This window comes from Alicyclobacillus suci (assembly GCF_017329615.1).
Taxonomy (GTDB): domain Bacteria; phylum Bacillota; class Bacilli; order Alicyclobacillales; family Alicyclobacillaceae; genus Alicyclobacillus; species Alicyclobacillus suci.
This window is the reverse complement of sequence record NZ_JAFMTW010000029.1, coordinates 1-40,815: the sequence shown is the minus strand read 5'-3', so window position 1 is coordinate 40,815 and position 40,815 is coordinate 1. Positions and strand designations below refer to the sequence as shown.

At 49.6% G+C, this 40,815-nt stretch carries 40 protein-coding genes and 2 pseudogenes; 19 read left to right on the top strand and 23 right to left on the bottom strand.

The genetic code is table 11. The annotated features are described in order from the left end of the window. Nucleotides 1-214 precede the first annotated feature (214 nt). The 5 genes from J3482_RS13685 to J3482_RS13665 all read right to left on the bottom strand — a co-directional run bounded on the left by J3482_RS13685 (nt 215) and on the right by J3482_RS13665 (nt 6,526). On the bottom strand, nt 215-2,230 hold the full coding sequence (locus J3482_RS13685; RefSeq protein WP_206922560.1) for an ABC transporter ATP-binding protein: 2,016 nt from the start codon (nt 2,228-2,230) through the stop codon (nt 215-217). Continuing rightward, nucleotides 2,227-4,068, bottom strand: coding sequence for an ABC transporter ATP-binding protein (locus J3482_RS13680; RefSeq protein WP_206922559.1), 1,842 nt, complete (start codon nt 4,066-4,068; stop codon nt 2,227-2,229). Before J3482_RS13680 ends, J3482_RS13685 begins: the two co-directional genes overlap by 4 nt. Before the next feature lie 285 nt (nt 4,069-4,353). Continuing rightward, nucleotides 4,354-4,614, bottom strand: coding sequence for an HPr family phosphocarrier protein (locus J3482_RS13675; RefSeq protein ID WP_021295180.1), 261 nt, complete (start codon nt 4,612-4,614; stop codon nt 4,354-4,356). A 134-nt stretch (nt 4,615-4,748) separates the two neighbouring features. After that, nucleotides 4,749-5,531, bottom strand: a complete 783-nt coding sequence (locus tag J3482_RS13670) for a Cof-type HAD-IIB family hydrolase (RefSeq protein ID WP_146824439.1) — start codon at nt 5,529-5,531, stop codon at nt 4,749-4,751. Nucleotides 5,532-5,683: 152 nt separating this feature from the next. Further along, complete coding sequence (locus J3482_RS13665) at nt 5,684-6,526, bottom strand: VanW family protein (RefSeq protein ID WP_206922558.1); 843 nt, start codon at nt 6,524-6,526, stop codon at nt 5,684-5,686. 223 nt (nt 6,527-6,749) lie between these two features. On the opposite strand from J3482_RS13665, the gene J3482_RS13660 reads away from it, so the two are divergent. The 3 genes from J3482_RS13660 to J3482_RS13650 all read left to right on the top strand — a co-directional run bounded on the left by J3482_RS13660 (nt 6,750) and on the right by J3482_RS13650 (nt 8,943). After that, the gene (locus J3482_RS13660) at nt 6,750-7,577 is read left to right on the top strand and encodes a hypothetical protein (protein ID WP_206922557.1); all 828 of its coding nucleotides are present in this window, start codon (nt 6,750-6,752) and stop codon (nt 7,575-7,577) included. A 143-nt stretch (nt 7,578-7,720) separates the two neighbouring features. Continuing rightward, the gene (locus J3482_RS13655; RefSeq protein WP_021295175.1) at nt 7,721-8,479 is read left to right on the top strand and encodes a threonine/serine exporter family protein; all 759 of its coding nucleotides are present in this window, start codon (nt 7,721-7,723) and stop codon (nt 8,477-8,479) included. Between the two features lie 11 nt (nt 8,480-8,490). Then, nucleotides 8,491-8,943, top strand: coding sequence for a threonine/serine exporter family protein (locus J3482_RS13650; protein WP_021295174.1), 453 nt, complete (start codon nt 8,491-8,493; stop codon nt 8,941-8,943). Nucleotides 8,944-8,949: 6 nt separating this feature from the next. Here J3482_RS13650 and J3482_RS13645 read toward each other — a convergent pair whose 3' ends face one another. Then, entirely contained in the window at nt 8,950-9,315 is a 366-nt protein-coding gene (locus tag J3482_RS13645) for a winged helix-turn-helix transcriptional regulator (RefSeq protein WP_031217875.1), read from the bottom strand. A 189-nt stretch (nt 9,316-9,504) separates the two neighbouring features. Here J3482_RS13645 and hxlA point away from each other — a divergent pair, with 189 nt between their 5' ends. Together hxlA and hxlB are read left to right on the top strand one after the other, a co-directional pair. After that, nucleotides 9,505-10,137 (top strand): 3-hexulose-6-phosphate synthase, encoded by a 633-nt coding sequence (gene hxlA, locus J3482_RS13640; protein WP_021295172.1) that lies wholly within the window; start codon nt 9,505-9,507, stop codon nt 10,135-10,137. Nucleotides 10,138-10,143: 6 nt separating this feature from the next. Further along, on the top strand, nt 10,144-10,707 hold the full coding sequence (gene hxlB / locus J3482_RS13635; protein ID WP_021295171.1) for a 6-phospho-3-hexuloisomerase: 564 nt from the start codon (nt 10,144-10,146) through the stop codon (nt 10,705-10,707). A 199-nt stretch (nt 10,708-10,906) separates the two neighbouring features. On the opposite strand, the gene J3482_RS13630 is transcribed toward hxlB, so the two are convergent. From J3482_RS13630 to J3482_RS13615, 4 genes are all read right to left on the bottom strand, one after another. Continuing rightward, complete coding sequence (locus J3482_RS13630; protein ID WP_021295170.1) at nt 10,907-12,385, bottom strand: aldehyde dehydrogenase family protein; 1,479 nt, start codon at nt 12,383-12,385, stop codon at nt 10,907-10,909. A gap of 240 nt (nt 12,386-12,625) precedes the next feature. Continuing rightward, entirely contained in the window at nt 12,626-13,291 is a 666-nt protein-coding gene (gene fsa, locus J3482_RS13625; protein WP_021295169.1) for a fructose-6-phosphate aldolase, read from the bottom strand. Between the two features lie 19 nt (nt 13,292-13,310). Next, entirely contained in the window at nt 13,311-14,624 is a 1,314-nt protein-coding gene (locus J3482_RS13620; RefSeq protein WP_021295168.1) for a glucose-6-phosphate isomerase, read from the bottom strand. 541 nt (nt 14,625-15,165) lie between these two features. Then, nucleotides 15,166-15,897: a VIT1/CCC1 transporter family protein gene (locus J3482_RS13615; RefSeq protein ID WP_021295167.1), complete on the bottom strand. Its 732-nt coding sequence runs from the start codon at nt 15,895-15,897 to the stop codon at nt 15,166-15,168. 199 nt (nt 15,898-16,096) lie between these two features. On the opposite strand from J3482_RS13615, the gene J3482_RS13610 reads away from it, so the two are divergent. Together J3482_RS13610 and J3482_RS13605 are read left to right on the top strand one after the other, a co-directional pair. Further along, nucleotides 16,097-17,308: a two-component system sensor histidine kinase NtrB gene (locus J3482_RS13610; protein ID WP_206922556.1), complete on the top strand. Its 1,212-nt coding sequence runs from the start codon at nt 16,097-16,099 to the stop codon at nt 17,306-17,308. 8 nt (nt 17,309-17,316) lie between these two features. Further along, on the top strand, nt 17,317-17,673 hold the full coding sequence (locus tag J3482_RS13605; protein WP_021295165.1) for an STAS domain-containing protein: 357 nt from the start codon (nt 17,317-17,319) through the stop codon (nt 17,671-17,673). Nucleotides 17,674-17,753: 80 nt separating this feature from the next. On the opposite strand, the gene J3482_RS13600 is transcribed toward J3482_RS13605, so the two are convergent. After that, nucleotides 17,754-18,125, bottom strand: a complete 372-nt coding sequence (locus J3482_RS13600; protein WP_021295164.1) for an SPW repeat protein — start codon at nt 18,123-18,125, stop codon at nt 17,754-17,756. A 348-nt stretch (nt 18,126-18,473) separates the two neighbouring features. Here J3482_RS13600 and J3482_RS21595 point away from each other — a divergent pair, with 348 nt between their 5' ends. From J3482_RS21595 to J3482_RS13575, 5 genes are all read left to right on the top strand, one after another. Continuing rightward, nucleotides 18,474-19,106, top strand: coding sequence for a peptidoglycan-binding domain-containing protein (locus J3482_RS21595; RefSeq protein WP_021295163.1), 633 nt, complete (start codon nt 18,474-18,476; stop codon nt 19,104-19,106). Between the two features lie 12 nt (nt 19,107-19,118). Beyond that, nucleotides 19,119-20,042 carry an FAD:protein FMN transferase gene (locus tag J3482_RS13590; protein WP_021295162.1) on the top strand — a complete coding sequence of 308 codons (924 nt, stop codon included), beginning with the start codon at nt 19,119-19,121 and terminating at the stop codon, nt 20,040-20,042. Then, complete coding sequence (locus tag J3482_RS13585) at nt 20,030-20,689, top strand: ferric reductase-like transmembrane domain-containing protein (protein WP_021295161.1); 660 nt, start codon at nt 20,030-20,032, stop codon at nt 20,687-20,689. Before J3482_RS13590 ends, J3482_RS13585 begins: the two co-directional genes overlap by 13 nt. A 90-nt stretch (nt 20,690-20,779) precedes the next feature. Next, the gene (locus tag J3482_RS13580; protein WP_021295160.1) at nt 20,780-21,460 is read left to right on the top strand and encodes a response regulator transcription factor; all 681 of its coding nucleotides are present in this window, start codon (nt 20,780-20,782) and stop codon (nt 21,458-21,460) included. Beyond that, a complete protein-coding gene (locus J3482_RS13575) occupies nt 21,457-22,965 on the top strand; it encodes a sensor histidine kinase (RefSeq protein WP_021295159.1) in 1,509 nt (502 codons plus the stop codon). Before J3482_RS13580 ends, J3482_RS13575 begins: the two co-directional genes overlap by 4 nt. 88 nt (nt 22,966-23,053) lie before the next feature. Here J3482_RS13575 and J3482_RS13570 read toward each other — a convergent pair. Next, a pseudogene (locus tag J3482_RS13570) lies at nt 23,054-23,544 on the bottom strand (aldo/keto reductase). Between the two features lie 47 nt (nt 23,545-23,591). Next, nucleotides 23,592-24,797 carry an MFS transporter gene (locus tag J3482_RS13565; RefSeq protein WP_021295156.1) on the bottom strand — a complete coding sequence of 402 codons (1,206 nt, stop codon included), beginning with the start codon at nt 24,795-24,797 and terminating at the stop codon, nt 23,592-23,594. A gap of 155 nt (nt 24,798-24,952) precedes the next feature. Here J3482_RS13565 and J3482_RS13560 point away from each other — a divergent pair, with 155 nt between their 5' ends. Continuing rightward, nucleotides 24,953-25,330 (top strand): winged helix-turn-helix transcriptional regulator, encoded by a 378-nt coding sequence (locus J3482_RS13560; protein WP_021295155.1) that lies wholly within the window; start codon nt 24,953-24,955, stop codon nt 25,328-25,330. Between the two features lie 143 nt (nt 25,331-25,473). Here the strand turns inward: J3482_RS13560 and J3482_RS13555 are convergent, their stop codons facing one another. Further along, nucleotides 25,474-26,121: a cation diffusion facilitator family transporter gene (locus tag J3482_RS13555; RefSeq protein WP_031217868.1), complete on the bottom strand. Its 648-nt coding sequence runs from the start codon at nt 26,119-26,121 to the stop codon at nt 25,474-25,476. 12 nt (nt 26,122-26,133) lie between these two features. Next, nucleotides 26,134-26,484, bottom strand: a complete 351-nt coding sequence (locus J3482_RS13550; RefSeq protein WP_021295153.1) for an ArsR/SmtB family transcription factor — start codon at nt 26,482-26,484, stop codon at nt 26,134-26,136. Nucleotides 26,485-26,635: 151 nt separating this feature from the next. On the opposite strand from J3482_RS13550, the gene J3482_RS13545 reads away from it, so the two are divergent. The 4 genes from J3482_RS13545 to J3482_RS13530 all read left to right on the top strand — a co-directional run bounded on the left by J3482_RS13545 (nt 26,636) and on the right by J3482_RS13530 (nt 29,502). Next, nucleotides 26,636-26,803, top strand: a complete 168-nt coding sequence (locus J3482_RS13545; protein ID WP_021295152.1) for an antibiotic biosynthesis monooxygenase family protein — start codon at nt 26,636-26,638, stop codon at nt 26,801-26,803. A gap of 69 nt (nt 26,804-26,872) precedes the next feature. Then, a complete protein-coding gene (locus J3482_RS21590) occupies nt 26,873-28,099 on the top strand; it encodes a sensor histidine kinase (RefSeq protein WP_021295151.1) in 1,227 nt (408 codons plus the stop codon). Beyond that, nucleotides 28,096-28,815: a response regulator transcription factor gene (locus J3482_RS13535; protein WP_021295150.1), complete on the top strand. Its 720-nt coding sequence runs from the start codon at nt 28,096-28,098 to the stop codon at nt 28,813-28,815. Before J3482_RS21590 ends, J3482_RS13535 begins: the two co-directional genes overlap by 4 nt. A gap of 168 nt (nt 28,816-28,983) precedes the next feature. Continuing rightward, complete coding sequence (locus tag J3482_RS13530) at nt 28,984-29,502, top strand: hypothetical protein (protein ID WP_152498713.1); 519 nt, start codon at nt 28,984-28,986, stop codon at nt 29,500-29,502. 36 nt (nt 29,503-29,538) lie between these two features. Here the strand turns inward: J3482_RS13530 and J3482_RS13525 are convergent, their stop codons facing one another. The 3 genes from J3482_RS13525 to J3482_RS13515 form a co-directional block, all read right to left on the bottom strand. Next, nucleotides 29,539-31,140, bottom strand: coding sequence for a S41 family peptidase (locus J3482_RS13525; RefSeq protein ID WP_081653941.1), 1,602 nt, complete (start codon nt 31,138-31,140; stop codon nt 29,539-29,541). 129 nt (nt 31,141-31,269) lie between these two features. After that, entirely contained in the window at nt 31,270-31,731 is a 462-nt protein-coding gene (locus tag J3482_RS13520; RefSeq protein ID WP_236613818.1) for an AAA family ATPase, read from the bottom strand. A 627-nt stretch (nt 31,732-32,358) separates the two neighbouring features. Continuing rightward, the gene (locus tag J3482_RS13515) at nt 32,359-33,123 is read right to left on the bottom strand and encodes an SDR family NAD(P)-dependent oxidoreductase (RefSeq protein ID WP_021295145.1); all 765 of its coding nucleotides are present in this window, start codon (nt 33,121-33,123) and stop codon (nt 32,359-32,361) included. A gap of 108 nt (nt 33,124-33,231) precedes the next feature. Between J3482_RS13515 and J3482_RS13510 the strand changes: the two genes are divergently transcribed. After that, nucleotides 33,232-33,636, top strand: a complete 405-nt coding sequence (locus tag J3482_RS13510) for a MerR family transcriptional regulator (RefSeq protein ID WP_021295144.1) — start codon at nt 33,232-33,234, stop codon at nt 33,634-33,636. A 160-nt stretch (nt 33,637-33,796) separates the two neighbouring features. Here J3482_RS13510 and J3482_RS13505 read toward each other — a convergent pair whose 3' ends face one another. The 5 genes from J3482_RS13505 to J3482_RS13485 all read right to left on the bottom strand — a co-directional run bounded on the left by J3482_RS13505 (nt 33,797) and on the right by J3482_RS13485 (nt 40,064). After that, a complete protein-coding gene (locus J3482_RS13505) occupies nt 33,797-34,162 on the bottom strand; it encodes a Na-translocating system protein MpsC family protein (RefSeq protein WP_021295143.1) in 366 nt (121 codons plus the stop codon). A 7-nt stretch (nt 34,163-34,169) separates the two neighbouring features. Then, nucleotides 34,170-36,761 (bottom strand): DUF2309 domain-containing protein, encoded by a 2,592-nt coding sequence (locus J3482_RS13500; RefSeq protein WP_206918230.1) that lies wholly within the window; start codon nt 36,759-36,761, stop codon nt 34,170-34,172. 36 nt (nt 36,762-36,797) lie between these two features. Further along, nucleotides 36,798-38,303 (bottom strand): NADH dehydrogenase subunit 5, encoded by a 1,506-nt coding sequence (locus J3482_RS13495; RefSeq protein ID WP_021295141.1) that lies wholly within the window; start codon nt 38,301-38,303, stop codon nt 36,798-36,800. A gap of 276 nt (nt 38,304-38,579) precedes the next feature. Next, nucleotides 38,580-39,197 (bottom strand): VC0807 family protein, encoded by a 618-nt coding sequence (locus J3482_RS13490; RefSeq protein ID WP_146824412.1) that lies wholly within the window; start codon nt 39,195-39,197, stop codon nt 38,580-38,582. A gap of 306 nt (nt 39,198-39,503) precedes the next feature. Continuing rightward, a complete protein-coding gene (locus J3482_RS13485; RefSeq protein ID WP_146824411.1) occupies nt 39,504-40,064 on the bottom strand; it encodes a hypothetical protein in 561 nt (186 codons plus the stop codon). 407 nt (nt 40,065-40,471) lie between these two features. On the opposite strand from J3482_RS13485, the pseudogene J3482_RS13480 reads away from it, so the two are divergent. Continuing rightward, a pseudogene (locus J3482_RS13480) lies at nt 40,472-40,815 on the top strand (transposase family protein); the annotation flags it as partial.

Here is a 40,815-nt window from a genome sequence, read left to right as displayed (position 1 = left end):
GCTGTGACCAAGGTCACGTCGACCGAAACTTTTAGGCGTGTGTGTTCAGTTTTCAAGGAACCAAAAGCTTTACGGACAGCACCGCTTGAAGCGGCGAGAGATAATATATCATGAATATTAACCTAGCGTCAACCATGTATTCTCGACTTTCATTAAAAAAACATGCATTCACCCCTATCCGTGAGTCTTCTTCCGCCAAGAAGGCAGGTGCCGATTATGCCGACACATTGCCCTGTTGGAGTTGATACATTTGATAATAACGGCCACGCAGCCGCATCAGTTCGTCATGTGTGCCGCGTTCCACAACGACGCCCCCATCCAACACAAGGATTTGGTCAGCCGTGCGAATCGTCGAGAGGCGATGCGCGATGATAAACGTCGTACGTCCACGTTTAAGCACGTCCAAAGCGTCCTGGATGATTGCCTCCGTCTCCGTATCGATACTCGATGTGGCTTCGTCAAGAACGAGGATGGCCGGATCAAACGCGAGTGCACGCGCAAACGAAATCAATTGGCGCTGCCCAGCCGACAACGTACTGCCGTGTTCAAGCACGGGTTCGTCAAAGCCGTTTGGCAAATGAGCGAGCAGTCTATCGGCGCCCACGTCGCGCAATGCTTGCTCGATACGCACGCGCGAAATCGACTCATCCCCCAAACTCACGTTGGAGGCGATGGTGCCCGTGAACAGAAACGGATCCTGCAAAACAATCCCCATGTGCTTTCGCAGATGTTGCGGTGGAATTTCTGTAATGTCCATCCCATCCACGAGAATGCGCCCCCGCGTGGCATCGTAAAACCGGAAGAGTAAGTTGATAATCGAACTCTTTCCTGACCCGGTGTGGCCCACCAGCGCCACCGTCTGACCAGGTTCCGCGACGAACGAGAGATCCTTGAGCACATCGTGCTCGCCGTCGTATGAAAATGTTACATGCTCAAACTCAACCCGACCACGATAGCGTGCCATCTCCCCGTCGACAACATCCCTACCGGGTTCGTCGAGCAGTTCAAAGACACGCTCAGCCGACACCCGCGCCTGTTCGAGGTTCGACAATTGATTGACTAGTTGGACCACCGGCTGGAACAAGCGACTTAGATAATCGACAAAGGCATACAGCATACCGAATGAAATCGCCGCAACGACCCCATGAACGGCGCGCCAGCCAAATAAGGCGATAACCAAAGCCAGAAAGGCGTTGCGCAAAACACCTGCCAGGTTGTGACTAGTGGCAGAATTGATTCGCAATAATTTAATTTGACTGTCGTAATACGTTTCGTTGAGCGCATCAAACTCCTGCTGCGTCCGATTTGCGCGATTGAACGCACGAATCACGGGCACGCCCTGAATCGTCTCGTTAATCATGGCATTAATGTCGCTAAGCAGTACACGGATGCGATGATTGATAGTCACAGCATACTTGCGATAAAAGATGACCCACGCCGCCAGTATCGGCAACAAGGCCAGACAAATCAAACCAAGTTGTACACTCAAGATAAACATGGCGATATAAATGCCTGCCATCATAATCATGCTGGAAAGCATGTTCGCCGCGACCGTCACGTAGAAATCGCGAATGGCTTCCGTATCATTTGTAATGCGCGAGACAACCTTGCCAGCAGGTAACGTATCAAAGTAGCGAATGGGCAGACGCTGAATCTGCGCAAATACCTCCCGTCGCATCCGCTGCAAAATTTGATTCGCGGAAATCTGCAGTAAATACTGCTGGCCATAAGCGAATCCCGCACCGCCAAGCAAAAGCAGAAAGTACAATACTGCCAACCGCCAAAGTCCAGGGACTTCCGGTTGATAGAAGGCGAATAACTCCCTTGCCGTCAGTCGGATGGCCGGTTCCGTCACCGTCCGGTCACCCGAGCGCACAGTCACTTGATGACCGTGTACGGTCGGGTCATCAGTAAAGGGGAGGGCCGATTGCACAAAATAAAAACTTCGCCCAACCTCAAGTAAGGTAGCCGGGTGACGATGCGGTTCTCCCATCGCCAAGTAATCACCACGCTCGTACCAATGCCCTCGAAAAACGACCGCCTTCGCAGCATTCGCCGGGACCTCATACCACGTGCGCTCAATGCCAAGAATATGCCTATCAATCATCGCCTTGGCGACAAATGGGCCGCCCAGCTGCGCGGCCACGGACAAGGCGAGCATTGCAATAGCTACCCAAATCGTCCGTTTGTACTGCGCAGCATACGCCAAAAGTCGGCGATTCACACTCATTCTACTCCGCTCCTCTCCACAACTACAGATATTGCAGGCGCGTCTCGTTCACCGCCGTTTGCCCAGTTTTCCTCAGTGACCTCTGCCGCTGTATCCAAACCCGTTTCCGCCTGTTGACGGCGGTACTGTTCGCAGTACCAGCCACCGCGCCGCATCAAATCGCGATGTGTGCCAGCTTCGACAATTTCGCCGTTATCAAGGACAACAATCCAATCCGCGTGCGCCACGGCTGACATCCGATGCGTGGCAATCAGCGTCGTATGCCCTTTGCGCTCTCTGCGAATAGCAGCCAAAATATGCGCTTCGGTTCGTGCGTCAACCGCAGACATCGCATCATCTAAGAGCAATATCTCTGGCTTCGTAATCAAAGCCCGGGCCAAAGCTATCCGCTGCTTCTGCCCACCAGACAACGACACCCCTTTCTCGCCAACCAACGTGTCGAGACCACTAGGCAACGCGGCGACGTCCTTCCAGAAGTCGGCCATTTCAAGCGCCCGCCGCACCTCCTCATCGGTCGCATCCGGCGCGGCGAAGCGGACGTTTTCTGCGACAGTCCGCGAGAACAGCATCGACTCCTGAGGCACGTAACCAAGCCAGCTGTGCAAATGAGACAAGCGCAACTGTTCAATCGGTACGCCTGCTATCGTTAACGATCCGGCATACGCAGGCGGGTACTCGCGCAACAACTGGCGGATGAGTGTCGACTTGCCACTCCCTGTGCGGCCAACAATACCCACGGTTTGCCCACGTCGAATCGTAAGATCAATGTGACGTAAATTGTCGGTATCGGAACTGGGATAGCGAAACGACAAGTCGTCAAACACAATCACATCAGGAATCGTTACCTCCACACCGTCCTCACCAACATCGTGCACGTCCGGCTGATACCGAAGCGTCTCATTGACTCTGTCGAGCGATGCGTTACCGCGCTGCATGATGTTAATCAATTGTCCAAATGCCAACATGGGCCAAATCAGCATCCCAAGGTACACGTTAAACGACGTCAATTGACCAATGGTCAATTGACTCTGAAACACCAGGTACGTCCCATAGCCAAGACCGATAAGATAAGTGATGCCTATCAGGATGTTGATAGTGGGGTCAAACAAAGCATCAATACGCGCGACAGCGACATTCTTCTGATAGACATCCGCAATAGTCTGCTCGAATTTTGCTTCTTGACGGCGTTCTTGCGCATAAGCCCGCACGACGCGGATACCGGAAATCGTCTCCAGTACACCATCGTTCATATCCCCAAACGCATCCTGCGCCAAGGTAAAGCGGTCGTGCAAAATTCGCCCGTATTTCGTCATTGCGTACGCCATAACTGGCAACGGAATCAGCGATAACAACGTCAGTTTCCAACTGATGAGCATCCCCATCGTCACGAAAATCGTCGCTGAAAACGTCGTAGAGTCTATCAGCGTCAAAATCCCAAATCCAGCCGTCTGCGAAACGGCATTCAAGTCATTGGTCGCCCGCGCCATCAAATCGCCCGTCCGATTCTGCTCGAAGAACGTCGGGGTCATCCGTAAAAAATGGCGCATGAGCCGCGCACGCAAGGTGCGCTGTAACATGTTAGCACCGCCAAACAACTGATACATCCAGGTGAAGCCAAATACGTAACTGATGACCGTGATACCGATGAGCACGGCGATAAGTTGTACTAAATAATGCGTCGTCATCGTTCCCTGGTTCATGTGGTCAATAGCGTTACCGACCAAATCCGGCGGTACGATTTCCACAAAGTTGAGCAATAACAGAAGTCCTAACGCCACGCCATAACGCCAACGATGCGCCCAAAAGAACCATCCCAATTTTCGTAATACAGTAAACAAGATCAGCCAACCCCTAACGACGAAAAGGCATATCGCACTCTGCGATATGCCTTTATCCACAAATATCTGGATAAATAAAACGCAGATCACATTCGAATGCGACCTGCGTACCATGTTATTTTATCCACGAAGTACTTCGCGTCACAACCTGACGGCCACATTCCCATTCATGCAATTATTCTGCTGTCTGAGATTCATTCTGATCATGAATTTCATGGGAATGCTAACCCCTCTCCTAGTTGTGATACTGGAAAACATATCACCGTTTCCCTGGACTGTCAATACTTATTCGCCGAAGCCGTCTTCAATCATTTTCGTCAACGTATTTAACGCGGCCTCTTCGTCTGATCCCTCAGTAATAATCGTAATGGTTTTCCCCTGTGGGATACCCAGCGTCAACAGACCAAGAATACTCTTGGCATTCACCCGCTTCCCATCTACCTCAACAAAGACATCCGAAGAAAACTTCGATGCTTCTGCGACAAATAATGAAGCCGGCCGAGCGTGAAGCCCGGAAGCATTTTTCAATGTAACTTCCTTTTGCATGACATAATCCCCTTTTACGCTAATGTACCCAGACTTTCATAAACTTTCGAGACGTCCCATCGTGATGGAAATGTCATCGTTTCCACGATACCAGACGTCCTCGATTTCAGCCACTCGAAAGCACTGTCCGTCCTTCAAGATTTGCTCAAGAGTCCAAGTTCGCGAAGTGCGTAAACAATTCCATCGTCATCAGCCGCCTTCGTCGTCATCCGGGCAACCTGCTTGAGTTCGTCCACACCATTGCCCATGGCAACACCCATACCTACATATGAAATCATTTCCATGTCATTGGGCCCGTCACCAAACGCGACCACCTCCTCGCGGTCGATGCCCAACCGCTCGATGATGGACGCAATTCCCTTCGCTTTTGACACCCCTCGCGGAATCACATTAAACATACTATCGCCAGTTGACCATGGATGGAATGTCAGATTTGGGTAGGCCTCTATGTACTCGTGAATCTCAGCAAACGAACAAAACAGTTCAAGTTGCGAGACTGGGCCGTGAAGCCCATCAAACAAACGCATCCGTTTGCGGTTCCAGTGCTTTCCAAGCAGCCCCAGCACGTACTCAGGGTTGTCGCTGAGCACACTGTACCCATGCTGTTCATTCACAATCAACGAATGCTTATGCGCTTGCACTCGCTCCACCATCGACTTCAACGTCGGTGGCTCAATTTCCGTCTGCTCGAGCACTTCACCTTCGTATATCAACAATCCGCCATTATAGACGACATAGGTATCTATCCCTAAAGCAGTGATGACGTCCTCGATGTTATAAGGCGTGCGCCCAGTTGCGATGGCGGTGATAATCCCGTTGTTCTGTAGTTCTTTGACCGCCCAGATTACAGTTTCCGGCAACTGTCGCTTGGCGTTCAATAGCGTTCCGTCGATATCAAAAAAGACCATTCTGTACATTCGTAGACCTCCCAGGTAACTTGACCAAGGTGCACTGCCTGCCTGTCTTACAATGCGCCATCCAAAATGTATCAGTCAAGCGACAAAGGGAAGCGCTCTGGAAGCACCCGAGAACGTTGAGCACATCGCAAAATACATCGTGAAATCGCGCGTCAGTGCGGGGCACGCCCATCCTCGATGACGCGTGGACTCGCCAAATAGTGATCCACCCCACATCGACGTTCCACATGGCCTCCCGCATGCGGATTATCTACCCACGTTTCAACCTCAACGCCAGGTTGACCTGGAAACAGAATCCGCTGCCGTCCAACCGGTAACTTGTCAGATGGCTTATGTATCGTTGGGAAATTGGTAGTGCGAAGCACCTTATGATGCACCATCAACGATTTGCCTGGCGCTGCGCCCCAAAGTGCAACGGTAAAACATCGCTTCTCCTCATCGGTCGCCGCGCCAATGACGATGGGCCGTGCAGTATCGTTTCGAAACTGAAAATCCAAAGTGGGTTCCGACACCGTCGCATCTTCTCCAGGCGGCAAATAAGGAACAGTCAATCCGTGTTGATGACGCTCGACAATTGACAAATCTGTGCGTAGTAAGGCGGAATACAAGGTGCTTGCCCCCTGACAAACGCCTCCCCCCATCGAAGGCACAATTCTATCCCCCAAGAAAGCCCGACCCCATCCATACCCATTGGCCGCCGTGTACGGACCAAGGTGCTGATTGTAAGAAAATGTCTCACCAGGTGCGACGACCGTACCGTTCAAGCGTCGGGCCACCAACTCAATGTTCTTCGCCTGTGTCGGACTCGCGTGAAAATAATTCGTCGTCCGCTCCGAAAGCACGTATGGAAGTCCCAGTGCAATCGCCGTTTGTCGCCCCGGAGGTTCACTGGGGTCAGGGGGCATATACGGCTGAACCGAGGGCTTCGCCGCAAACGTCCGCGCTGAACTCGTCTCAGAAACAACAAAGAACGCCTGTGGTAGTGTGGCATACATCTGTCTACTATCCACCCTACATAGCACCGTGTTGACACCTAAGAATCCCATAATAGTGAGCAAGCCCAACAACGCACTATCTCCTTTACATATGTGAATATCCATATGTTTCCGAACTTGTTGTTTTCTATACCGAATAATCGGAGACCCTGAGCGCCGAACAAATATCCCTCGTCTTTTTTGGAGACTTGTCTCATAAACTCCTACAGCCGGAGGTGGAGAAATGGGAACCACGGTTATGGTTGGTTTACTAGGGCTCATCCGTATCGCTTCATTGACAGCAGAGCGGGTCTCATTACACGGATTGGGCCGAGTGCGGCAAGGCGCGCTCGCGACAATGGGCGTGGGCTTTGGCGGAGCAGCTATCGTCTTATGGATATTTGCGGCCTCGCAAGGACAACTCATCTGGATTGGCAGCACCATCTGGACAGGCATCCTTTACGCAGTGGCATTTGGACTCTATACCATCTCGTTGAGTGACGGCCCCGTCGGCGTCGTCAGCCCGTGGACAAATGCCATTGTCGTGATGCTTTGGCTCCTGCATCCATTCGGCTCCGCCTGGTCGCTACTTGGCCTCGCACTATTCGCGATTGGCGCCTGGCTGCTCACCGTGCGCCAGTGGAATCGAGCTGTCCTGCTCATGATTCTAAGCGACGCCCTATTAGCCATCGCCAGACTCATTGACGTCGCGAATCGATCCCAACCGCCCATCGCCTACGCCGCAAGCCTGTTTACCGCCATTGGCCTGTGGATGATTGTCCCTTCTGTATTCCTCGGAAAGACGCAGAATCTAGCTAAATTGTTCTTCCTCAAACCTGGACTCAGCATCGTCGCTGCCAGCACCAACGCCATTGCCTATATCACCCTGTTCGCGATGCTTCGATGGGTGAACCCGGCGGTCATCGAAGCGCTATCCACCATGTCGAGTGTGACTGCGACCATCGTGGGCGTGGTATTCTTGCGCGAAACACACGGCCTGCGAAAACTGGCCTCAGCCACTTTAATGACCCTGGGGACCGTATGTTTGCTCATCGACAGCCACCTATCGTGACCGCGGGCTTGTCAGCACGAAAAACGTACCATTCTCCAGCCTCATCGCGCTCTGGTACAATGAGGGTATCCGTTTGATGATCGCGATTTGTTGAACGCTATCGAGAGATATGCCGAATACGGCACAGGAGTGGGCTATGCACAGTGACAGAAAGAGAAATCATCCTTGAGGCGAGTTTGCTCGCCGGAAAGATCATGTTAGAAAGCGGTGCGGAGACGAGCCGGGTAGAAGATACCATGGAGCGGATGATTCGCCACGCCCTCGGCACTGAGAACAGTTCTCACACATACACGTACGCCACCGTGAATGGGATTTTTGTACAGCTCGATCACAGTGTAGGCACGAACTTCGTCAGAGTGGATTCACGCGGCCAGAACTTGGAGAAAATCACGGCCGTGAATCAACTTTCCCGCTCGTTTACCGGTGGCGAAATCAGTATCCACGAGGTATACCAGGCTCTTTGTGACATTTCATCGCGACAAACATCGTATCCACTCTGGTTGCGCATGGTCTGCACCACGGTTCTCAGCGGTGCTGTCGTGCTGATGTTCGGCGGACGCTTCGCCGAACTTCCGGCGGCCATGGCTGCTGGCCTTGTCAGTTATTTGATCCACCTGTGCGCCTGTCGCTTCATCCGGGCTAACTTTTTCACTGAATACATCGCGGCATTCGTCGGGGGAACACTGGCCTATTTCTTGACCGCCTTTTCCGACGGAAACATCGGGTCCGTGATGATTGGGACGGTCGCTTCACTTGTTCCAGGAATCGCCATCACGACGGCAATCCGCGACCTTATCGCAAAACATTACTTATCCGGAGTCATGCGCGGGTTAGAGGCCACCCTGATTGCAGGAGCCCTGGGAACCGGCATCGCCACCGTATATTATCTTTTTATCATCTAGGAGCAGGGAATATGGGGCAGATCCTACTCAATATCGCACTGGGATTCTTATCATCCATCACATTCGCAATCATCTCCAACGTCCCCCGCAAATCTATCATCACAGGCGGTATCGTTGGCACGATTGGCTGGCTCGGTTTCTGGGAGCTCAGCATCCACCACTACGGAATTTTCGTATCCAGCTTCGCGTGTTCACTGCTGCTCGCACTGGCCGGACAAGTTGCTGCGCGCGTTCATAAAATGCCGTTGATTGTCTTTTACATCCCCGGACTCGTTCCGGTCGTACCGGGCATCACTTCATTTGAAGCGTTCCGCGCGCTCATCACCCACGACTATCCGGCCGCGCTATACGGTTTTGTCAACGTCTTTTTCTGTGCAGTCGGCATCGCTTGCGGCCTAGCCGCCTCCGATATCATTATGCGGTTGATATTCTCCTTCCGGCTACTGCGCAAGAAGACGTCCTAACAGCACTCACACGTCGCTCTTCGCAGTCCATCCGGATATGTCGATATTCATGTCCCGTGCGTACGACTTCCCCCAGTCGTACATCAGTTCTAGTATCGGCATCAGGTTCTTCCCGTGTTCTGTCAACGTGTACTCTACCTTTGGCGGCACTTGTTGATACACTTTGCGGTGAATGATGCCGTCGTTCTCCAACTCCCTCAATTGTGACGTCAACATCTTCGGCGTCACATTCGGAAGGAGTCTGCGCAACTTACTAAACCGCTGCGGACTGTCGAGACCAATATGCCAAAGAATAATCATCTTCCACTTCCCGCCGATGACCGACAGCGTCAATTCCTTCTCACAGTTAAACTCGTATGTCTTCACGTCCATCTCCCCTTTTTCATAGCTTCTTTTAAGGTACTATATCACAAACGGGGTACTATATCACAAAAAAGTGTGTACTTCCGAAAATAACATGTTGAGTATAACATCTCTTCTTGTCGAGCACATTGTTCCTGATTGGCAACGATTCTGTTGTTCAGGGCGTCTCGACCATTTAAAGACAAGGGAGTGGAATTCATGAAATTGCAGTTGGCTCTCGATTTGGTAAATATCCCGGAAGGGATTGAACTGGTTAAAGAAGTTCAAGAATACATTGACATCGTCGAAATTGGTACGCCAATTATCATCGACGAAGGGCTTCACGCTGTAAAGGCAATGAAAGAGGCATTCCCGAATCTTGAAGTCCTGGCCGATCTCAAAGTGATGGACGCAGGCGGCTATGAAGTCATGCGCGCATCCGAAGCTGGGGCCGATTACATTACGATTCTCGGCGTGTCTGAAGATGCAACCATCACAGGTGCCGTCGAAGAAGCACGCAAGCGAAACCGCAAAATCCTGGTCGATATGATTGGTGTAAAAGATCTCGAAACCCGCGCTCGCGAAGTGGACGCATTAGGCGTAGATTACATCTGCGTGCACACGGGTTACGACCTCCAAGCGGCTGGTCAGAACCCATTTGACGACCTGCGCACCATCAAACGCGTGGTCAAAAGCGCCAAAACTGCCGTAGCCGGCGGTATCAAGCTCAAGACGCTTCCAGAGGTTGTCAAAGCACAGCCGGATATTGTGATTGTCGGAGGCGGTATTACCGGCGAATCCAACAAGCGTGCTGTCGCACAAGAGATGAAACAATTGATTCAACAAGGTTGAGTCGCCATGCAGACCGTACGAACCTATACAGCCGAGATTTTAGCTGAGCTGTCGCGGACATTGGATACGTTGTCGGAATCCGAGGTCGCTGATTTTATCCAGGCCATCATCGGCGCAGGCCGCGTTTTTGTCGCTGGCGCCGGGCGCTCCGGCTTCATGATGAAGGGATTCGCGATGCGTCTCATGCATCTGAACATCGACGCCCACGTCGTCGGCGAGTCCGTCACGCCGCCGTTTACGTCCGGTGACTTGCTCATTATCGGCTCTGGATCCGGCGAAACGCGCAGCCTGGTCGCAATGGCCGAAAAGGCAACCAAACTTGGAGGTTCTGTCGCCCTGATCACGACGACCCCCGACTCGACGATTGGCCGTCTCGCCAAAGCGGTAGTCCAAATTCACGCCCAGCCGAAGCAAGGGCCAAGCGGCGGAGCTGCCATGACCATGCAACCAATGGGATCACTGTTTGAGCAAAGCCTCCTGCTATTCGGCGATGCAGTGGTGTTGCGGCTAATGGATCAACAGCACATCGCGGCAGCTGAAATGTTTGCACGACACGCCAATCTTGAATAGATCATTTGAATAGATCAGGTGCATCATAATAAACATGCCCCCGCGCTTCCTAGTGGAAGTGACGGGGGCATGTTCATTTCTCTAGGGACATCGAGGTTCGCGCTAACACACAGCTGAGTGCGTTCTCACATACACATCTGCACATAAAAGTCGCCCGGTTGCAGAACCGGGCGACACGAGTTTTTTCTAGTGCTCTTCTTTATTCCGGAATGTTTGGCAGTTCGCCGACCTTCGGAATGTTGATGACATGCGTCTCGGTATAAGAGGTAACGCCCTCTGCACCGTATTCGCGACCGATACCAGATTGCTTCACGCCCCCAAATGGGAAGCGAACATCGAGCCCCTGAACCGCCGCGGTATTAATCATCGTAGTTCCGGCCTCAATGCGACGAGCCACGCGAATCGCGTGCTCCGTCTCACCCCAGACAGAGCTTGTCAGTCCGTAGATGCTGTCGTTGACGAGGGCCACGGCGTGATCGTCATCGTCAAACGGAAGCACCGGAACCGTCGGTCCGAACTGTTCTTCCACCACAATCGGGTCATTGTATCCGGCACCCAGAACCAACGTCGGTTGCAGGAAATATCCTTCTTCGAATACTTCCGGGTCCAGGATTTGACCGAGCGGAATCACCTGTGCACCCCGACTCTTCGCGTCGTCGACCAAGCGCTGCACGTGCTTGACCTGCGGTTGGTTATTTACAGGGCCAACGGTCACCTGAGGATTGAATGGGTCGCCAAGGCGGATCCACTTGTTAGCTGCTTCAATGTACTTCTCGACGAACTTGTCGTAAATCGAACGGTGAACGTAGACACGCTTTGCAATCATGCAAATTTGACCACCGGTCAAGAAATTGGAGATGACCAAGCGGCGCATGGCCCGCTCATCATTCACGTCAAAATCCTCAAGAAGCACTGCAGCGTCGTTGCCGCCGAGTTCGAGTGTCATGTTCTTAATGGTGTCTGCAGCAGCCTTCATAATGTGTGTAGCCGTCCGCGTGCCACCCGTGAAGGCAATCTTCGCGACCTTCGGGTTGCTGGTTAGCTCCACGCCGACATCCGCATCACCATGCACAATGTTCAGGACACCTGCAGGAAACTCCTTCGCCATCAGTTCGACCATTTTGGTCACCGTCAGCGGTGCAAATGGACTCGGCTTAAGGACCATGGTATTGCCGGCCACGAGCGCTGGCGCAATCTTAATACTCGACAAAGAAATCGGGTAGTTCCAAGGCGTGATGGCAGAAACGACACCCATCGGATCCCGCGTGATAATCGTTCTTCCATCTTCGCGCTCTTCTACTTTATCTTTCAGGACATCTGCCGCCACATCGCAGGCATATTCCATCCATGCAAGACTGACGAACATTTCTCCTTCAGCGTCGTACTTGGCCTTACCATGTTCGCGTGAAAGCAATGTGACAAATTCCGGTGTGGCCTCTTTCACCTTTGCAATCGCACTACGCATACGCGCAATTCGTTCTTCCAATGGCGTCGCCGCCCATGCGGGGAATGCTGCCGCCGCTGCATCAATCGCGCGAATCGCATCCTCCTTGGTATTGACTGGTCCGTAGCCAACGATTTCACTAGGCTTGGTAGGGTTTTCACGAGGATATTGTTTTTCCGCAGCAACTGCTTCCCCGTTAATAATTGCATTGACAACAATCGGTTCAGTAGCCATCCATAATGCCTTCTTTCAAATGATAAGAATCACGCGTATGGAGATGGTAAATACGCAAGACCAGCGCTACAAGGTTCATTATATAGTCACAAGTTACATATTACAAGTAATGAACATAAAGTAAATTTAATTTGCATATCAGATAGTTTACTCACCGAAATGAACAAAACGCTGTCCCATCGCCAAAGAACCTCATAGAAAAAGGGCACCCTCGAAGGGCGCCCCGAGAAGAACGTGCAATTACTTCAGGTTCTTCTTGTATTTCTCAGCGTCGGCTGCGAATGTTGCCAAGCCTTCTGCTGTTTTCGGATGCTTGGTCATATCCTCGATAACCTTGTATGGCATCGTTCCAACATTTGCACCAGCAAGTGCTGCTTCCAGTGCATGATCGACCGTGCGAATCGAAGCGGCCAAAATGTTGGTCTTGATGTCGTGTTGTTCAAAGATACTTGCGATCTGGCTGATGAGCTCAATGCCGCTGCCCTTTGAAACATCTTCCAAACGACCGATGAATGGGGATACGTAGGTAGCGCCCGCGCGGCCAGCCAACAAAGCTTGCGTTGCAGAGAATACCAATGTGACGTTCGTCGTGATACCCTTGTCCGTCAATTGGCGACACGCACGCAGGCCATCTGGCGTGAGCGGGAGTTTCACCGTAATATTTGGAGCGATTTCGCTGAATGCGAGGCCCTCTTTAACCATCTCTTCTGCTGTTTCACCGAATACTTCGGCGCTAATGGACTCAATGCCTTTGCAGTAATCCGCGATTTCGCGCAGACGGTCTTCATAACGGACCCCTGCTTCCTTCGCGATGAGGGATGGGTTGGTCGTTACACCAGAGAGCACGCCCATATCATAGGCCTTTTTAATATCATCAAAGTTCGCGGTATCCACAAAAATTCTCATGGAAACATACCTCCTAAAATTAGTCTTGATACCCAGGCTTGCCAAGCAACTTAAACATCTTGGTTTTGTAATTTTCCACGCCGGGTTGGTTAAATGGGTTAACACCCATCAACAGGCCACTCATCGCGCACGCGCGTTCGAAGAAATAGAAAAGCATGCCAAGCGAATGCTCTGACCTATCCGGTACATGTACCAGCAAGTTCGGAACGCCGCCTTCAGCATGTGCACTCTGCGTTGCAAGTCGAGCCTTGTCATTCACCCACGAAAGTTCTTTACCCGCGAGGTATTCCAAACCATCTTCGACGTTCTTTGCAGATGGTACGGAGACACTGTGGTTCACCGATTCAATGTGCACAAACGTCTCAAACAGGTTGCGATACCCTTCTTGAACGAATTGTCCCATCGAGTGCAGGTCTGTCGTATATCCAACGGATGCTGGGAATACGCCTTTCTGATCCTTCCCTTCACTCTCGCCGAACAATTGCTTCCACCATTCTGCAAAATAGTGCAGACCTGGCTCAAAGTGCGCAAAGATTTCGGTGACATACCCCTTACGATACAGTGCATTGCGTGCGACCGCGTATTGGTACGCCAAGTTTTCCGACAGTGAAGGCACACCAAACAGTTTTTCGCCTTCAGCAGCACCTTCGAGCAATTTCACAATGTCGACACCGGCGACAGCTAGCGGCAGCAACCCAACAGGTGTGAGCACAGAGTAGCGTCCGCCGACGTCGTCAGGAATGACATACGTTTTGTAGCCTTCATCCGTCGACAACTTGCGCAGTGCGCCCTTCGCAGCATCAGTTGTTGCCACAATCCGGTTCTTGGTCTCTTGCTCACCATACTGCTGAATCATCCACTCGCGAATCAAGCGGAAGCCAATAGCCGGTTCCGTCGTGGTTCCGGACTTCGAAATCACGTTCACATATACCTGCTTGCCACTCAGAATGGTCAACAAGTCCGCAACCGCGTCTGAAGAGATGTGATTCCCCAGAAAGTACAGTTCCGGACCCTTGCGCACGTCCTTTGGCAATTGATTGTAGTACTCCGGTTTTGCCCATTCAAAAGCTGCACGGGCCCCCAAATAAGATCCGCCGATACCGACGACAACAAGTGCATCAGCCTTCTCACGAATCTCTTTCGCTGTTTGCAGGATGTCGGTAACACCCTCACTCAGCGTACGCGATGCCAAGTCCAGCCACCCCAGGTAGTCTGCCCCTGGTACGCGTTTATGTAACAAGTCCTCATGCAGGGTGTTGACGATGGACTGCGCATTCGCGATTTCGCCATCGTTCAAGAAGCCGTTTGTATAGCTTAAATCGAGCTTCAACATCTTTGTCCCTCCTGTTCTGATTACTCCCACGCAACCCGTTCACCGGTAATTGTTCGCGACACACGAGGCATGTCGCCCCTCTGCAACTTCCCCAGTCAATACAAGGTGGTACAATTGCAAATCACGCACCCGTATTGTAACCAAATCTCAAAGGAATTTGTCGCGCCCAGTGAACATCGTCTTCTCGGGTCCCTAGCTGACCTCCTCTATACAGAACGCGCGCCACTGTTTATTTCATCACATCCGGCGACAAAAATCTAATTGAATTCATATAGTCCAAGAATAAAACGTTTGTCTTGTGAGACGACGAATGATGCGCGCGTGTTCTATTTTACCTAATCGAAAGTTTTGATCCAACACACATGCTGACCATTCCTCTACATTTTCACCGGTCAACGCAACAAATCCTCGACAAAGTGCTGCCAGCGGATGTTCAGATGAGATGTCTGATTAGGACATGCCAGCGAAGTGCCCAGCGCCGCGCATGCGCCTTCGGAAATCAAATAGTGTCACCTCGGTGGGCTAGGGTCCCTGTTTCGTATCAACTAAAGAATGCATTGGCCAGCAACCCAAGGAGATACGACACAACGCCCACAATGACACCGGCCATCATCATTTCAAATCCACTCGCCCACCAGGAGCGAACGGTGACAAGACTCTTCGAAGCACCAACCGCGAAGTGCGCCATGATGGATACAATCGCAGCAACAATCAGTGCCGCCGTTCCCGTCAGGAAGAAAAACGGCAGTAAAGGTACGATAGCACCAACGAAGGTCGAAATTGAACCAGACATAGCTGAGGACCACGGGTTCCCTTTTACTGATGCAGGGTGACCCTCTGTTTCTTGAATCAGCGTTTGCACAAATCTCTCATCATCCCGACCAATCACCTCAGCGATATGCCTCGCGTCCCGCGCATCAAATCCCTTCGCTTCGTATCGCGTGGATAACCTGCGAAGCGCTTGTCCACGATGCGCGCGAACCGTATCCCTAGCTCGTACATAGGCCCGCTCCATCAACTCGTTTTCAGACTTGGTCGCAAGCCAAGCCCCCGCCCCCATCGACAACGTACTCGCCAACGCCCCAAATAACCCAGACATTAGAATCGTATGACCATTGGCCGTATATCCCGCAACGCCGGCAATCATGCCAAAAATCGCACCCAAGCCGTCGTTGATCCCGTATATGGCATCCCCAAGCCAAGCACTGACATCCGATCGCGCTTCCTTGCCCCTCATCGTGTCAAATTGTTCCGTCGGAGAAACGATTGCCATATGCCACCCCTTCTTTCGTTCACCTTATGAATATAATTTTAGACTAAGTCTAAATATTAATCAATGCGTATGTACTTCTCTCTAGTCACTATCTTTTTTTGTCGCGTTTTACTATTGTTGCAACTAGGCGAAATACTATAATGATCACCGTGTCGAGTGCTACATCACTGTAGTATGTGTATAACAGGAGGGAATAAAGTTGGACAACAACGAGACCTCCTTCCGTGATGCGGAGGTTCTTAGTCGTTTGGCGTCAGTTGGGGAAATTGCTACAGGCGTCGCCCATGAAGTGCGCAACCCGCTTACTTCTGTCAAGGGGCTGCTACAACTCCTAAAAGAAGAATATGACTACAAACATTGGGATGTTATCTTCTCAGAGTTGGACCAAGCAATCGCTACGATTCAAAGCCTGCTTACTGTATCAAAACCATCACTGCAAAGTGAAGCCCTTACGGATTTTTCGCTGTGTGTCGAATTGGAAAATATTTTATCACTTTTCCAACACGATTCCTACCGTATTCAATTCAAAAAACATTGGTTCGACAAATCGACAAAAATCCGTGGTAAGCGAAATCAAATTAAACAAGCGCTGTTCAATCTCATTAAAAATGCCTGCGAAGCCATCGAGACAACAGGTGCTGTCTCACTGACACACCGCCGCATCAACGATTACGTAGAGTTGACCATCACGGATACCGGCGTCGGCATTGCTGAGAAGGACATCAGTCGAATTGGCGTCCCTTTTTTCACCACAAAACCAGATGGCACTGGAATGGGACTAGCCCAAGTCTACTCCGTTCTCTATGAAAATGGCGGAAGTGTCGACGTCCACAGCGAATTAGGGCATGGAACCACGTTTACCATACGCATGCCAGTGTCGCCACTTTACACAACCACAGATTTTGGAGGTATCACCCCAAGGATGGACATTCATTTACATCCGGCACAGGACATCCGGGATTTTTTCAGGATAAATCAAAAAGCATTTAGCGAACTATTAGAACACGAAGCGAAGACCACCTTTGAAATCGTGTCAAAATCGAAATTTGTGACAAAGCAGGATTTGCTCGATCACGCCTTTCAAATCACCGAGCTGGTTCACGACGGGTTGACGCAGGATATTATCGAAATGGCGCAGGAGCGAGGCATCGCATGGGCCAAGTCGGATATCCCCATCATCTCGAAGATGGAATGGTTTTATGCGCTGAGAAAAATCATATGGCGTTTCCTGGAGGAATACTACCGCGACAAAGACATCACTGCCGCAGCGGTATTTGCAATCGCCGACAAGACAAGTGACGCCCTAGATAATTTTATTGTTCATTTTAACGTGAGTTTCACAAAGTATAGAGAAGATGTGTTGCATTCACAGAGAGCAGTCATTCACAGAGAGCAGTCATTGAAGAATTAAGTGTACCCGTGATTCCGCTCTTTGACGGTTTTGCCGTGTTTCCAGTCATTGGTCCATTAGATAACGAGCGATTGAATATTATTGAAGAACGACTTCTGGACCAATTGGAAAACAAAAATCTAAATAAGATTTTCATTGATCTTTCCGGCACCATCGTCACCAATGACATTTCATTAGAGACGTTTGAACGCGTGATCAATGGCATTACGCTTTTGGGGTGCGAGGCTGTGCTGACCGGCATCAGCGCGAAACTCGCAAAGCAATTGCTGAACTCCAGCCAAAATTTCATTCATAAAATCACAGTGGAATCATCCTTACAGCAGGCCCTATTAAGAGCCCAAAACGCACTACTTCAAACATCGTAAATTTTTTATAACAGTTCTAATCACTGATCCACCTGCGAAATGAATGATAGAAGGGTTGCCTGACAGGCAACCCTTCCAAATTAAGCATGCGCGTGATGACCGCCCTTTGTTTTGTCAGTAGATGCATCCTCTTTGACGGCCATCGTCCAAACATGCAAGACCACAGTGATAACGCCCAGAATTACACTAATCCACGTTTCTGCAACATCAAGAGAGAAGATAAATGGCTGAATGACAAACCAGACACCTGTCACAATCGATACCCATAATTGCCACTGTTTCCATCCGCCTGACTGCTTCGCATACGCTGCCCACGCAGAGCTCAGCAGTTGAATGGCCCCAAGAACCACGCTCAACCACACGGCTGTCGTGTTTCCGGAGAATTGGAGAGCCCATGGAGCAACGATAAACCACGCACCGATGACCGCAGCCAACGAGTTCCGCCACTTCATAGACAACATCCCCTTTTCCATGATTTTGATTTTGTTAGCACTCGGCGGAGGTGAGTGCTAACTTCGATTCATATTGTAAGCAGGTTGAATTTCGTATGCAAGTGGTGAATTTCATTTTTCTTCAGCTTTGCAAATTCGCATTCAAACGCTGCCACAACAAAGGGTATACCTACTCAGGACAATACGTACGCTCAGCAAACTTTCAGCTAACCTTCAAATCGTCCTCAGGTTCCTACAGTAAAAATAGTTTGACTGAACGCTGCGTCTCTCCCAATTTTGAAAAACGAAATGTGATGAGCAATCACGCGCTTTCCGTCCAAGCACATCCTGAAAGGGAGTAGAGAAACGGTGACACCAGAGGAAAAGAAAGCAATCCGCGAAAAACGGGAAATCCGAATGCGTAATTGGATGAGAGGATTGTCATGGAGCCTGCCTGTCTTTTCCTTCACTAGCTTTTTTGGAATATGGCACGACATCGCCCAAACGGGCGCGAACGCCAGTGCTAGTCAAGCTCAAGCCAAATCGACAAGTGTTACGTCGAATGCAAACAGTGGTGTGTTGTTTAAAGAAGGCATGACAAATCGCCAGATTTCAAATATCCAAGAACAGTTGGCTGAACTAGGCTTCTTCAACCATACGATTACTTCGTACTACGGGCCGGTCACAACAAGTGCCATCAAGGCATTTCAATCTCATTACGGATTGCCTGTTACAGGCGAAGTGGATTCCAAAACCCTAGCCGCACTCCAAAACGCCGTAAAACAATATCAAACAGATCGCCTGAATTCGCCCTCGTCTGCCTCCAACGACGATACGAACAATGGCCAAACGTCGCAATCGTCATCGAGTGAGGACGAGGGATCGTCTGACTCAAATTTTGGAACGGGTAGCTCGGGCTACGGGGCTGGCTCTGATTCACAGTCAGGCGGCGTTACACAGAGTCAGCAGCCATTCCCGGATACGTCTTCGTCTGCCTCATAGGAGGACTAAACCATGACATCTCGGACCTTTCGAGCAATGGGAACCGACATCTATATGGAGATCCCCAATTCGTGTATCGGCGACGATTTCGAGCGCTCGAGAATTCTCGCCGACGCAGCTAGAAAAATGACTCAGTTGGAATCCATCTTTACACGGTTTCATCGAGACAGTGACCTAAATCACATAAATCATTCAACGGGAAAATGGATACAGATTCGTCCGTGCCTATATGAAGTTCTCCAACTAGCAAAGGATTTCTTCGTTACGACCCGCGGTTTGTTCAATCCGTGCTTAGGTGCTGTCATGAAGCAATTAGGGTATAGCGTGCCGTTTGAACAAATCGACGACAACACTGTTCGGCCCGTGATCGAGATACCGTATGTAAGTCCCATGCACTGCCCATTCGACCTGAGAATTCAAGGGACCGAATATCAAGTATGGCTTGAACCAGGCTATCAGATTGATTTAGGTGGCATTGCCAAGGGATGGATTGTCCAGCAAATTGCAAGTGATTTGCGAAGTGTAGGAGTGCACCAATTTGTGTGTAATGCAGGTGGGGACGTGATCTGCGACGGGTATAACGGTACTCGATCTTGGAGCGTCGGCATTCGCAGCCCATTTGATACAAACGACCATATCCTACTACTGGACATCCATGATCTAGCTGTGGCCACGAGCGGAACTTACAAAAGAACGTGGAAAAACCACGGACAAACTGTTCATCACATCATTGACCCATTCCTAGGCGTTCCCGTTCAATCAGACATGATATCTTGTAGCGTTATTCACCGTAATCTGGTGACCGCAGAAGTTCAGGCAAAAGTGGCACTGATCATGGGAACAGAAAAAGGAATTCCGTGGTTAAACAATCAGGATTGTGCCGGGTGGGTCATCATCACTCAAAATGGAACGGTGGTTAAATCATGCAACTTATGACAAGGCAGCAACGTTTCCCATTCGTCTATACGTGTCTACTCGTTGGCGTCGTGATTGCCGCTTCCAGCCTCCTTACACACGTCATGTATTCAGCACCAGCGCAGTCAAATAAAATGTACTGGTACATGGCGAGATCGTCCGGATTTACAGCGTACAGTTTACTCTCCTTAGCCGTCTTGTTAGGTGCGTCTAGTACAAGTGGTATTTGGGACAAGTTGAAAATCAGGAAATTGGCCACACAGGTGCATCAGTATTCCGCGATACTGGTCTTCCCGTTTCTCTTTTTTCATCTATGGGGCTTATATTCTGACAAGTCGATTCTATTCACGTGGATTTCTATCCTGATTCCATTTATTGATTCCTACCGAACCGTACCGACCGGTATCGGCATACTCGTTTTATATGGCTGGCTTTTATTGATTGTAACGTCTTATTTTCGTGAGAAAATAGGCGTGAAAATATGGAGGGCCATTCACATTGGCGCCTTCCCTATGTTCATCTTAGTGACCATCCACAGCATACTCACGGGAAGCGATACAGGTAAGTTGTGGTCATCTCTGATTTACTGTGTACCTTCAATCCTACTCGTCATCATTGTCGTGAAACGTTTGACGGGAAGGCGACCACAACACTTGAGACCTTTGTAACGGTTCTTACGTTCCTGTATGGTTGTGAAACCACAGAAACGAATGAAGTCCATTACTTTGATAAATTACATCACGTAAGGAATGTGACCCATGTACCAGTGTTCTGACGTGAAAATTCTCCTCGTGGACGACGAGGAAAACATCCTCCAATTTTTAGAGTTAGGACTGCAGAATGAAGGGTTTCAGGTTTCAACGGCTTCCGATGGTATGTCAGCCATCAATCAGGCAAAGGAATTTCATCCACACATCGTGATTTTAGACATCATGATGCCAGGTATGAACGGTTTCGAAGTATGCACTCTGTTAAAAAAGACTGAGAATGTGGCCGTTATCATGCTCACTGCGAAAGACGACGTGGACGACCGCGTAAAGGGACTCACGCTAGGCGCTGATGATTACATGGTCAAGCCGTTTAGCTTTCAAGAACTTTTGGCAAGAATCCACGCGCGGATTCGCAATCAATTCCCACAGTTACTCAATGAACTGGTGGTAGGACCGTACCGGATTGACGATGCACGAAAAGAAGTCACTTTTCAAGGAAATAAACTCTCGCTTTCGCCTACCGAGTATGAGCTATTAAAGTATCTCGTGATTAATCACGGGATTGTCCTCAGTAAGGCAAAGATTTTAGATCAGGTTTGGGGCTATGACTTCGCCGGACAAGACAACATTGTTGAAGTCTACATCAGCTCCTTGCGAGAAAAACTAAACGATACTGAACACCAGCACATTCGAACCGTACGCGGTTCGGGCTATCGTGTAGACGTATGATGATATCAGCGATTTCGTCGTTCCTGAAGAAGTGGGTAACGCCTCGTTCCCTACAATATCAGCTTTTGTCCCGTTGCTTGCTCATTTTGTCTGGATTACTGATTCTCATCGGCGCTTTTCAGTACGTTTTTATGAGTCACTTTCTTTATGAAAATACAACTGAAAATATCGAGAATCAGATTCGTTCTGTACCAGTCCAGAGTTGGCTTAACGCAGATGGGGTACCTGCCCACCAGACAGATAATGACGCCCGAAAGTTTGAATTTACTGTTCACGATTCAACGGTATCCTTCATCACCGTGAACGGAAATTATCAAACGATTTTTCGCGCACCCGATGCTGACCCTGCACCGCGTTTAAGTACCTCGACATATCTATCCGTGTTGAATGATGTGAGTGATGATAAGCACGAAAAGCACTACCAAGTTGTCACTACCAGTAATGGGGCACGCGATATCGTTGTTTTAATACCAGTTGGTCCAAAAGATCAACATATTGGTGTCGTCCAGGTTAGCATGAGCCTACGAGATCTCAAACACGTATTGATGCAGCAATTAATGACCTTTATTTTTCTGGGCATTGGTGCGCTAATCATTGGACTGTTCACCTTTTTACCTACGTTAAGACGCACGCTGGTGCCACTGTCACAAATGACGACGTCAGTCAAACGAGTAGATGCGGGCAACATGGATGAGCGAATTGTCCTGAAGAAAGCCCAAAGCGAAATCGAAGTGCTTGCGTCATCGTTTAATTCCATGTTGGAACGACTCTCTGACGCATTTGAGTCTGAGCGAAGGTCAAAGGAGAAAATGCGTCAGTTTGTTTCTGATGCTTCCCATGAGTTACGCACGCCGCTCACATCCATTCATGGGTTTGTCGAGGTATTGTTGAGAGGTGCGGCCAATAATCCCGACCAGTTGTACAAAGCACTTCGCAGCATGTTGAATGAAACGGGACGCTTGTCGAAACTGGTTCAAGATCTACTCACGTTGGCAAGGCTCGATGAGGAACGTCCGCTCGACTTGAAGGAGAGTCGTCTAGATCAATTGATCCGAGACATGGAACCTCAACTACATGTGCTAGCAGGATCACGGCAGGTATGTCTCATAGCAAACGACGAAGTTCGTATGGTGTACGACAGTGATCGAATGAAACAAGTCGTACTCAACCTATTCCATAATGCTGTGGCGCACACAGACGCTATCCGTGGAAGAATTAAAATATCCTTAGTGAAAGAGACGCAATCAACGGAACAAAGTGTATCCCTATCCGTGATGGATAATGGTACAGGTATTCCCCCCGAGCATCTGGCACATTTATTCGAACGGTTTTATCGAATTGATACGGACCGTTCGCGTAAGCATGGCGGGGCGGGCCTTGGGCTTGCAATATCACAGTCCATTGTGGAACGTCACGGTGGCTCGATTACGTGCGAGAGTGAAGTGGGGCAAGGTACGACATTTACCATTCGCTTACCGATTCGCAAAGCGCCTAAGACAAGATAGAAGACAGCCTAATAATGGCACCACCGCAGCCAGCAGTGACGTTGGCTGCGGTGGTACTCCGTGTTCCTGCGAATGGTGCAGATTCCAATCAAAAATCAAAGTTATCCGGGTCTGGCCCCACGCGAAAATCTCGATTTAACGCATCAATCTGCTCCATATCTTCGATGGTCAATTCAAAATCAAAAATGGATGCATTCTCGATAATTCGGTGCGCTTTTGTAGATTTCGGAATGGTGATCACGCCGTGCTGCGATAGTTCAGCCCAAGCCGATTGAGGCTGGCCTCATACGCTGCCAACGTGGATTCAAAGCCCAAATCGGCATTCCAAACCTTCGACGTCACAAAGATGTCTTCTCTTTGCAACCCATTCTCAGAGAGCGCCTCGCGGATGCCCTGTCCAACGCTGTGCTCGTTCCCGTAAATAGCCGCCGTGTCGATACTGCGGTACCCGTATCCCACCGCTGACTGAATTGCTTCAACTAGTTCTCTGCCTTCTTCCACTTTAAACACACCTAGCCCAAACCAAGGCATTTGAACCCCATTGTGTAACGTCACGCGGCTTTGTAGATTCTGTCCCATCATCATATCCTCGTACAGCATCTTTTTTGATACGAAACCAGCCTGATTCACTGGTAAAGTGGTTCCATCTCGGACGCCCCTTGATATCTTCTTTCCAAAGCACGACTCCAACCGGTTAAAAATACAGCCAACAGTATCATCAATGCACCAACCCAAGTCGTATCGGCGAGTCCAACCGAGTTTGTCACCACGCCCCCAAGGAAAGACCCCATCGCGATACCCGCGTTGAAGGCCGCAATGTTGATTGCGGATGCGGTATCCACAGCTTCCGGCACAAGTCGTTTCGCAAGGATGACCACATAATGTTGCAGGCCAGGCACATTCATAAACGCGAACAACCCCATCAGGCACACCATGAGCAGTGCCGGAATTTTAAATGGAAGTGCAAATTTCAAGATAGCTAAAACGACAACCTGCGCGATAAACATGATCAGCAATGCATGAATTGGGTTTCGGTTTGCCACCTTCCCCCCAATTGTGTTCCCGATCGCAATGGCCACACCGTAAATGAGCAGAATGACTGCAATCGCTTGGCTCGAGAAGTGTGTGACTTGCTGCAAAAGAGGAGACAAATACGTAAAGACGACAAATGTGCCCCCATATCCCAGTGCCGTGATGGCAAACACAAGCAATAACGGTCCATGCGCGAACAGCTTGCTTTGCATGCGAATGCTCGTGGAGCCTCCCCTGTGTAAATCGGAAGGGATAAGCAGGCTGTTGGCCACAAACGCGATCACGCCGATGGCAACAATCATGAGAAACGTCAAGCGCCAGCCAAAGTGTTGGCCAATGAAGGTACCGAAGGGCACGCCTGTCACAGTGGCCACAGTGAGTCCAGTGAACATGATGGAAATGGCAGTCGCCCGGCGATTGCTCGGGACGAGATCGGCCGCAATGGTAGACCCAATCGACATGAATACGCCGTGAGAAAATGCAGCGAGCACGCGCCCTACAAGCAGCACATCAATGTTTCCAGCGCTTGCGGCGATGCCGTTTCCAATCATGAAAAATATCATGATGAGAAGGAGAAGAGATTTCTTTGCCATACGCGATGTCAACGAAGTGAGAATTGGTGCACCGAACGTTACGCCAAGCGCGTAGAGTGTCACCGTGAGTCCTGCCGTAGTAATAGAAACGTGTAGGTCTCTCGAAATCAGCGGCAAGAGCCCAACACTGATAAATTCTGTCGTCCCAATTGCAAATGCACTCACTGCCAATGCGATGAGAGCGAGTATACTTTTTCGTCCATCCATATCAATCACCACCCAAAAATCCAACATCTGTGCACAAATGTTTGTTGACTTACCGGTGAAAGCCATTATGATGCCTATATAACCGAAAGAATAGTACGTACTTTGAAGTTATATAGGTACTAAAAAGTTCCCATAAAATCAGGAGGTGGAAGACCATGGATAACCCGAAGAAATACAATATTGGGGTTGAGGCGACCTTGGAGGTAATCGGTGGGAAGTGGAAGTGCGTTATTCTTTGTCACCTTACCCACGGCAAAAAACGCACCAACGAGTTTAAACGACTCATGCCGGGAATTACACAAAAAATGCTCACGCAGCAGTTGCGTGAATTAGAGCAGGATGGCGTCATCAATCGCATCAGTTACAATCAAGTGCCGCCAAAGGTGGAATACGAATTAACCGAGTATGGATGGAGCTTGAAGGGCATCTTGGACATGCTGTGTGCTTGGGGAGAACAACATATCGAGAAAGTCTATGGGGACAAATCAAGTGTATTGACGGACAGCATCCTCAATCAAAAGGCATCGACATGAGAACAGGCCGCCAGCAGAAGCGAAACAAGGGAATCAATCATTCACAAATATCGTGGACACATATCCAGTACGCGCAAAAGACCTGGATTTGTGTCCACTTCTGATGTACTGAAATTAGGATTTCACTCTATCCTACAAGCCACTTAATCGTCATGACATCCACACCCGCAGGCATCCGGGACACCCCTTGCTTCTTGAATGGCTTCGAAGCCCTCTTTGACGACAAAATACACCAAGGCCAACGCGGCAATGCTGTCTATCCACCACCACCCGAGTAGGGCGGTGAGTACGACGCCACCGAGAACAAACCAAGCCATATAGGCACAGACAATACTACAGGCGCCATCTGCCCGAAGCGCCTTGCTCCCTATTGTAGAACCAATGCGCTTCTTTGCACCCGATAAAATCGGCATCAGAATTCCCGAAACAATTGCCAGTCCAATGCCAAGCCCAGACGATTCCGCTCCATGATGCGTCCACCACTCGTGTATCGCGGCTACGACGATGTACACAGCCAACAACCACAGCGCCACGCCAACGACCCACGACGATACCTTTTCCGCGCGCTCCACGCGATACACACTTGCCCCATTCATTTCAATCGTCAGTCTCCACAACAAGACCATCCCTGCGACAAGTTCAATTACACTATCCGCCCCAAACGCGATCAGTGCCAGAGAGTGGGCCGCTACCCCCGCACCAATGGCCACAACTGCTTCGACAATCATCCAAAAGACAGATATCAACTCGATATAGACGCCTTTGCGTACGGATATCGCATGTTGCCGCATCACCACAATTCCTCACCCCCGCGGTGTCTCTTCTGGCGCACAGTAATTCACACAATCTGCAATGCGCTGGGCATTTTCAGCGACTACTTCATCCGCGATATCCAACAGTGTCAATACCTTGCTATCCGCAATTCGGTAATACACATGTCTCCACTCCTGGCGGTTGACGACGAGCCCGCAATCCTTGAGGCAGGCAAGGTGATTAGACACGTTACTCTGGGAAAGGCCTGTTTCCTCACTCAGCGTACTGACTGTCTTTTCTCCTGGGCGAAGCGCCAGCAACAACGCCAAACGCGACGGATCAGCCAATCCCCGAAAAAACTTGGCTCGAATTGTTAAGGAAGCATCTACCGTGTCACGCATCTCTCTGCCACCTCACATCATCATTTCACTAAATCATGATATGATAAAAAAACCTGTTTGCCAATCCAAGGGGAAGCGTCGTATCTGCATCCCCCTCTTCCCAAGACGGATGCCCAATCATAGCCTAGAATAGTACATGGAGGTGATTGGCATGTACGTAGCCCATAACCGATTGCCAATTGTGAGCACGATGTGGGAGTCAGAGCAACACTTTCAAGACTGGATTCAAAGCCCACACTTTGCAGCCGCGCATGGTGGTCGAGGCCATACGGCGGGCCAAGCACAAGTCGCAACGTACGAGGTTATCTACAACGCCTGATCCACACCAAGCATAGAAGCAAGTCATCCAAGGTATGTGATACGCTTAACCCAAGGAGGAATGCATGCGGTGAACCAAAGCACAAATCATCAAGCGTTCGCTGTTGTCTTCCGCCGAGTCGCGCTCATTGTGCTTGCTGTCTGTGCTATGTGGCAACCCATGACGCGCGGGAGTGAAGTCATTCAATTCGCTTCCATCGGGGAATGTGTCATCTCGTGCATTGCCATCCTCGTCATGATGTCGTACCGCCTGTCTGAGTCTCTACGAACAAGCATCGGAATTGGCGTCGTGATCGTGCATGTCTTGATATCCATCTTCATCCAACGCGACGTCACAGGCACTGGCATGCTGTTCTTTATCGTTGGCATTGCCGGTTCACGACTCAATGCCCCATATACTTGGTGGACAGCCGCTGTCGCAATGGTGGGCTTTCTCACCTTGCTCGTCTTCATCAAGCCGTTCGGCAATATGAGCATCGCCTACATCGGATACACAATGGGATTTCTTGCGACTTTCATAGCCACGCGCAATGGACACCTGCGCCGCCAAGCTCGGGCTGCTCAAGAACAATATTTCCTCCGTCTCGAACGCGCCCACAAAGCCCTGCAAGCTGCGCATCGAGATTTACAGGAGGTATCCATCGGATCGATGCAATTAGCTGTCGTGCAGGAGCGAAACCGGATTGCACGCGACATTCACGACAGCGTGGGACACGCCTTAACCTCGCTCGTCGTGCAACTGCAAGCCCTACAATACCGCGTTCGCCAGGATGTCGACGGCGCGGAGCAACAAATTAAAGATCTCATAACCGTCGCGCGACACAGCTTGGAAGAGGTCCGCCAATCCGTCCGAGAGGTCGCAGATGCTTCCCCCATCACCGGGATGCAAGCGATATCCGCGCTGGTCGACAGCGTCAAAGCGAACAGTGGATTGTCTATTACCTTTCATGCATCTGCGGAATTAGATGACTTGCCCTTGGAAACCGGCGTGATCGTATACCGAGTGCTTCAAGAGGCACTCACGAACGTCGTCCGGCACAGCGGTGCACAACAGGTCAAAATCCGAATTGAGCGCATGGAACAATCAAATCAAACCTATATTCGTCTGCACGTCACAGACGATGGTCAAATGAAACCGGGATTCCCACTTCAAGAGGGTTTTGGTATGCACGGTATGCGATCCCGCTGCGAAGATCACGGCGGCACCTTCAACTGGTCCGCAGTTTATCCCCATGGCCTGGAAATCGAAGCCATACTGCCGTGGAGCAAACCAATAGATGAGGAGAATCAAATATGAAAGATGACTCGAACCAGCGAATTGGGGTTCTAATCGTTGATGATCAGCGCCTGATTCGTGAAGGGCTGCACTACCTCATCGACGCCCAACCGGATATGCAGGTTACAGGTGAGGCCGACAACGGCGATGCGGCCGTGCGTGAGGCACTTCAGACCCGCCCCGATGTCATCTTGATGGATGTGCAAATGCCCGGTACCGACGGGCTAACGGCGACACGGCGGATTATCGAGGCGATACCAGATACAAAGATTCTCTTATTGACCACATTTGACGTAGTCGAATACGTATACGACGGCATTCGCGCAGGCGCTGTCGGTTACCTGTTAAAAGACGCGGATGCAGCCGAACTGATGGACAGTATTCGGGCGGTCTATCGCGGTGAAGCACTCTACCGTACAGCCGCTGCAGGAGAGGCATTAGCCCGGGCAATCAAAAATCAGACAGAGATCAAAACGACAGTTGCACAGGCACCAGCATCTCAACCGAACCAGAGCAAAGCGCTCGACAACCCATCTGCAGCCGATGAGTTGACAGAACGAGAATTGGAAGTACTTCAGGAAATGGCCTGGGGACTGCGCAACGACGAAATCGCCCGCAAATTACATATCTCGGAGGGCACAGTGAAAACACACGTGCACCGGATTCTCCAGAAATTTGAGGTGGATGACCGAACGCAAGCAGTCGTCTTCGCACTGCGCCGCGGTATCGTACAATAGGGCTCGGCTGTATGGCGAACGTCACCAGATAGATCACGGCGCATCTATCTACAGATATACGGCCCTATCCATCCACGCATCAAGTTATATCTTCGTGTAGACGCCGTGCGCTTGTTCGCGCTGTATCCTGTTTACGAATAACAGGATAAAGGAGCGATAAAATTGCCCATGGCGAAGGACATTATTCTTGGCATCGTCATCCTCGCAATCATTGTACAGAGACAGCTGGTACCACGGCCCCTGAGCGGTCGGTTATTAATATTACCCTTGTTATTTTCCGCCTACGCATTCTATGAAGCTGCCGGTAATTCAACGGTTCAACTCGCCGGATGGGTTTCACTCATCTTGACGCTCCTTCTCAGTCTCATCGTCGGCTTCATTCGGGGACATATGACACGCGTATATAAGGAAAATGGGCAGTGGATGGTCGCTGGCTCCTGGAAGGCCCTCTTATTCTGGCTGCTCTCCATTCCAATTCGATACGGCCTGCGCTTCCTACTCGTTCCACTGTTGGGTGCCGGCGCAGCCTTTCACGGCCAATCGAGCTCATTGCCCTATCTGTTTTCCATTTCCGGGCTTCTACTCGGGCGTGCCTGCATGCTCGCACTACGCCACCCAGAGGCCGTCCGAGAAGCTCGCCAAGCACACCTCGCAACCCGAGCGGCACGCAGGAGCCACCGTGACTAATCGGTGCTCCTGCGGCACAGCCCGCGTTTCTGTTGGCTAAAATTCCGATGCGGATGCGCGCATTTCCTCAATCCTCCCGTTTTTTACCTGCTGTTCTACCCAGGCCTGTGCAGCTTGCAAAACGGAATCATGATCCATCGTTTGCCGCGGATTTCCCTGTTGACTCCGAATCATCTCCTCGGTGACTTGTGCATCCGACATGTAAATTGGATGATCCGGGTGCAAGCCAAATCCCTCGATGGGTAAACCTGTGGCCATCACACGTTCTTGCCACGTTGAAATGCTTACTTCTACACCTTTCATAACAGGAAAGGTTTGTGGAGAACCATCCGATCCACCAGTAACACTTCCAAAAGTGGACACATTCGACGCAGATTTCATAAAAACCGTGAAATTTTCCGCAGCCGAGACATTCCACCCGTCCGTCAGAAGGGCAACTGGAATGTTGAGTTTCGGAGCGAGTGGAGAAATTTGTGTAACGCCCCATTTTGTAAAGCCTGCGGACGCCTGCGTTTCGGACGCTTTTAAAGCGATACGCTGAGTTCCATCTGTCAATTGTGAAGGCAACTGAACATACTCGCTGGTTCGGAAACGCACTTCGGTTGGCCTTTCTATACCACTGTACAAATGCCGAGCAAACCAAAGAGCCGGCCACATGTCCCCACCACTATTGCCTCTAATATCTATAACCATCCCCTTTGAATGCAAAGCGAGCTGCAATACATGTTGAAACTCACTTGCGAGCGCCTCACCCCCCTGCGTGTTATCCGGTGGCTCCATCGCTGGAATATAAACGTATAGAATATCATTTCCTAAATAAGCTACGCGAAATGAAAGATCCCCTTTTGCGATTGGATCCCCATAGGTAGCACCGGGTCGAACTGCCCAAGCGCTTTTCGCGATATGTTTCAGTCCGGCCACCGCAGATCCGTTTAACGGATACACCGGAACTGTCGCCGTACGCGTTTGATGGCTTGAAGGAAGCCTAAAACTCAATTGCTCCGGATGATTCGAATCCGTCATCAGGGCCTCTTGTCCCGCGCCCTCTATGTATCCGCTACTGAAATCAGGCCGACTTAACCGCGTCGACACGGCGGCTCCATCGACACTTGTCACAACACTACCAACTGGCACTTTCGAAGAATCATAAGACCACATCACAACAACCTGCCCATTGCACCAAGCGGTTAGGATAAGTGGTGTATAGGTCGTAGGCGACGGGGCACCTATCAAGTAACAATGCGAGTCGTCTAAGTCATGAATCATTGTGTTAACAACTGAAAAAAATTGAGGCCATGTGCCCGCGTCAATTGCCTTTGACTCATACTTTATCCTTTCTGTTGACCAGTCGACGCCTTTCATCTCAAAGTTCGGATAATTCTCATTGAACAAATTCCATATTTCCGTAAAGACCTGTTTCTTGTCTGTAGTTGTTGGGATGCCTGTAGGGGATAAAGAAGCAAGGTTTATGGGGACATTACCTGAGTTCACTGGTGACGTTGCATTTGCGTTAGCTCTGTCGGTAACATGTCCTGTACCCATCCCAGAGTATCTCTGACTCGCCGCAGAGCAACCACCCACAGCACCTGCCGACAAAACGATAGATGCGACGACCAACAGATGGTTCCGAATACGCAAGTCTCTCCCCCCACTGAAGCGGCATTTTCTCTCCAGTTATTGAAACTTTCTCATCACAACAATGCTGTAAACTTTCCATAAGAAAAGCTCTATCGATTCTCACAGCCCAGTCACTAGACCGCCTCACCATTATTCATCCTTAAATAGCTCACGAAGCATATTATCTGGAGCATTGAGAAATTGCTTTGTAATGATGTAATGAGGCGTCTCTCGATATGAGATGGGTTCAATTGAACCGCTATCGAAGCTCATGAGCGTCGCGCCTGGATACCCCAGAAGAATCGGTGAATGCGTAGCGATGATGAATTGGGATCGACCAGACATTTCGTGATCGTGAAGGATACGCAGCAAAGCAAGTTGACGTGCAGGGGAAAGAGCTGCCTCTGGTTCATCAAGCAGATACAGGGCAGGTCTACGGTTTGACAAGCGACCCTTAAAAAGATTCAGGAACGACTCTCCATGGGATTGTTCATGCAAGGACCTCCCACCGTAAAAATAGTAAGGATTATAGGATGATTCCTTTGCTGCAGCGTCAATGTAACTAGCAAAGTTAAAAAAGCTTTCTGCCCTAAAAAAGAACCCTTCCGTCACCTTCGGCATCCAGCTGAGCCTGATGTGCTCGTATAGACTCGATTCTGTTGTGACCGTCACGAATTGATTATCTCTCGATCCGCCCTCAGGATTAAACCCGTCCTGTATAGCGATCTCCTCTTCTCAAGAAGAATGGTTGTATCGCCTTTTTCCGTACGTGTGCCGACAATATTAAATCCATTGCGTATGTTGAGTATGAGCATATCGCGCCAAGTGTTACGTGTCTGCGTACGAATCACATGTAACCCCTGTTTCTCACACCAAACATGTTGTCTACGCATCAATTCGTTTGCTATGCCCCGACCTCTAAACTCTGGATGAACCCCTCCAAGCCAACTGTAAAATCGCGCCCCAATCCTCGATTTCAATGTTGATATGTCATTTACAAGCCCAAAAGGTATCATTATACATTTCTTAAAATAGGTATGAACTCCTCCTGCCCGTCACCGTAATATTTCAAGTTAGACCGCATCAGCGATTGACCACACAAAAAGCAGGTCCCACTTCAGGGGGACCTGCACCACAACCTCCGTTAACTTCCGATGGCTTACCCGATTTTTGCATGGCAAAGCTGCCACTTTAGACAATCCATCACATCAATTGCCACATGGCAATGAAATGCTTCGCTCAGAGGAGCATACCGCCGGACGCCTCAATGCGTTGTCCATTTACCCAACCCATTTCGTCGGTGCACAAAGACGCGACCACGCCACCGATGTCGTCGGGCTCCCCAACTCTGCCTAGTGCTATTTGCGATCCGATAAACCGATTCAAATCCGGATTGTCCCTGACCGCACCATCTTGAAAGTCCGTAGCAATCGCACCAGGCGCAATTGCATTGACCCGAATGCCCCTGCTACCCCACTCTTTGGCCATATACCTCGTCAGGACTTCGATGGCGCCTTTCATAGCCGCATAAGCGCCATACCCCGCCAACGTAAACCTCGCTAAACCAGTCGAAACGTTGATGACTCTTCCGTTGTCCGCAATGCGAGGAAGCAACTTTTGTGTCAAGAAAAACACGCCCTTTAAATGCACATTCATCAGGCTGTCGAATTGCTCCTCCGTAGTCTCCGCAAGCGAACTGTGTATTCCAAATCCCGCATTGTTAATCAGTGCGTAAATCTGTTCTGTATTCCACTTTTCTTTCAGCACATCGGTCAATCGCAAGATGAATGCATCAAAAGAGGCAACGTCACCCGCATCAAATTGCAGCGCCGCAGCTTTTTGGCCGTTCCCCTCAATTTCCTTAACCACGGATTCAGCTTCATCTTTTCGTGAGTGGTAAGTGACAATCACGTCAAAGCCTTTTTTAGACAGGGCAATAGCCGAATTCCTACCGAGCCCACGGCTGCCGCCAGTTACCAACGCAATTTTTTGTGCTTGTTCCATCGTCATATTCTCCCCTTCACCAATCATCAGCCACTTGCTAACTCGAAAGCTGTGGTCTATGGTTAGAGTAGTACTTCGAGTTAACTCTAAGTCAAGTGGGGGAGCAAAATGAATTATTCCATTCATGAGGTCGCTGAAAAATTCGGACTGTCTGCACACACGCTGCGTTATTACGACAAAGAAGGGCTGTTGCCGTTTATCTCAAGAAACAAGTCAGGGAATCGGACGTTCACCGAGTTAGATCTGAACTGGTTAGCCATGATCTGTTGCCTCAAAAACACTGGAATGCCCATAAAAGACATCAAACAGTACAGTGCTTGGTGTAAACAAGGCATCGAAACAATCGACGAGCGAAAGGAACTGCTTCAAGAACACCGCAAGCAAGTTGTGAAGCAAATTGAAGAGTTACAGAAAAACCTTGAGCTTATCGACTCAAAAATTGCTACCTACGAAAATCCGGAACTAGCCCGTCAATTAGATGAGCAACTGGAAAGGGCCAGAAGCACGGTTTGATGTTTAGGGGTGAGATCCACACGCACCCTAAATTTCAACATCAAACTCGGAGACATAAACGCCTGTTCCCGCAATTTCTATATCCGTGCCATCGGAGATTCAGCTACAATTCTGCGCATCCGTGACTTGACCGCCTCGAAGTTTGAGACGGCCCGTTTTTTTATGAAAAAGTGCTTGATAAATCGCTTGAAAGCCGAAAAACCATAATCCGCTCTCCCGTACGCGTGCTAATATCGGTGTGAAAGCTCACCACCTCAAAACCAGTAATGTTAAGAATCATGTCCTTTAAATCCTCAACACCTGATTCCACCAAACTGGTTCTAATGTTTTTTATCGACATCAACCCCTCCTTATCCTTACAAAGAGAATATTCCGCAGGCGTTAAGACACCGCGTAAAGTGACAATGATCATATCCCGTAAAATATCCGATTTCACCTGAAGAGACCCACGCCCAAGATAATCTTTCTCCCATTGCGTTAAAGCTCTGCTGATTTCGGACTCAATTGTACCTTTTGATTTCGTCATAAACTCCCTACCTTGTGCGCTCATAGTTGGGCCAAATCACCCATCGTCCTGCCGGGTTAACGACCGCCAGCCGGATCCACCCATTTTGAACTTTTTGTCGGAACGCAGCATCATGCTCCATCAGTCGATCCACATATTCATTCGGCGCTTCAATAACCACCAATAACCGTAAGGGAGCATGGTAAAACTCTTCGTCAGATTTCATAACGGATTGCCAAGGAAGCCCAAACAATAAATCACTTGCGTTCCCCTGCATCACACCCACCCCCGCTGTCACGGTCTGTGTGGCTTTGTTTCCACTTCCGAAATAGTGGGGTGCAACGGTCGACGCATAATACTGTAGGTTTATCCATTGCGCCACTGTCGCCGGTCCAGCGATAATATTCGAGAGCAGAGCACCGTCATAATCATCTTGCCAGTGATAAGTGTGCAAGAAGACTCTCCCGTCCAAATTACACTCCCTCGTGAGTCGGCGAGTGCCAATCACAAATGCGGCGTTGCGCGCGAGTCCCCATTCCGGGCGTATCTCACTCCAATCTTCCGCTAAACGTTGTACTTCTTGCTTCGGTTTTTTTACGTGAACACCGTGATGAGGCAATTGCGCTAATTGCTCTGCGTTGACGTGTGCACTGACCTCTGGCAATGCCGCCCGAATTCGATCAAACGCTTCTTGTGCCGCCTCCGAAAGTTTAGGGACGTACAGCCAGCGCAGTTCATTGGTCGTCGTGATATGCTCAGCGGCTACAAATATCGTATCTTCTGGAATAACGATGCCCTCATGTTCAAGGGCTTCCCGCACTCGTGCCTGGTTACACAGGGTTGCCAATACGCGCGCATTGAAAGCACCTGACGCCCCGCCACAAGCGCCGCAGTCTAACGAAGCGGCATACGGGTTGTTCGTGCTTTGACTACCATGCCCACAAATAACGACTAATGGGGCAAAGTTCTCAGTCAAACCCATCATTTTGAGTGCCTGCCGTACATAATATACTTTCTGCTCTTCAGAAAAACCAACCGGTAATCCCGATTCCATGCGCTCGAAGTCAAGCGAAAGTCCCGTAGAAGGTTTTCGCAACCATTCCTGTCCCAGCTTCCCAAGGGCACGACCGGCCCGACGCGGGAAAAAGCTACGGGCCAACATCTGCATACTAAGCCACGGACCGCTAACCTCTGGCAACAGTAAGCTCGTCAAGAGGTTTTGCTTCATCGTTTGAAACGTTTGCTTCACAGAATTTACGGCTCGTAGGCGTTGTTGATATGACTCAAAATCGCCCTGAGAGGCAACTTCCTTGATTTGATATTGCGGTTTAAGTATCGCCGGTAAGGATGCGTGACTGTGTTTATGGCCAAGTTCACACGTCTCAATTGGTAACCCGAAAAAACCGGCAACACCAAACGTCTCAAAAGGCCCTGCTTTTTCAAAGGCACGACGAAAGGGCTCTGAACGTGTATCAATACAAAAGGCCAATTGAGCTAAAACAGACTGTTGTTCATGGGCTATCGACCGTTTCGAGAGAATCATTTCTTGTAATCGTTCTTCGTAGGTTTCTTCCCATGCCTCCAGCCAAAGCTGACGACGAACCAAATCGTCAAAACGATAGGCAAGCGTCAGGCGCGCTTTTTGCTCCGCAGCGGATAATTGCAGCCAAGATTCAACCCGAAAATCCCCCCAATGCGCCCACGCGGCAATCAATCGAGTCAGCAATGCTTGCTCTTCGGATTGTTGTTCCGGTAAAGGCAGGAAAGATTCCATCAACGCCCATTCCATAGAAATTCGGACAGCCAAATACTCTGTTAGCGTTTGTTGCGAGTGCCACAACATCATTCCCGCCCAACCGGGCAAAGACAGTAAATGCGCCTCGAGGTATTCCTGAACTTGAGACGGAGGAATATGTAGGGCTGCTAATGCTTCCCTTAACGCATCAGTCGCCTCTGACGGCCAACCTTTCAGGAGCTGACGTTGTGAGCGGTTCAGTGCGGGATCGTATTGTACAAGACGGTGCCACGCCTGATAGAAACCTTCCGAGCGGTTTGGCAGTGACCAAGCAGCGTGGGATCCACCAATGTACAATTTGCACCACTTAATCAAATGGCGATTCAGATCATGCTCCACCTCTACACCACGCTGCTGCTGCAAACGAAAACTCAATGTTTGTAGCGAGCGACGCTTCATCTCAGGCAACCCGAGATGATTCAATTTCGTTGCGAGACGCTTTACACGTGCTTCTGCCAATAACTTGGCAGGCAGGTCATCCAACTGAAGCGCAGCACGACAGAACCGTTCCGCAACATCGCGCGGCAATTTTAGAGCTTGTGTATCAAGCCAACGTTGTAACCCTTTATCGAGAAACTTCGAATCAATTTCACCTTGATTCTTCGCCTTTAGCAGTAACGAGGCGCTCGGATACATATCTACGTCACGAATCTCTTTGAGCCACCGTGCAACTTGCTCAAACGACTGTGCTTCAAGCCCTGCCCAAGGACTACGCGCCACGAAAGATTCAATCGGCCCCAGCGGCACGATGACCCGACTGGCAGAACGCACTACATCATCTATGTCATCGGTGAAACTATCATGAAAAACATCCGATGCTGACATTTGCTGCTGTAATGTTAATGTTCCATCCAACGCGCTTTACCTCCTTGAGTACAGCCTAGTTGCAAGATACTTTGGATGGCTTTCGACCGAGTCGCGATGAGGCTCGCCCAATCGTACCAGCCAAAGATATACTACGGAGAAGAACGTAGAAGATGGATGGCGCGACAACCACGCACCTATCACACTGCTGGTCAAAAGAACGAATAAAACCAAACAGACAGCGAATGGATGCGGTTGGATTGCTTGGGGAACGGTGCCGTGCAACAGAACATAGAAGATGGCAAGAATCAGGCCAAACACGATTAACGATCCCGCCAACAGAACGATTCCCACCGTACGCCCAATACGCCCTAGCCCCAAGGTCACGAGGTGTGACCACGCAAACGCCACAGACCATCCCAGGAGTAAAGCGCTAATCATATCAAAACCTCTACCTTCGACCATTCGCCAAAAACCAATCCCCACAAAAAGACCTAAAACCGGCCCTGCAAACCTCAATAAAAGTGATGGTTTTGGCGTTGTCGTCGCATCCGCTGGCTCATTGTGATGTACCGCAGATCCGGCTTGTAAGAAAAGAGCAGACTTGAATAGGCCATGTAACACCGCGTGAATAATGGCTGCTAAATAGGCTCCTAAGGCGCATTGAATCAACATGAACCCCATCTGCGCAATTGTTGAACCCACTAACTGGCGCTTGTAATCCACTTGAACCAAAATCGTTCCGGTCCCAAGCAATACCGAGATACTGGCGATTACAATCAAAAGGATTTGAGCCAAATCGCCGGTAAAAACGGGCGCGAACCGCGTCAAGATAATTCCACCCGCGTTGACGACACCCGCATGCATGACGGCTGACACAGGCGTCGGTGCGACGACCGAGTCCAACAACCAGCGCTGAAAAGGGTATTGTGCAGCTAGAATTGCCACTGCAATCACCAATAACAGGGGTATGCCTACCCTCTCCCATGAACCAAGTTGTGCGATGTTGCCTTTGACAAGCGCAAGTGAGAACTGCCAGTGTCCCGTAACCAGGGCAAGCCAGGTCATCGCGATGGCCAAAACCATCCAACTCAGTACAAATAGTCGGCCAGTACGCACAGCCGCAGTTCGCGCAATTCGCCACTCCCGATTCAACCCGATAAGCATTGTCAGCCCAAGGAGCGTAGCCCCCCAACAGACAAGCAAAAGGCGGAGATCATTGCTTAACCAAGCAAGCGAAGCGGAACACGTCGTGAGTGTCAACAAAGTAAAATATCCTCGATAATTTCGATCCCCAAGCAATTGGCGGATCGAATAGCGCTGTACGACTGAACCGATTGTAAGGACGAATAACGTTGTCAACCAAGCTAAGGGATCAAGGTGCCAAGGACCAAAGATCCGATTCGTACTTGTCGTCACAAGATTCAGTAGTGCAATCAGCGGTGGCAGCACGCTAATACCAACGTGAATTCGAACAAAGCCCAAGGAAACACGTGGATGCAATATGACAGCTGCGCTGAACATCAAAATCGTAAGAGATAAGAAAAATGCTGTGACGAGCATCCCGCACCTCCTGTCAACCGGATAAAACCGACATCAAATTCATTTTTTCAACAAAAAAACCGACAACCTCAAAATGCACGGCCCTTTCGCAACCGTTGCATTTCGAAAATTGTCGGTTTACTGTCAACTAACCCAAAATGGTTTTTTGAAAGTCTACCTAGATGGATTTCATTTATTCAATTTGAATCGTGCCTTCAACATCCTACCCGTAAACAAACACTCCGTCAAGTTCGAATGTAGGCCTCCATCCGGATTCAGTGAATTGAATTGGAGCACTCACAATTTTCGCACCATCATTTTTCTATACCAATGTGTCCATGCAATTGCTACCCCAATCGTCCCGTACGACATACACGGAGAGACAATCAAAAATTCCGTCGGGGAAATGGCGTATACAAGAATAGCTTCAAGCAGTGCCCCACCCAGCAACGCACCTCCCCATACGATTGTTAGTATCCGCAATCTGCGTCGGAAATCGTAATGATTCCACAAAGAAGAAAAATGGTTACGCCCTTCTTCGGATGAATTAAATCGAATCGCAAAGTAGTACATCAACGGCCTTGGGCACAACAGGGACACCAAGAACGTCAGTCCAAGCACTCCTGTGACAAACGCTCCACGCAATAACAGCAACTGTTCACTACCGTGCATAAGCAATATACCTAACTCCAGTAAAAAACCGAACATGGCAAATATGGCTAAGATGTCTACTTGGCGTTGGTTTACAACAGTCCACACGTTGTAAAGTATGGGTATGGCAGTGGCAATCGCCAGTGCCGGTATATTTGATAACTGGTGCTTTAATATTGTATATAAAATTAGTGGGATGATACCATTGAGAAATAGCGTCCATACAACCCCACGCATCCATTTCGCAGATACCCTCTGATTCACATGAAACATCCTTCCCATTATAAGACGTCAGTGATTCCTTCGAGCTTGCAGAAAGTGCCGCATTTGAAGGAACCCACATTTCTCATAATGCGAAGATACATGAAGGAAGGGTACGTACGCGTCTACACAGCGATGGAGACTTGGCGGCGAATGGTGTAAGGAAAAATCTATCCGTGGATAGACGACCGAATAACTTGCATTGTCAACGCAGCAAACTCGTCTCCGTTCGATAAGCAGCACTGACATGTGAAACTATTCTCAGGAAGAAGCATAAGTGCGTCCTACACCCATGTTCCATGACACGGATTACCTCCCTGCCACAGTCTTCCACGTGAAGGCAATGGACTGTTGCTGTTGATTTGTCACAACATCTGTGAATTGCAGTGGCTTAGTCGTAAGCAAAATCGGTGCATCCGTCAGTCTCCTGAATAAAATGTCATGGACGACCCGGCTGCTGTCGGCTCCATTTCGGGTATCTGTCGCGACACCCACCATCGTTGATGGGGCACCGGCTCCCCACCAATTTACACCGGGCACTGAGAACTCATAAAAATAAAAATGACCGCTAGGTACGAGTCGCCACATTGCACCCAACTGTTTCTTAACGTCTGCTGAAGAAATCTGCTTCCATGTCGTGTTACTAGTCCAGTCTGTATAATCAACCTTTGTGGATTTCGCTCCAACATATACTTTCCATTGAAATTCTGTACTGCTATCCGTCAGATACTTACTAAAATTAACCTGCCATGTGCCCGGTTGATGCGAATCATACTTTGTCCATTGAACATTGTAATTTTGCCCGCATCCAGACAAGACCAACGTCCCCACACACAGCGCCACAAGCCATTTTTTTCCGTTAAAAACCACAACAGTATCTCCTAGAATCACATATTGGTGTTGCTAAGTATCCTGAATACCGCTGTTACCCCATGAACCAATTTAGAATCACCGTCTTATAAATATTTCCACACGCACATCCCCATTCCTTGTATTCGATCGGACATGAAGATAAAGGAAACCACGGTAAGGAACATCCGTATTGTAAAGCGGATTACCGGAAGTCGGCGTGTTTCAGATTCATCGATTTTATCGATGTACAAATCAAATTTTTGACTGATGAAGGATTTTTATGTACACACATATAGATGAGCGTTTTGCAGATTTATAAAGCCTTGTATGACAAGGGTTAACAGCGCATTAAAAAAGGACTTCACCCCAAAAATCGAGAAGATTTCAAGTGACCAAACTAGAAATACTCGAGGAGGGAAGTCCACTTGTATCTTCTCCAAAAGTCTCTGTTTTCCTTTGAATCCTGGTTAGAAATTGAGTCCAGTAAGCGTTTGGAGCTATTCTTCTCGGCATTAGATCTTCAACTGTACGCTGTGAAGTTGGAAAGTTCGTCACCCCAGGGTTCGAAACCTATCAATCGTTAGGCAATCTTGCGGGCTTTGTTAGCAGCACCATTAGAAGGCATCTCTACCTTTACCCGACTGCATGAGCGGCTCGTGAATGACCTGCGATTCCGTTACCAATGCGGGTTTCGCCTGGATAAACGAGTTCCCTCTATCTCAACACTCAGTCGAGTCTTTGCAACCATTACAGAAAAGGGTCTTGCCAA

What these genes read in the sequence shown, in the direction of transcription:
- J3482_RS13685 (WP_206922560.1), bottom strand. Translation starts at nt 2,230, where the DNA reads ATGAGTGTGAATCGCCGACTTTTGGCGTATGCTGCGCAGTACAAACGG.
- J3482_RS13675 (WP_021295180.1), bottom strand. Translation starts at nt 4,614, where the DNA reads ATGCAAAAGGAAGTTACATTGAAAAATGCTTCCGGGCTTCACGCTCGG.
- J3482_RS13670 (WP_146824439.1), bottom strand. Translation starts at nt 5,531, where the DNA reads ATGTACAGAATGGTCTTTTTTGATATCGACGGAACGCTATTGAACGCC.
- J3482_RS13665 (WP_206922558.1), bottom strand. Translation starts at nt 6,526, where the DNA reads ATGTATGCCACACTACCACAGGCGTTCTTTGTTGTTTCTGAGACGAGT.
- J3482_RS13660 (WP_206922557.1), top strand. Translation starts at nt 6,750, where the DNA reads ATGGGAACCACGGTTATGGTTGGTTTACTAGGGCTCATCCGTATCGCT.
- J3482_RS13650 (WP_021295174.1), top strand. Translation starts at nt 8,491, where the DNA reads ATGGGGCAGATCCTACTCAATATCGCACTGGGATTCTTATCATCCATC.
- J3482_RS13645 (WP_031217875.1), bottom strand. Translation starts at nt 9,315, where the DNA reads ATGGACGTGAAGACATACGAGTTTAACTGTGAGAAGGAATTGACGCTG.
- hxlA (WP_021295172.1), top strand. Translation starts at nt 9,505, where the DNA reads ATGAAATTGCAGTTGGCTCTCGATTTGGTAAATATCCCGGAAGGGATT.
- hxlB (WP_021295171.1), top strand. Translation starts at nt 10,144, where the DNA reads ATGCAGACCGTACGAACCTATACAGCCGAGATTTTAGCTGAGCTGTCG.
- J3482_RS13630 (WP_021295170.1), bottom strand. Translation starts at nt 12,385, where the DNA reads ATGGCTACTGAACCGATTGTTGTCAATGCAATTATTAACGGGGAAGCA.
- fsa (WP_021295169.1), bottom strand. Translation starts at nt 13,291, where the DNA reads ATGAGAATTTTTGTGGATACCGCGAACTTTGATGATATTAAAAAGGCC.
- J3482_RS13620 (WP_021295168.1), bottom strand. Translation starts at nt 14,624, where the DNA reads ATGTTGAAGCTCGATTTAAGCTATACAAACGGCTTCTTGAACGATGGC.
- J3482_RS13615 (WP_021295167.1), bottom strand. Translation starts at nt 15,897, where the DNA reads ATGGCAATCGTTTCTCCGACGGAACAATTTGACACGATGAGGGGCAAG.
- J3482_RS13600 (WP_021295164.1), bottom strand. Translation starts at nt 18,125, where the DNA reads ATGAAGTGGCGGAACTCGTTGGCTGCGGTCATCGGTGCGTGGTTTATC.
- J3482_RS13590 (WP_021295162.1), top strand. Translation starts at nt 19,119, where the DNA reads ATGACATCTCGGACCTTTCGAGCAATGGGAACCGACATCTATATGGAG.
- J3482_RS13585 (WP_021295161.1), top strand. Translation starts at nt 20,030, where the DNA reads ATGCAACTTATGACAAGGCAGCAACGTTTCCCATTCGTCTATACGTGT.
- J3482_RS13580 (WP_021295160.1), top strand. Translation starts at nt 20,780, where the DNA reads ATGTACCAGTGTTCTGACGTGAAAATTCTCCTCGTGGACGACGAGGAA.
- J3482_RS13575 (WP_021295159.1), top strand. Translation starts at nt 21,457, where the DNA reads ATGATGATATCAGCGATTTCGTCGTTCCTGAAGAAGTGGGTAACGCCT.
- J3482_RS13565 (WP_021295156.1), bottom strand. Translation starts at nt 24,797, where the DNA reads ATGGATGGACGAAAAAGTATACTCGCTCTCATCGCATTGGCAGTGAGT.
- J3482_RS13560 (WP_021295155.1), top strand. Translation starts at nt 24,953, where the DNA reads ATGGATAACCCGAAGAAATACAATATTGGGGTTGAGGCGACCTTGGAG.
- J3482_RS13555 (WP_031217868.1), bottom strand. Translation starts at nt 26,121, where the DNA reads ATGCGGCAACATGCGATATCCGTACGCAAAGGCGTCTATATCGAGTTG.
- J3482_RS13550 (WP_021295153.1), bottom strand. Translation starts at nt 26,484, where the DNA reads ATGCGTGACACGGTAGATGCTTCCTTAACAATTCGAGCCAAGTTTTTT.
- J3482_RS13545 (WP_021295152.1), top strand. Translation starts at nt 26,636, where the DNA reads ATGTACGTAGCCCATAACCGATTGCCAATTGTGAGCACGATGTGGGAG.
- J3482_RS13535 (WP_021295150.1), top strand. Translation starts at nt 28,096, where the DNA reads ATGAAAGATGACTCGAACCAGCGAATTGGGGTTCTAATCGTTGATGAT.
- J3482_RS13530 (WP_152498713.1), top strand. Translation starts at nt 28,984, where the DNA reads ATGGCGAAGGACATTATTCTTGGCATCGTCATCCTCGCAATCATTGTA.
- J3482_RS13515 (WP_021295145.1), bottom strand. Translation starts at nt 33,123, where the DNA reads ATGGAACAAGCACAAAAAATTGCGTTGGTAACTGGCGGCAGCCGTGGG.
- J3482_RS13510 (WP_021295144.1), top strand. Translation starts at nt 33,232, where the DNA reads ATGAATTATTCCATTCATGAGGTCGCTGAAAAATTCGGACTGTCTGCA.
- J3482_RS13505 (WP_021295143.1), bottom strand. Translation starts at nt 34,162, where the DNA reads ATGACGAAATCAAAAGGTACAATTGAGTCCGAAATCAGCAGAGCTTTA.
- J3482_RS13500 (WP_206918230.1), bottom strand. Translation starts at nt 36,761, where the DNA reads ATGTCAGCATCGGATGTTTTTCATGATAGTTTCACCGATGACATAGAT.
- J3482_RS13495 (WP_021295141.1), bottom strand. Translation starts at nt 38,303, where the DNA reads ATGCTCGTCACAGCATTTTTCTTATCTCTTACGATTTTGATGTTCAGC.